This is a genomic window from Micromonospora sp. NPDC005367 (assembly GCF_040606825.1).
GTDB lineage: Bacteria > Actinomycetota > Actinomycetes > Mycobacteriales > Micromonosporaceae > Micromonospora.
The window spans coordinates 1-42,407 of sequence record NZ_JBEXFP010000055.1 but is presented as its reverse complement, the minus strand read 5'-3'; the positions used below and the strand labels follow the sequence as shown (position 1 = coordinate 42,407).

Below are 42,407 nucleotides of genomic sequence, written 5' to 3'. Positions count from 1 at the left end.
GCGGCCCGCGTCGACGCGCCCGCCGCACCGGCCGGGCCGGTGGCCGCCGGCGGGCCGGCTCTCGGCGCGTCCCGCCGGCTGCTCGGCGGGCTGCTGCCCCGGGTGCCGGCCGCCAAGGCGTTCTGGGGGCTGACCACGCCCGCCTTCGCGGTGTCGGTGCCGGTGGTCTTCCAGATGGTGGATCCGGGCACGCTGACCCGTGCGTTCGGCGGTATCGACCCGTACCTGGCGCTCGGCGTGCTCGGCACGTTCACGGCAGTGCTGATCTTCGCGGCCGGCCGGGGGCGGTTCGCCGACGACACCCTGGAGACGGCGCACCCGCAGTCGTTCCGAGCGACGCTGCGGCACAGTGCGCAGGAGGCGTCCTTCATCACCGTCTGGGTGGCCGTGGCGTACGTCGGGTGGCAGGTCCTCACCACGACCACCGGTTTCGACGGGTCCCAACTCGCGTTGACCGGGTTGCTGGGCGTGCTGGTCGGCGCCGGGATCGGGTTGATTCCCGGCTGTGCGGTGCAGATCGTCTTCACCGGTCTCTACGTCAGCGGCGGGCTCCCGCTGCCCACCCTGGTGGCGAACGCGCTCAGTCAGGACGGCGACGCGCTGATCCCGCTCGCCGCGCTGCGCCGGCATTCCGCCCTGCTGGCCACCGTGATCACCACCATTCCGGCCGCGGCCGTCGGTGCCGCGCTGCTGGTCCTGCTCTGACGACCTGGAAAGAGGTGCCGAAGATGTCGCCGCATCCGCTGGTCCCCATCGCCCGTACGCGAGTGAAGCTGGCCGTCTCCGGCGCGCTGACCGTCGGCGCCGTGACCGCCGGGCTGCCCGCCTGGACGGTGGCCGCACTGGCTCTGACCAGCATCGCGATCCCGGTCGCGGTGGTGCTCGTCGGGGGCGGCCCGCTGCTGCGGGAACTCCTGCTGCCGGTGACCGGCGTCCGCACCGACAGTGGCCTGGCTCACACCCCGGAAGAAAGCGAGCGCCTCATGACTTGAGCCAGACACGCTCAACTCAATGCGATGGCAGGTGTTCGATGGCAACTCTTCCGGTACTTCCTCTGACCGATGCCGTGCTGCTGCCCGGCATGGTCATCCCGGTGACCCTCGACCCGACCACTCAGGCCGCGGTCGACGCGGCCCGCGCCTCCGGCGACCGAACGCTGCTGGCCGTGCCCCGTATCGACGGAGAGTACGGTCCGGTCGGCGTGGTGGCCACCATCGAGAAGGTCGGCCGGCTGCCCAGCGGGGAGCCCGCCGCCGTGATCCGTGGTCTGTCGCGCGCCCGCATCGGCTCCGGCGTACCCGGGCCGGGGGCCGCGCTCTGGGTCGAGGCCACCGAGATCTCCGAAGCCACCCCCGCCGGCCGGGCCCGCGAGCTCGCCCGCGAGTACCGCGCCCTGGTGTCGTCGCTGCTCCAGCAGCGTGGGGCCTGGCAGGTCATCGACGCGATCGAGCGGATGACCGATCTCTCCGAGCTCGCCGACTCCGCCGGCTACGCGCCCTGGCTGAGCCTGGAGCAGAAGAACGAACTGCTCGCCGCCCCGGACGTCACCGCCCGGCTGGAGCTGCTCGTCGGCTGGGTGAAGGAGCACCTGGCCGAGCAGGAGGTCACCGAGCAGATCAACAACGACGTGCGGGAGGGGCTGGAGAAGTCGCAGCGGGAGTTCCTGCTGCGCCAGCAGCTCGCCGCGATCCGCAAGGAGCTCGGTGAGGACGAGCCGGACGGCTCGGCCGACTACCGGACCCGTGTCGAGGCCGCCGACCTGCCCGAGAAGGTGCGCGAGGCGGCACTGGGCGAGGTCGGCAAGCTCGAGCGGGCCAGCGACGCCTCCCCGGAGGCGGGCTGGATCCGTACCTGGCTGGACACCGTCCTCGAGATGCCGTGGAACACGCGTACCACCGACAACACGGACCTGGCCGCGGCGCGTGCGGTGCTCGACGCCGACCACTCCGGCCTGCCGGACGTGAAGGACCGCATCCTGGAGTACCTGGCGGTGCGCAACCGGCGTGCCGAGCGCAACCTCGGCGTGGTCGGCGGACGCGGCTCCGGCGCGGTGCTCGCCCTGGCCGGGCCTCCCGGTGTCGGCAAGACCAGCCTCGGCGAGTCGGTCGCCCGGGCGCTCGGGCGCAACTTCGTCCGGGTGTCCCTCGGCGGCGTCCGAGACGAGGCGGAGATCCGCGGCCACCGGCGCACCTACGTCGGCGCGCTGCCCGGCCGGATCGTCCGGGCCCTGCGCGAGGCGGGCTCGATGAACCCGGTCGTGCTCCTCGACGAGGTGGACAAGCTGGCCGCCGGATACGCCGGTGACCCGGCCGCCGCGCTGCTGGAAGTGCTGGACCCGGCGCAGAACCACACCTTCCGGGACCACTACCTGGAGGTCGACCTCGACCTGTCCGACGTGCTCTTCCTGGCCACCGCGAACGTGGTGGAGACCATCCCCGGCCCGCTGCTGGACCGGATGGAGCTGGTCACCCTGGACGGCTACACGGAGGACGAGAAGGTGGCCATCGCCCGGGACCACCTGCTGCCCCGGCAGCGGGAGCGGGCCGGGTTGACCGCCGACGAGGTGACCGTCGCCGACGAGGCGCTCGCCCAGATCGCGGGGGAGTACACCCGGGAGGCCGGTGTCCGGCAGCTCGAGCGTGCGCTCGCCAAGATCCTGCGCAAGGTGGCGGTGGCCCTGGCCACCGACCCGACGCCGGTCCACGTGGACACCGGCAACCTGGCCCGCTACCTGGGCCGGCCGAAGTTCACCCCGGAGTCGGCGGAGCGCACCGCGGTGCCCGGCGTGGCCACCGGCCTCGCCGTCACCGGCGCCGGCGGGGACGTGCTCTTCATCGAGGCGACCAGCATGGAGGGCGAGCCGGGGCTGACCCTGACCGGTCAGCTCGGCGACGTGATGAAGGAGTCGGCCCACATCGCGTTGTCCTACCTGCGGTCCAACGGTCGACGCCTCGGCATCGACCCGAACGCCCTGGCCGGGCGCCGGATCCACGTGCACTTCCCGGCGGGCGCGGTGCCCAAGGACGGCCCCAGCGCCGGCATCACGATGGTCACCGCGCTGGCCTCGCTGGTGACCGGCCGGCCGGTCCGGCCCGAGTTCGGGATGACCGGTGAGGTGACCCTCTCCGGGCGGGTGCTGCCCATCGGCGGGGTGAAGCAGAAGCTGCTCGCCGCGCACCGGGCGGGCCTGACCGAAGTGATCATCCCGAAGCGCAACGAGCCGGACCTGGACGACCTGCCCACCGAGGTCCGTGAGGCGCTGACCATCCACACCCTCTCCGATGTCGCCGACGTGCTCGCCCTGGCGTTGCGCCCGGCCGAGATCGACACGGAGTCGCTGGACGGTCCGGCGCTCGCCGCGGCCTGACGCCGAACCGAAGGGCCCCCTGCCGTCTCCCGAACGGGACGGCAGGGGGCCCTTCCTGGCATCTGAGAACCGCGGTGGTGGTCAGGTACGGTCGCGGCGGTCGCCGTCGCGGTCCTGCCGCTCGCGGCGGTCACCCCCGTACGGCCGCTCCCGGCGGTCACCGCCGTACGGCCGCTCCCGGCGATCGCCGGCGTGCGCCCGCTCCCGGCGGTCCCGGTCGTCGCCGTCACGGTCACGGTCACGGCGTACGGTCGCCTTGCGACCCTTGATCGTGCTGGCGCGCAGCCCCGCGATCACCTCGTCGGCGACGGCCTGCGGCACCTCCACCAGCGAGAACCGGTCCGCGATCTCGATCGAGCCGATGTCCCGGCCGCTGATCCCGGTCTCACCGGTGATCGCGCCGACCAGGTCCTGGGGCCGTACCCCGGCCCGCCGGCCGAGCCCGACGAAGACCTGCGTGGTGCCGCCCGCGCGGGGCCGGGCGCCGGCCCCGCGCCGCTCGCCCCGCGCCCCCTCGCGTGGGCCGCGCAGCGACACCTGCGGAATCTCCTCCTCGTCGTCCGCGCCCGGCGACGTCGCCTCGTGCGCCAGCCGCACTGCGGCGAGGGCGACCTCCATCAGGTCGAACTCGTCGGTGAGCGACTCCACGATCACCCGGAACGGCTCCAGGTCGTCATCGAGCAGACTCTCCCGCAGCGCCGCCTGGGTCAGCTCCAGCCGCCGGGTACGCAGATCCGCCACGGTCGGGATGGTGTCGATGGAGATCCGTTGGCCGGTGACCCGCTCGATGGTCTTGAGCATCCGGTGCTCCCGGGGCTCGGCCAGGGTGATCGCCACCCCTTCCCGACCGGCCCGGCCCACCCGCCCGATCCGGTGCACGTACGACTCGGGAGCCGACGGCACGTCGTAGTTGACCACGTGGGTGAGCTGCTCGACGTCCAGGCCGCGCGCGGCCACGTCGGTGGCCACCAACAGATCGGCCGTGCCGGAGCGCAGCCGCCCCATCACCCGGTCGCGCTGCTCCTGGCTCATCCCACCGTGCAACGCCTCAGCCCGGTAGCCTCGGCCGTTCATCGTCTCGGTGAGCCGGTCCACCTCCTCCCGGCTGCGACAGAACACGATCGCGGCGGTCGGCGACTCCACGTCCAGCACCCGACCCAGGGCCGCCGGCTTGTGCGCCCGGGCGACCAGGTACGCGCTCTGCCGCACCCGCGGCGCCTCTCCGGCGACCGGCTGCTCCCGCTGGATCAGGATCCGGACCGGGTCGGTGAGGTGCTGCCGAGCCATCCCGTCGATGCGCGACGGCATCGTGGCCGAGAAGAGCACCGTCTGCCGCTGCTCCGGCGCGTGCTCCAGGATCGCCTCGATGTCCTCGGCGAAGCCCATGTCGAGCATCTCGTCGGCCTCGTCCAGCACCACGGTGGCGATCCCGCCCAGCCGCAGCGTCTCCCGGGCGATGTGGTCCAGCGCGCGACCCGGGGTGGCCACCACCACGTCGACGCCCGCGTCCAGGGCGCGCAACTGCCGGCCGATCGGCTGCCCGCCGTAGATCGGCAGCACGCGGGCGCCGAGTTCCCGGCCGTAGCGGTGGAACGCCTCGGAGACCTGCACCGCCAGTTCCCGGGTCGGTACCAGCACCAGCGCCACCGGGTCGCCGCTGTCCCGGTGCGCCGGCATCCGCTGCAACAGGGGCAGCGCGAAGGCCGCGGTCTTGCCGGTGCCGGTGGCCGCCTGGCCGAGCAGGTCCCGGCCGGTCAGCAACGGAGGAATCGCCTCCCGCTGGATCGGGGTGGGCTCCTCGTAGCCCAGGGCGGTGAGCGCGCCCAGCAACTCGGGGCGGAGCCCCAGGTCCGCGAAGCCGTTCGCCTCGGTGTCGACCTGGTCGGTGGGGTGGATCTGTGCCGAACTCATGTGCCAAGCCTTTCATCACCGCCTCGGGCCCGCCTCGCCGACCGGCACCTATCCGCCGCAGATGCCTCCGGAACGTCAAGATGATCAAGTAATGCGGGTCCGGAGCGGGTGCCGCTGTCCTCCTGATCGGGTGGCGGCCGAGGGTGGCGACATCGGGATCAGGTGGTCAGCAGCGCCAGGACGATCGTGACGCCGACGACCGTGTCGAGCACCCCGCACCATTCGGCGTAGCCACGGGGCACGACCCCGTGGCGTCGGTGGTGCACGACGTCCCAGACCGCGTGGCCGAGCCAGCCCAGGGCGACCAGCCACGCGGCGCTCCGTCCGCCGGCCGCCGCCGCGAACAGCGCCAGCGCCGACCAGACGGCCAGTCCGGCGAGTTGCCGGGCCAGCACACCCGGCCCGCGCAGCCGGCGGCGGTACGCGCCGATGATCAGATACCCGGCGGGCAGCACGAGCAGCGTCCACGGGCCGAGCACCGTCGGTGAGATCCAGAGGTCGACCGTCATCAGCAGGGCGAGTCCGGTCGGCCAACGCCGGACCAGCGCGGCGACCAGTCGCGCCCGCCGAGGCGCGGCCGCGGGCGGTTGGTGCCGGTGTCGCAGCGCCACGAGCACCATGGCCGGCAGCATCAGCAGGTGGCCGCCGAGCAGCATCGCGTCGCCGCCGAGCAGGCCCGCCCAGTAGGGCGCCAGCAGCACCAGGAACGGGACGTACATGGCGGCCGCCATCTCGGCGCAGGCCACCGCGGAGTGCCGCCGGTGCCGCATCCACACGGTCATGCCGATGGTCATGTTCGTGGCCATCACCAGTGCGGCGACGTCCGGGCGGTCGAGCGCGATGGTGAGCCCCAGCGGATCGGCGACGAGCGACCACACCGGGTCGAGCAGCAGCATCCCGGCGATCATCGCGAGGACCATCTCGCCGAGGTGCCGCAGCAGGTGGGCGAAGCCGCCCGCCCGGCGCGGGCCGGTCGCGGTGGTCGGCTGGTCGATCAGGGTGTCGGTCATACCGTCGACCCTGCCCGCGTAGGCGACCAGCCGGGCAGCCCCGGATGTCACGGGTTTTCCGTGCGATGTGCACGGTCCATTCGTGACATCTCGCAGGGGCGGATGGTGCGGTGACGGCCCTACGATCGGGTCCGTGACACAGGAGGCGGCGGGATCCCGGGCGGACCGGCGGCTGCGTCGCGCACGCACGGCCACGCTCGTCTCGCTGGCGACCGGGGTCTGGGTCAGCCTGCTGCTGCCGCTGGTCGGTGTGGCCCGGGAGCCCGACGTCGTACGCGCCGCGCTCGGCGCGGTGGGTGTGGTCGGCTTCGCAGCCGGCCAGGCCGCGGTGCTGTACGCGGCGGTGACCCCCTGGCTGTCGCAGCGGTGGCGCCGTCGGTCCCAGTCAGGTCTGGCTGCGGTGGCACTGCTGACCGTCCCGCTGGTCGGTCCGGTCGCCGCGGGCGCGTGGCCGACCTGGGCGTGGCTGGGCGCCTCGCTGGTCGGCATGGCACCTCTGCTCGTACGACCACCGGTCGTGGCCGCCGTGGCCGCGGCGACCCTCGCCGTGTCGGCCGGGGTGGGGCTCTGGAGCGGCGGACAGGTCTCGCGGTTTCTTTTGGTGACCGGCGGAGTCGGTGCGGGCACGGCCGCGGTCAACTGGCTCCAGGTCTGGTTCTGGGATCTGCTCGTCGAGGCGCGGGAGGGGCAGCTGGCGCGGGGCCGGCTGGCCGCCGCCGAGGAGCGGCTCCGTCTCGCCCGTGACGTGCACGACGTGCTGGGGCACAACCTCACGGTGATCGCGTTGAAGGCGGAGCTGGCCGCCCGCCTCGCCGAGGTGGATGCCGAGCGGGCCGGCCGGGAGGCCAGCGAGGTACAGCGGCTGGCGACTTCGGCGCTGGCCGAGGTCCGCGCGACCGTGCACGGCTACCGGGCCGTCGACCTGGCCGACGAGCTCGCCGCGGTGGCGGGTGTGCTGCGCTCCTGCGGCGTACGGTGCACGACCGTGCCCCCACCCGCCGACCTGCCACCGGCGGCGGCGAGCGACCTGGCGGCGGTGCTGCGGGAGGCGGGCACGAACGTGCTGCGGCACAGCCGGGCCGGCTGGTGCCGGATCGACATCGTCCGTGACGGCGACGTCGCGCGCTTGACGGTCGCCAACGACGGTGCCGCGAGTCGCGGGCCGGACGAGCACAGCAACGGCCTGCGCGGGCTCACCGACCGGCTCGCCGAGGCCGGCGGGCGGCTGCGCGTCCGGCGGGAGGAGAACGTGTTCACCCTCGAAGCCACCCTTCCGGTCGAATCATGATCCGCGTCCTGCTCGCTGACGACGAGGACCTGATCCGGGCGGCGCTGGCCGCCCTGCTCGCGCTGGAGCCCGACGTCGAGGTGGTGGCGGAGGCGGCCGACGGGCCGTCGGCGGTGACGGCGGCGCTGGCGCACCGGCCGGACGTGGCGGTGGTCGACCTGGAGATGCCGGGGCTGACCGGCATCCAGGTCGCCGCCGAGCTGTCCCGGGCGCTGCCCGGGTGCGCGGTGGTCCTGCTCACCGGGCACGGCCGCCCCGCGCATCTGCGCCAGGCGCTGACCGTCGGCGCTCGCGGCTTCCTGGCCAAGGGCGCACCCGGCGGCGCGCTCGCCGACGTGATCCGCCGGGTGCGCGCCGGCGGACGGTACGTCGACCCGGTGTTGGCCGCGGACGCGCTGACCCTGCCCGACTGTCCACTGACTCCTCGGGAGCTGGAGACGCTACGGCTGGCCGAGATGGGCGCCCCGGTCGCGGTGGTCGCCCGGCGGGCGCACCTGTCCGCCGGCACGGTGCGGAACTACCTCGCGGCCGCGGTGCAGAAGCTCGGCGCGGCCGACCGGGCGGAGGCGATCCGGACGGCGCGGGAGAACGGCTGGCTCTGAGCGGGTCTCCCGACCGCCTTCGTGGACGACTAGCGTGGGCGGGTGCGTACGGTCGAACTGCTCTGCTCGGCGGAGTTGGACGCCACGGTGCGGGCCGCGTGGCAGCGGCTGGCCGAGACCGGTCTGCCCAGCCTGGCCCGCAATATCCACCCGACGAACCGCCCCCACCTGACCCTCGCCGCGGTGGACGAGTTCCCGCCCGGAGCCGAGGAACGCCTCACCGATCTGTTCGACGCGGCGCTGCCCGTCCGCGCGCGGGTCGACCGGGTGGCGGTGCTCGACGGCAGCGCCCCGCTGGTGTGGCTGATCCGGCCGACGCCGGAGCTGCTGGCCCTGCACGGGGCGGTCTGGGACGTGCTCGCCGGCGCGCCCGGAGCACACCCCTGGCATCTGCCCGGACGGTGGATTCCGCACCTGAGCCTGGCTTTGCGCTTCCGCGACGCCGACCGCCGACGGGCCCGGGCGGTGATCGGCGGTGACCGCCCGACCGGGGAGTTCGTTGCGGCGCGCAGCTACGACGGGGCGACCCGTACGGCCGGGCCGCTCGCTGCCGGACGCTGACCGTGGCCCGTCGCCAGGGGCCCCGGTCAGCGCACGGTCAGCGGTCGAAGCGCGAGTGGGCGAACTCGGCGCTGACCGCCGGCGTGGTGCCGCCGGACACCGGCCGGCCGCGCCGTGCGACGTTGTGAAGACCGGTCGGCGAAGACCGAAGCGTCCCCGTGCCAGCATGGGCGGATGCACCCGATGACCGCCTGGGCCCCGGGGCTCGCACAGTTCGCCACGCTGCTCGCCGACACCACCCGGGCCCGGATCTGCCTGGCGTTGCTCGACGGTCGGGCCTGGACGGCGGGGGAGCTGGCGCGGGCCGCCGGCGTCGCCCCGTCCACCGCGAGCGAGCAGCTCAGCCGCCTCGTCGACGGCGGGCTGCTGGCGCAGGAGCGGCAGGGGCGGCACCGCTACCTGCGGCTCGCCGACGCGAGCGTGGCCCAGCTCGTCGAGGACCTGGCCGGAAGGGTTTCCGCGCCGCCGGTCCCGGACCGGTCGCTGCGGGCCGCCCGGGCCGGTGCCGCGCTCGCGTACGCCCGCACCTGCTACGACCATCTCGCCGGGCGTCTCGGCGTGCTGGTGCACGACGCGCTGCTGCACCGGGGACTGCTGGACCGGTCGGCCGGGCTGGCCCTCACCCCGGCCGGGGAGCGCTGGTGCGCCGAGCTGGGACTGCTCCTCGCGCCGCTGCGCGCCGCACGCCGGCCCATGCTGCGCGACTGCCTGGACTGGACCGAGCGGCGCACGCACCTGTCCGGGGCCCTCGGCGCGGCGCTCTGCGCCCACCTGATCGACCTGGGTTGGCTGACCCGGGGCGTGGGCCGGGCCGTGCGCCTCACCCCGTCCGGCGCCCCGGCGCTCGCCGCCGCCCTCGGCCTGGAAGCGGCCGACCTCACCCCGCCGGCGGACGCCGTCACCGGCGGCGGACGCGCCTGACCTGGCGCGCCCACCCCTGGTCGACGGCGAAGCCGGCCGGCCGGGCGCACGCCGCCCGGCCGGCGGCTGATCCACCGGATCTCGGGATGTCCCGGGCGTAGTGACACCGCGCCTGCACCGAACGAGCCGATCATCACCTGGTTCGTGGCCTGCCCCGGGGGCGCGTCGACACTTCGGCGCCGGCCGCACCGTCCCGGCCCTAGCGTTCGTCGGGTGACGCTCACCCGCCCCCGCATAGCTCCGATCCCCGGCACTCCAGCCTGCGCTGCGCCCACCGTGGACCCGCGGACCGGTTGCACCCTGACCCGGTACGCGGACGTGCGTGCCGCCCTCGCCGCCCCGGCCTGCCACGTACCGGCCGTCGGCCCCGGCGCGGCCTACACGCTCGACTGGCTCCGTGGCCTGGTGAGCCGCTTCAGCACCCCGGAGGACCATCCCGCCCGGCGGGCAGCCGGCCTCGCGGCCCTGACCCCGCTCGACCCGGAAGAGCTGCGCGCCGAGGCGGCCCGGCGAACCGCGGACGCCCTGGACCGGGCCGATGGCCGGCTGGACGTGCCCTCCGCGCTCGCCCGGCGGGTACCGGTGGGGGTGCTCGCCGGGCGACTCGGGCTGGCCGAGGCGGCGACCGCCGTCGAGGCGGTGACCACGATCGCCGCCGCCTACCAACCCGGCGCGGACGCGGCCGCGGCCTGGCGGGCCGACGGGGCGGTCACGGTGCTGGTGGCGCTGGCCCCGCCCGCCCCGCCCGAGGTGCTCGCCAACCGGCTCGGCCTGCTGGTCCAGGCCTGCGACGCCACGGCCGGGCTGATCGGCGCCGGTGCCCGGAACCTCCTGCCCCCGCCCACCGATCCGCCGCCGGCCGCGGATCTGGCTCCGGCCGAGGATCTGGGTCCGCCCGCCGGCGAGGTCGCGGGCACCGGGCGTCCGGCCGGCGACACCGCGGAGCTGCTCCACGAGGTGCTGCGGCTGGACCCGCCGGTACGCGGCACCCGCCGGATCACCACCGGAGACGTTCAGATCGGCGGCGTCGACCTGCCGGCGGGCACCCCGCTGCTGCTGCGCTTCGACTCGGCGAACCGGGATCCGGAGTTCTTCCCCGAGCCCGACTCCTTCACCCCCGGCCGCCCCACGCCCGCCCTGACGTTCGGCGCCGGCCGCCGCGGCTGCCCCGGGCAGCGGCACGCGCTGGCGCTCGCCAGCGGAGTGCTGGACGTGCTGCGCGAGCGGTGCCGGCTCGCGCCCGGCGTGCCGGCGTACGAACCACACCCGCTGCTGCGCGTGCCGACCCGACTCGAGGTGACCCCGCGATGACGAAACCGTCCACCGCCGCCGACCGGTACGCCGACCGCTGCGCCGCCTTCCGTGCGCTGCACCGGCCCGGCCGCCCGCTGCTGCTGCCGAACGCTTGGGACCATGCCTCGGCGGCGATGTTCGCGACCCGGTCCTACCCGGCCGTCGGCACCACCAGCCTCGGCCTCGCCGCCGCGGCCGGACTGCCGGACGGCGTCGCGGCGACCCGGACCGAGACGCTGCGGCTGGCCCGGCTGCTGCGCCGGCTTCCGGTACTGCTCACCGTCGACGTGGAGGCGGGCTTCAGCGACGACCCGGCGGACGTCGCCGCCCTCGCCGTCGAGCTGGCCGGGCTCGGCGTGGTCGGTGTCAACCTGGAGGACGGCCGCCCGGACGGTTCGCTCGCCCCACCGGCGGTGACCGCGAACAAGGTGGCGGCGGTCAAGGCCGCGGTGCCGGGGCTGTTCGTCAACGCCCGCACGGACGCGTGGTGGCTGGGCGTGCCCGATCCGCTGCGCGACGCGGTGCGGCGGGTGCGGGCGTACCGGGCGGCGGGGGCCGACGGGATCTTCGCGCCGGGCGTGCCGGACGCGGACACGATCCGCGTCCTCGTCGCCGCGGCCGACGCCCCGCTGAACGTGCTGTACCGCCCGGCTCTCCTGGAGGTCGACGAGCTGGCGAGGCTCGGGGTGGCCCGGGTGAGCACCGGCTCGCTGCCGTTCCGGGCCGCGCTCGGTGCCGCGTTGGCCAGCGTCGAAGCCCTCACGCCGGCACGCGTCGGCGTCGACGCCGGTCGCGCCTCGGCCGCCGCGGTCGCGTCGCCCGAACCGCCGTCGTACGCCGACGTGCAGGCACTGACGGACGGGTGGATGCCGCCAAACTGATGCTCGTTCCACCGCCGCGGCGGTGGCAGTCCCGCGGCTGTTGACCGGTTCGTGCCTGACCCGGCCACCCTGCCGGCTGCTGGCGGGGTGTGTCGGGCTTTCCCGAGCCGTCACCGTTAGCGGGTGATAGGAGGAATGTTCGGCCTTCTCCCGATCCGGCTGGTTACCGTGTCTGTGCAGGGCGAGCGACCCAGGTGTCGTGACCGCAGAGAGGACCGATCATGCGAGTGCCCAGCCGAAGCCCCGGGGGCCGGTCCGGTCCGACCGCCGCCTCCACCGCCCCGGCCCGCCGCCTTCCCAGCCCGCCCGGACCGGCGCCGGTCACCGAACCGGATCTCGCCGCCTACCGGGAGGCCGTCGCGGACCTGTTGGTGGAGGTCGGCGCGCTCGCCGACGCGCCGAGCGTCGCCGCCCGACAGGTGCTCATCGACGACCGGCTGCGCGAGCCGGCCCTCGCCGCGGTCCTCGACGCGACTCCGCAGGGTTTCCTCGGCGCCCGCGAGACGCTGCTGCTGGAGATGGCCCGCTACCAACACAACACGCGCAGCTCCGCACCGGACCTGACCGCGCTGGTGCGGATCTACCTGCTCTCCCGCATCGACGTCATGTGGTGGCGGGACACCCGCACCTTCCTCACCGACGACCAGGTCCAGGGCAGTACCGACCTGGTCGACCTGGAGTGGCTGCGCCGCCGTGACCTGCTCGGTTTCCGCTACCGGGAACAACCGGGCAGCGTGGCGGGCCGGGGATGGCAGGCGGTGCGGCGGCGGCTGCGCCCCGACGCCAGCCCGCGTACCGCCGGTCTGCTCGCCCGGCGCGCCCGCCGCGAGGTCGTGGCGCTGCTCAACGACCTCGCCCGGCAGTTCGCGGCGGCCACCCCGCCCGGCACCCCACCACTCTGGGTCACTTCGCTCACTCGTAGCGTCGAACACCAGCACCGTCTGCGCCGCCTCGGCTACGCCGCCATGCTGCCCAGCGGGCACTGCGTCGGCTACGCCATCGACGTGGAGATGACCTGGTTCGCGCGCTACGGCGTACGCGACACCCTGGCCGCCCTGCTGCTCGAGCGCCAGCAGGCCGGCGAGGTCAACGTGATCGACGAGGGGCAGGCCTGGCACGTGTGCCTCGCGCCGGCCGCGGGGCGGCGGCTGCGCCGGGCGTACGAAGTCGAGATGGGTCTCTGAGCCGATGTGCGGCATCGCCCTGAGCATCGGCCCGGACGCCGACCCGACGTTCTTCCGCCGGATGCTCGCCGTGCTCGCCCCGCGCGGTGAGGTGACCGAGGCCCGCTACGAGTCCGGGCTGCTCGCCGGCACTCGCCGGCTGCGCGTGGTGGACCGCGATCGGGCGGTGCAGCCGTGGACGTCCACGGACGAGCGCTGGCTGCTCTGCTACAACGGCGAGGTCTTCAACCACCGCGAGTTGCGTACGGAGCTGAGCCGGCTCGGTCACGACTTCCGGGGCGACAGTGACACCGAGGTGGTGCTGGCCGCCTTCGAGCACTGGGGTGCCGAGGCCGTCCACCGGCTGCGCGGCGAGTACGCCTTCGCCGTGGTGGAACGGGCCACCGGACGCGTGTACCTGGCCCGCGATCCGCTCGGTGTGAAGCCGCTGTACTGGGCCCGCGAGCCCGGCTGCCTGCACGTGGCCTCCGAGGTCAAGGCGCTGGTCGGGTACGGCGTGCCGGTCAGCGAGGTGCCGCCCGGGCAGCACGGCTGGGCGGACGCCGACGGTCATGTCCGGCTGCGTCCGTACGTGGACCTGCTCGCCCTCGGCGCGGGACTTCCCGTGATCGACGACCCGGACGAGGCCGCCCTGCTCGTCCGTGCCGCGTTGCGGGACAGCATCCGGGTCCGGGTGGACACCGACCTGACCGTGGGGGTGGTGCTCTCCGGCGGGCTGGACAGCTCGCTGGTGCTGCACGAGGTGCGGGAGCTGGACCAGGACTGCCTGGCGATCACGATCGGTGCGCCGGGCAGCCCCGACGTGGCGTACGCGCGGCGGCTCGCGGCCGACCTCGGTGTGCCGCACGAGGTGGTGGAGCTGCGCCCGCGCGACATCCGGCTGGCCGACATCCGGGAGGCGATCCGGATCTCCGAGCTGACCGAGTACGGCGACATCATCAACGCGGTGGTCTCCGTACCGCTGTTCCGGCGGCTGCGGCAGCTCGGTGTGAAGGTGGCGCTCACCGGCGACGGCTCGGACGAGTTGTTCGGCGGGTATCCGATGTACCACGAGGTCGGGTCGGAGGCGTCCCGCCGGCTCTTCCTCCATCGAATCCGCAACCTCGGGCGTACCGAGCTGCAACGGGTCGACCGGACCAGCATGGGTCACGGGGTGGAGACCCGGGTGCCGTTCCTCGACCCGAGCGTCGTCGAGCTGGCCATGCGACTGCCGCTGGAGCTCAAGCTGCGCGACGGGCGCGAGAAGTGGATCGTCCGGCGGGCGTTCGCCGGCGTGCTGCCCGAGTACGTGCTCCGGCGGCCGAAGAACCCGATGTCGTACTCGTCGGGGCTGCACGAGCGGGCGCGGCTCTACAAGCCCCTCTTCGCCCGGCTGTACCGTTCGTTCGGCTACCAGCTGCTGGAGCCGGTACGACGGGACTTCGACAGCGTGTTGAGCCGGTGCGGCAATGACCTGGACCAGGCGATCGCGGACGGTCTGGCGCGGCCGGACTACACGGTCCTGGAGCACGCCCGGGACCTGGTCGGCGCGGCGAAGTGGAACGCGGCGCCGATGGTGCGCCGGCTGGTGGGCCCGCGGCGAACCCGAGGCGGTGACGAGGCCCCGCTCACCGGTTGAGCACGCGCACGCAGTGGTGACCGCAGCGTGGTCGACCGGCTGGAGGCGCGGCCGGCCGCGGCCCCCGGCGCGCGGTGCACCGGGGCTGACCCGGCATCGCCGGGCTCGCGCTGCCTGCGGTCGCACGGCGGCAACGCGAGGTCCGATCGCCGCCAGCGTTCGCGTCGCGGCCGGTTCAGGCTGGGCGCATGATCAAACCGAACGGGTTCGTCGTCCGCCCACTGCCGTCCGAACTGCTCCACGTCGTCCGCCGAACGCGGCGCGACGCCGCCGACCGGCCGGTCGAGGCCACCCGGGCCGATGGCGGGGAACCGCTGCGCTGCTGCCTGCGGGACGCCGCGCCGGGGGAGGAGCTGCTGCTCTTCGGGTACGTTCCGCCGGTCGCCGACGGCCCCTACCGGGAGATCGGACCTGTCTTCGCCCATGCCGCGGCCTGTCCCGGGCCGGAGCCGACCGACGCCTACCCCGCGGCCTGGCGCGGACGGGAACAGATCCTGCGAACGTACGACCGGCAGGGCCGCATCCACGGCGGCCGGCGGCACGACGGCGGTGATCCGGAGCCGGTCATCGCCGAGCTGCTCGCCGACCCGGCCGTACGCCAGCTGCACAGCCGCAACGTCGTGTACGGCTGCTTCATGTTCGCCGTCGAGCGCGCCGAGGAGTGATCGGCGTCGGGATTCGCGGATAGGCCGCGCCCGGCCGGTGCCGCGCCCGGTAGGGCCGACCTGTCCTGCCTCGGGCGAGGCGGCGGGTGGCGAACACCGCGACGAGCTTGATACCTGAGAGGCATAAATATGCCTCTCAGGTATCAAGCTCGTGCTGACAACCGTTCCGCGCCCTGCCCGACGCTCGGGCTTGCGTGACGTCCCGGGCCCGCCCGCTGTGGGCCCGGGGTCAGGTCAGCAGCAGCGCGCTGACGGCCGCGGCGGTGCCGCCCGGCGGCGAGGGCATCCTGCCGATGAGCCGGACGCGACCTGACCGGTGGGCCGGGCTGCCCGGCCGGTCCGGCCAATGGACAGGCGGGTGCCCGACGCATAGCGTCCTGTGGATATGCGGAGGACTCTACCGGCCGCCACTCTGGCCCTGTTGCTCGTGCTCACCGCCTGCTCGGCCCCGTCGGAGACCCCGACGTCCGCGCCCACCCCCACCGGCACGCCCACCGCGTCGCGGCAGAACGCGACCCAGGTGGAGCAGACCCTGGCCAGCCTGCGCCGGGTTGACGAGCTGCCGCTGTACGAGATGACCTACGTCGGGTCCTACGACGCCACGGTGGGCACGGACGCCGCGCCGGCGAGCCCGTTCGGCTGCTCGCTCTTCGTGGCGGCCGGCGACCGGAGCCGGCCGCTGTTCGCCCGCAACTTCGACTGGGACCCCAACCCGGCCATGGTGCTGCGCACCGAACCACCCCAGGGGTACGCGTCGATCTCGCTGGTGGACCTGTCCTACCTCGGGGTCGGCGCCAACCTGAGCGGTGACCGGCGGCTGCTGAACGCGCCGCTGCTGCCCTTCGACGGGATGAACGAGCGTGGCCTGGCCGTGGGGCTGGCGGCCGACGACGCCGCGCGGGCCGACCCCGTGCCGGGTAAGCCGACCGTCGGCTCGGTGCGCATCCTGCGCCTGGTGCTCGACCGGGCGGCCAGCGTCGACGAGGCGGTCGCCGTCTTCACCGCGCACAATCTCGACTTCTCCGACGGGCCGGCGCTGCACTACCTGCTGGCCGACGCCACCGGCGCGTCCGCGGTGATCGAGTTCGTGGACGGCCGGATGCGGGTCGAGCGCGGCCAGGGCAGCTGGCAGGCGCTGACCAACGTGCCGGTGGTCGGGGTCCCGGAGCAGACGCGCCGTGCGGACCGCCGGTACGACCTGATCGCCCAGGCGATGACCGAGGCCGGTGGTGTGGCGGACGCCAGAGCGGCGTTGCGGGTGCTGACCGATGTCCGGCAGGCACACACCCGCTGGTCGGTGACGTACGGCCTGCGCAGTGGCGAGGTGCGGCTGGTCACTGCCGGCGGTGCCGAGCGACGTTACGCGCTGACGATGCGCTGAGCGGCTCGACGCGGTCGCGGGCATGCGGGTGGCCCGAGCGGGTGCGGCCCGCCCCTGCTCCCGCACGGACGTCGCCGACCGTCTTCAACGCGATCCGGACACCGGCGCTCGCGCACGTGTCCCGGACGCGGCCGGGCCCGGCCCCTTCTCCGGGGACCGGGCCCTTCTCGCGTGTGCTTCGGCGGGTGCCGCCGTGCGGCGCCTACCGCCCGCCCTGGAAGCTGGGCTGGCTCTGCACGTTGAGCTCCTTGTACCGGACCCGCTCGGCCGGCCGGGTGCGCTCGTCGGTGAGCTTCAGGACGTCGAAGCCCTTGAACAGGTCGTTGGAGTAGATGTAGCCGTTGTAGTAGTACGCGGACCAGCTACCACCGCCGATCATCTGCTCGTTCGAGATCGGACCGCGCTCCCAGAAGGCGATCTCCGTGGGCTGGGCCGAGTCGGTGAAGTCCCAGACCGAGATGCCACCCTGGTACCACGCCTGGACCATGATGTCCTTGCCTGGCACCGGGACCAGCGAGCCGTTGTGCGCCACACAGTTCTCGGTGTCGGCGTTGACCCGCGGGATCTTGAAGTAGCTGCGGAAGTTCATTTTGCGCTGGTCACCGCGACCGGTGATGTCGAAGATGGCGTCCGCGCCCCGGTTCGGGCCGACCTCCTCGTTGCAGGTGGCCGCGCCACCGCCACCCAGCTCGTCGGTGAAGACGACCTTGGTGCCCGAGTTGTTGAACGTGGCCGAGTGCCAGAAGGCGAAGTTGGTGGTGTCGCGCACCCGGTTGATCACCCGCGGGGCCTCCCGATTGCGGATGTCCATCAGGATGCCGTCACCCATGCACGCCCCGGCGGCGAGGTCCCGCGACGGGTAGGCGGTGATCTCGTGGCAACCGGTGGTCGCGGAGCCGGTCTCGCTGCCCTCGAAGCCGCCGTCCGGGAAGAGGTTCGGCGTGGCGTGTGATGGCTGTCACATCGATGTCCATCCTTGACTGGATAGCATCGCGGTGACCTCGATCTCAGGGAGTGGCTCATGACTGGTCGGCGTGCCCGTGTCCTGGCGGCCGTCACATTGGCGATCGCCCTGCCGGTGGCAGCCGTGGTCTTCGTCGTCGCCCGCGATGGCTCGGGAGCCGCGCCCGCGCGACCGGCCGCCGCGCCCGCCAGCGCCACGCCGGGCAGCCCCGAACCGACCGACGTGACGGTCATCGTGCCCGGGCGGCCAGGAGAGCCCGCCGCCACCCGGCGCGCCGGAGAGGTCCGCGGCGCGGGCTCGACGCCGCACAACGAGATGGACCTCTGGTTCGTCCGGATGATGATTCCGCACCACATGCAGGCGTTGGAGATGTCCCGGCTCGCGCCCGACCGGGCCGCCGACCCGGCGGTGCGGGCCATCGCCGACCGGATCCGGGCCACCCAGGACCCGGAGATCGGACTGATGCGTGCCTGGCTGCAGAACCGCGGCCTCTCGGCCGACATCGCCGGTCACGACCACGGCAGCATGCGCGGCATGCAGACGCCGGAGGCGATGCGGCAGCTGGCCGCCGCCCGCGGCGCCGAGTTCGACACGCTCTTCGTCAAGATGATGACCGAGCACCACGAGGGGGCCATCGAGATGGCCACCAACCTGCTCACCGTGGGAGCCGACCAGCAGCTGAACGAGTTCGCCAACTCCGTGGCCACCGAGCAGACCGTGGAGATCGGCCGCATGCGGGAGGTCCTCGCGCGCTGACCGGCGGTCGCCCGAGCGACCTGGGCCGGCGCGCGGGACCGTGCACAGAGCCGGTCCGGCGAGCCTCGAACAGGAGCGAACGCGACCACGGTGACGGTCGACGTCCCTCCCGACGCGTACGCTGGGTGACCGTGTCCCGCACGATCTTCGGCTGCCCGGTGCGCAGTATCGCCTTCGACGTCCTCGTCTCCGGGCTGGTGCTGTTCTTCGGTCTCGTCGCGGTGGTGGCCCAGCCGGGTGGCTGGAAGACCGCCCTGATCGGCGTCGGGATGGCGGTCGCGCTGCTGTTCCGCCGCTCGCGCCCGTTCGCCGTGGCCGCGTTCGTCGGGGCGCTCGGGGTGGTCCAGCTGATCGCCGGTTGGGGACCGCTCCCGATCGACCTCGCGGTGCTCGTGGCGCTCTACAGCGTGGTGAAGTACGCCGACCGGCTCCGCGACGCGGTACTCGCCGGGATCGGCGCCCTGGCCGGGGCGGTGCCCGCCGCACTCCAGATCGAGAACGGCGGGCGGTGGTGGGGGAGCGCGATCGTTCTCGGGCTGGTCACCGGGGCGGTCTGGCTGGTCGGGCTGAACGTGCGTACCCGCCGGCTCTACGTGCTCAGCCTCGAGGAGCGGGCCGCGACGCTCGAACGGGAACGGGAGGCCGAGGCGCGTGCGGCGGTCGCCGGCGAGCGCACCCGGATCGCCCGGGAACTGCACGACGTGGTGGCGCACAGCATGGCCGTCATGATCGTTCAGGCCGACGGCGCCCGGTTCATGCTCGACCGGGACCCGGAGGCCGCCCGTCAGGCGGTGAGAGTGGTCGCCGACACCGGCCGGCAGGCATTGGAGGAGATGCGGCGCTTGGTGGGCGTACTGCGGGAACCGAGTCCACCGGAGGCGACGGCCGGGACCGAACCCGACGACGCGCGGGTCGGTGGCGACCCGGAGCGCCGACGTCTCGCGCTCGCCGAACTGCCCGCCCTGCTCGACCGGTTCCGCGCCGCGGGCCTGCGGGTCCGGCACACCGTCACCGGCGAGCCGACCGCGCTCCCGGCCGGGCTCGAGCTCACCGTCTACCGCGTCGCGCAGGAGGCGTTGACCAACGTGCTCAAGCACGCCGGCGTCGGGGCCGAGGTGGAGCTGACCCTCGAGTACGGCGCGGACGACGTGATCGTCCGGGTGGTCGACGACGGGCAGGGCCGGCCGGCTGTCAACCCGACGCCCGCCGGCGGGCACGGCCTGATCGGCATGCGGGAGCGGGTCGGGGTGTACGACGGCACCCTCGCCGCCGGGGCCCGGCCGGCCGGAGGCTGGCAGCTCGACGTACGACTGCCGCTACCGTCGAACGCCGGGATGACGGAGGTGATCGTGGCATGACGACCCGGGTGGTGATCGTCGACGACCAGGCGCTGGTGCGCGCCGGCTTCCGGATGGTGCTCGACTCGCAGCCCGACCTGGAGGTGGTCGGTGAGGCCATCGACGGGGCGGACGCGCTGCGGGTGCTCGACCGGGTCGAGGCCGACGTGGTGGTGATGGACATCCGGATGCCGACCATGGACGGCGTCGAGGCGACCCGGCGGCTCTGCGCGGGGCGACCCCCGGGCCCGCCCCGGGTTCTCGTGCTGACCACCTTCGACACCGAGGCGGACGCCTTCGCCGCCCTCCAGGCCGGGGCGAGTGGCTTCCTGCTCAAGAACGTGCCACCGGAGGAGTTGCTCGCGGCGATCCGGGTGGTCGCCCAGGGTGACTCGGTGGTCGCGCCTTCGATCACCCGGCGGCTGCTCGACCGGTTCGCCGACCGGCTCGGCCCCGGGCCCACCGAGGACCCACGGGTGGCCCAGCTCACCGAGCGGGAACGGGAGATCCTGCTGCTGGTGGCGCAGGGGCTGTCCAATTCGGAGATCGCCGCCCGGGTGCACGTCGCGGAGGCGACAGTGAAGACCCACGTCGGGCGGATCCTCGCCAAACTCCAGCTCCGGGACCGGGTGCAGGCCGTCGTGTACGCGTACGAGAGCGGGCTGGTCGTACCCGGCGTCTGACCGCGTACGACCTGAGTCGTACGGGTGCCCCTGATCAGGGGCGACCCGGGGCGTATCGAGGTCGAGCGCGCGGGTGGAGCCGGTCCGGCCAGCCGGTCCATAGCGTCGGAGAGGTCTTGATCGTCCCTCTCCATCGGGAGCAACACGTTGCGCGTCTCATCTCCCGCAACCGCCGTCGCCGACCAGCAGTCCGGCTTCGGTGGTGTAGCCGTCAGCGCCTGCGGCCTGAGCAAGCGGTACGGCGACGGCCCGGCCGCCGTCGTCGCCCTCGACGGCGTCGACCTGGACTTCGCCGCCGGTCGGTTCACCGCCATCATGGGCCCGTCGGGCTCGGGAAAGTCCACGCTGCTGCACTGCCTGGCCGGGCTGGACCGGCCCAGCGCCGGCTCGGTGCGCATCGGCGACGTCGACCTCGACCGCCTCGACGACCGGCGGCTCACCCTGCTGCGCCGGGACCGGGTCGGGTTCGTCTTCCAGAAGTTCAACCTGCTGCCCGCGCTGACCGCCGAGGAGAACATCGTCCTGCCGCTGGCCATCGCCGGACGGCGCCCCGACCGGGACTGGCTGCGCCAGGTGGTGGCGGCCGTGGGGCTCACCGACCGCCTGCGGCACCGGCCCGCGGAGCTCTCCGGCGGCCAGCAGCAGCGGGTCGCGATCGCCCGTGCGCTGATCACCCGGCCCTGGGTGGTCTTCGCGGACGAGCCGACCGGCAACCTCGACTCCCGCGCCGGCGCGGACGTGCTCCGCCTGCTCCGGGAGGCCGTCCACACCCTCGGCCAGAGCGTGATCATGGTGACGCACGACCCGGTGGCCGCCGCACGCGCCGACCGGGTGGTCCTCCTCGCCGACGGCAGGCTGGTCCACGACCTCACGGCACCCAGCGCCGACCAGGTGCTCGACACGCTCGCCGGGCTCGATCCGGCCGGCGCCGTCCGGGCCCGCTCGGTCGGGCGGTGACCGGGATGTTGGGGTTGACCCTGCGTTCACTGCGCGCCGAGGCGCTGCGGAGGCTGCTCTCCACGCTGGCCGTCGTGCTGGGCGTCGCGTTCATCGCCGGCACGCTTATCCTCGATGACGCCCTGAGCACCGGCGCGTACGAGCGGGCCGGCACCTTCGACCGGCACACCGACGCCGGCCTGTACGCGGAGAAGGAGCCCCTCTCGCCCGCCACGGTCGACCGGGTCCGCGCGGTCGACGGGGTGGCCGCCGCGGCGGGCGAGCTGGTCGGCACCGGCGGGATCGTCGGCTCGGACGGCCGCCCCGTGCTCGGCTACGCCGTCCTCGCCGCCATACCCACCGACCCGGCGCTGCGCTCGTACGACGTGGTCGCCGGCCGGCTGCCGGACCGCCCCGCCGAGGTGGTGCTGGACGCGAAGACGGTGGCGCGGGAGGACTTCACCATCGGCGCGCCGGTACGCATCGGCGGCGCTGAGGGCGTGGCCCGCCCGTACACCCTGGTCGGCACGGTCGACGTGGCCGGAACCAACCGCGACGTCGGCGGGCCGTTCATCGGGATGGTCGGCCCGGACGCGCTGGCTGTGACCGGGATGAAGGGGTACGAGCGGATCATGGTCGCCACCCGTCCCGGCACCGACGAGGCGGCCCTGACCGGCCGCCTCGCCGCGGTCGCCGGCGCGGACGCGACGGTGAAGACCCGCCAGCAGATCCTCGACGACGCGGTCGAGGACGCGGTCCGCAACGCCCGGCAGTTCACCATGGCGCTGCTCACCTTCGTCGCGGTCGCCGTCGTGGTGGCCGGTTTCGTCATCGCGAACACCTTCGCGATCGTGCTGGCCCAGCGCACCCGTCAGACGGCGCTGCTGCGGGTGGTCGGCGCTACCCGCAGGCAGGTCTTCCTGGCGGCCGTGCTGGAGTCGGCGGTGGTCGGCCTGGTCGCCTCCGCGCTCGGTGTGCTGCTCGGCGCGGGCCTGGCCGCCGGGCTGGCCGCGCTGCTGTCCCGGACGACCGCCCCGATCGGCGCCTCGATCACCCTAGCCCCGGGAACCGTGCTGGTCAGCATGCTGCTCGGCGTGCTGTTGACCGTCGGCGCTTCGCTGCTGCCGGCCTGGCACGGCACCCACGTCGCCCCGATCGCCGCGCTCACCGATGCCGACCTGCAGTCGACCCGTCCGGCCGGGCGGTTCCGGCTCGCCGCCGGCGCGCTGGTGCTGATCGCGGGGATCGCCGCACTGTTCGGCGCGGTCGTCGCCGGCCAGGTGGTGCTGGTGGCGCTGGGTGGCGTGCTCGCCTTCTTCGGCATCGTCCTCTTCGGTCCGGTGCTCGTTCCGGCACTGGCGCGGATCGTCGGCTGGCCATTGCGCCGGTTGATCGGGGCGAGCGGCGGGCTGGCCGTGGCCAACGCCGTACGCAACCCCCGGCGGATCGCGGCGACCAGCACCGCCCTGGTGATCGGCATCGGCCTGGTGTCGGCCTTCGTGGTCGGCGCGCACAGCACGAAGGACGGCATCGAGCGCAGCGTGGACGCTCAGATCGGGGTGGACTACGTGGTCACCGGGATCGGGGGGGACCTGCCCGCCGGGCTCGCCGCGGCGCTGACGGCTCGGCCGGAGCTCGGGGTGGTGCACGAGCAGCGGGCCGCGGTGACCGGCGGGGTCGAGGTGCGCGCCGCCCACCCCGCGCTCGTAGGCCGGACGCTCGCCGCGGCGGCGGGGGACCTGAGCCGGTTCGGTCCCGGTACGGTGCTGGTGCACCGGGAGCTGGCTGCGGCACGAGGCTGGGACGTGGGCGACTCGGTCACCGTCAAGAGCCGGACGTTCCGGGTGGCCGCGGTGGTGGACGACGACAGCCGGCCCGCAGCGGGCAGCGGGGTGTCAGCGGGACACGTCATCGATATGACCGACGCCGATTTCACCGCAGTCTTCCCCGCCGAGCGCGGCTACCTGGCGGAGGTCGATCCGGCCGACGGCGTGGACGCCGGGCAGGCGCGGGCCGCGATCGAGTCGGTGCTCGCCCGCTACCCGACCGTCAACCTGATGGACCAGGGTGCGTACAAGAAGATGCTCACCGGCACCGTGGACATGGTGCTCGCGCTCGTCACCGCGCTGCTCGGGTTGGCCGTGGTGATCGCCCTGGTCGGCGTGGCGAACACGTTGAGCCTTTCGGTTCTGGAGCGCACCCGGGAGAACGCCGTGCTGCGCGCGATCGGGCTGACCCGGGGGCGGATGCGGGTCATGCTCGCCGTAGAGGCGATGCTCATGGCGGCGGTCGGGGCGCTGCTCGGGCTGGGGCTCGGTACCGGGGTGAGCGCCGCCGCGATGGCGATGCTGGATCGCCTGGGCGGGGACTTCCACGTGGTCCTGCCGGTCGGCCAGCTCGCCCTGATCCTCGGGGTTGCGGTGGTGACGGCGCTGCTCGCCTCGGTGTTGCCGGCGCGCCGGGCACTGTCTCGCCCGGTGGTGGAGGCGCTCGCCGACCTGTGACGCCGCCGACCTGTGACAACGCCGGTGCGGTCCCGTCGACGCTGACGGGACCGCACCGGCGGTGCCGGTCTAGAGCCGCTCGACCACGTCGCCGGAGCAGCGGTTGCGGGTGTCGAAGACGTAGCGGGCGTGCCGGGTCACCAGGTCGTAGTCGAACACGTCGTGGTCGGTCACCACGACCACCGCGTCCGCCTCCCGGACCTCCCGTTCGGTGAGGGTCACGACGACCACACCGCCGGGGATGTGGTGCGGTTCGGCGTACGGCTCCACGGCGCGTACGTCCGCGCCCAGCGCCTGCAACCGCTGGGCCACATCGACGGCGGGGGAGTCGCGCATGTCGCCGGTGTTCCGCTTGTACGCGAGCCCCAACAGCAGCAGCCGGGAACCGCTGATCGCGCGGCCCCGCCGGTTCAGTCCGGTCATCACCCGCTGCGTCACGTGCTCGGGCATCTCGTGGTTGACGTCGTTGGCCAGCTCGATGAAGCGGAACTGCCGGCCCAACCGCCGCTTCACCTGCCAGGACAGGTAACACGGGTCGATCGGGAGGCAGTGCCCGCCCACCCCGGGACCGGGCCGGAACGGCATGAACCCGAAGGGCTTGGTCTCTGCCGCCTCGATCGCCTGCCAGACGTCGATGTCCAGATGGTGCGAGAGCATGGTCAGCTCGTTGATCAGAGCGATGTTGACCTGGCGGAAGGTGTTCTCTATCAGCTTGGTCAGCTCCGCCACGCGGGTCGAGTCGACGGGCACCGTGCGCTCGACGATCCGCCGGTAGAAGCCGTCGACCCGGGCGAGCGACTCGGCGTCCACACCGGAGACCACCTTCGCGGTGTTCTCCAGCCGCCAGACGGGGTTGCCGGGGTCGATCCGCTCCGGGCTGTAGCCCAGGTGGAAGTCGCCGGGGCTGCTCAGCCCGCTCGCCGACTCGAGCAGCGGCCGCAGCAGCTCCTCGGTGGTGCCGGGGTAGGTGGTGGACTCCAGGACGACGGTGCAGCCCGGCCGGAGGTACGGGCCGATGCCGATGCCGGCCTGCTCGACGAAGCTCAGGTCCGGCGTGCCGTCGCGCAGCGGGGTGGGCACAGTGATCACGCAGATGTCGAAGCCTTCGGCATCGGTGTACTCGGTGCTCGGCAGGTACCGACCGGAGCTCAACGCCCGGCCGAGCCGGTCGGCGGTGATGTCCTCCACGAACGACTCACCCGAGGCAAGTCGCTTGATCCGGTCGCCGTCGACGTCGAGCCCGACCACGTTCAGGCCGGCCTCGACGGCCCGCATGGCGAGTGGCAGTCCGACGTAACCCTGGCCGATCACGACCAACTTCTCAGCGCTCACCCAAGCTCCCGGTGCAGACGGGGAAAAGACCTGCTTGGAGCGTAGGGTGCTGTCTGCTGCCGTACGTCCGTTTTGGGGATATCGGGACGGGTGAGGTCTGTCGGGCATCCGGCTGCCCGCCCCCGTCACCCGCGCGCTGGCCTCCTTCGGCCGGTCAGTCCTTTCCGCCCTGCCCGCCGTCACCGCCGGTCGGGGTGCTCGGCGTGGTGCTCGGTTCGGTCGTCGACGGCGTCTGCGTGGGGGGTTCCGGGGCCGACTCGGTTGGCGTCGGCTCGCTAGTGGTCGGAGTCGGCGACTCCGGACTGGCGGACTGGCTCGGCTGCACGCTCGGACTCGGGCTGGTCGACGTCGGCGCGCTCGTGCGGGGAGTGGTGGGCCGGTTGGGTCGCTTCCGGTCGGTGGGCGTCACGTCGTTAGCGATAGGAAGTTCGACGTCCGCACTGGCTGTGACCGCCGGCGTGGTCGGGGTGAGCTCGACCGCCGGGGCGTCCCCGGCGTACTTGGCCGCACCGAGCGCCGCGGCCAGCCCGACCACCGCGATCAGCACGGCCGCGCCGGCACCCAGCAGGGCCGGCCGCCCACGCCGGCCGCGTGCGGCGGCAACCACGGCGCCCGGGTCGAGTTCGGCCTGCGTGTCCGGACCGGCGCCACGCAGCGGAGCCACCGAGACCATGGCGGTCGGTCCGGCGTCGCCGGTCACCGCGGTACGCGCCGCCTCGGCCATCGCCGCACCGCTGCTGAACCGGTCGGCCGGGTCCTTGGCCAGGGCACGCGAGACCAGGGCCCGGACGGCCTCCGGGATGTCGTGCGGCAGTTCGGGTGGTTCGTCGTCCAGGTGCCGTACGGCCACCTGCAGCGGGTTGTCCCCGGTGAACGGCGGTGTGCCGGTGAGACAGCAGTAGGTGACCGCGCCGAGCGCGTAGATGTCGGTGGCGCCGCTGACCGGTCGCCCGGCGGCCTGCTCGGGTGCCATGTAGAGCGCCGTGCCGGGCACCGCGTTCGTGCTCGTGATGCTCGTGACGTTGGTCGACCGGGCCACCCCGAAGTCGACCAGGACGACGGATCCGTCCTCCTGCACGATCAGGTTGCTCGGCTTGACGTCGCGGTGCACGATGCCGCCGCGGTGCGCGGCGTTCAGTGCCTGCGCCGCCTGCGCGACGATCGACATCGTCTCGGCGACGCCGAGTTTCCCGGCCGCCTCGATCCGCTTGGACAGCGGCTCGCCGTCGACGAACTCCATGACCAGGTAGTCGGCCCGGCTGCCGTCGGGCAGGTCGTCCTCGCCGCAGTCGAAGACCTGCACGATGCCCGGATGCCGCAGGGCGGCCATGATGCGTGCCTCGGCCCGGAACCGGGCGATGAAGTCGGGGTCGGACACCAGCGCCGGCAGCAGCACCTTGACCGCGACCTGCCGGCCGAGGATCTGGTCCGTGCCCCGCCAGACGTCGCCCATGCCGCCGGTGGCGACGCGTTCGTCCAGGCGGTACCGACCGCTGAGTACGACCTCCGATGACAGCACGGGATTACCGTACCCAGACCCGTTGCTGGGCACGCACGGCGCAGTCCCGCGCTCGGCGCCGGCTCCGCGGCGCCGAACCCGCCCCTCACCACCGCTTCGTGACGCGTCGACGACCAGCTGATCACGCTGCGCGCGCATCCCGCCCCGAGGCCCCGCCCGGTCCCCCCGCGGGCGACGACCGCGCCGGCCCGGCGTACGAGGGCCGGAAATCGTTACGCCGACACGCGGGAGAAGGCGGTTGATAATTGTCACTCTTCTGTGACGTGCCGTCGCCTTGTCGGCGCGGTGGCCCGATCCTAACGTTGGCCCGAACTCGGGCCGCATGATGACGCCGTTGTGACGTTGCGTCGACGTCCCTCGTCGCGGTGCCCGGACGTACCGACCGGGCCGCCGCGGCCGCGGGCACGGAAGGGTCAGCGGAGGGCTGGAAGAGGTGCGGGAACAGGCCCGGTCCGCGAACCGGAGAGTGCGGCGCTCCGCCCGTCCCGGAGGCCCGATGCCGTCCGGCGACTTCCGATCGGCGACGGCATGACCGCTGAACTGAGCGACGCGGTCGCGAAGGCGCGCTCCGGTGACGAGGACGCCTTCCGTTTCCTCTACCGGAGCCTCCAGCCGGGTCTGTTGCGTTACCTGACCGCGCTGGTCGGTGCCGATGCGGAGGACGTCGCGTCGGAGACCTGGTTGCAGATCTCCCGGGATCTGCCCAGCTTCACCGGCGGCGAGTTCCGCGCCTGGGCCGTCACGATCGCCCGTAACCGAGCCATGGACCACCTGCGCCGGCAACGTCGCCGCCCGTCCCTGCCGGTGCCCGTGCAGGCGCTCACCGACCTGGCCGGGGACGCCGACACCGAGGAGCGGGCCGGGGAGAGCATCGGCACCGAGGCCGCGCTCGCGCTGATCGCCACCCTGCCGCCCCGGGAGGCGGAGGCGGTCCTGCTGCGCGCGGTGATCGGCCTCGACGCGGAGACCGCCGGTCGGGTGCTCGGTCGCCGGGCGGGCGCGGTGCGTACCGCCGCCCACCGTGGGCTGCGGAGACTCGCCGAGCTGCTGGAGCAACGAGGTCGCGAGGCGGACCAGAGCCCGGCCGTGGCGGACGATGCGGTGCCGCCCCATCCGCGTCGCGAGTTGCGCCGGCGTACGCCGCGTGCCGAACCGGCGGATGGTTGACGTGGGGGAGTTCAGAATGAGCGACGGTCGCCGGCCGGATCGGCTCGCCGACCGCGCCGAGGCCGACCGGCTCCTCGACGCGGTCCGGGCGGGCACGCCCACCGAGGCGGGCGGGCCGCCGGATCCGCTCGCGGATCTGCTCGCCGCCGCGGCGGCTCCGGCACGTCCGGACGAACTGGCGGGGGAGCAGGCCGCGATGACTGCCTTCCGGGCGGCCCGCACGGCCCCGGCGACTTCGGCTGCCCGTCGGCGGCCCGGATTCACGGCGGGCGCACTGGCCTGGGGCGCCGGCGTGCTCGTCACCGCGACGGCGGGGGTGGCCTTCGCGGCGGCCACCCTGGAGAAGCCGCCTGTACCGCCCACCCCGCCCACCTCGGTCAGCCCGACGCCCAGCACCGCCGGCCCCGCCGACAGCGAGCCCGCCGGCGGTACGTCCACGGGTGGGCCGGACGGGTCCGCGACCGCCGAGCCGAGCACGAGCCCCAGCCGGCCGGCCGACGCCACCGAGCAGCGCGGCGCGCTGGTCGGGTTGTGCCGGGCGTACCTGGCGAAGAAGCCGGCCGAGCGGGAGAAGGCGCTCACCGCGGCCGGGTTCCAGCCGCTGGTCGAGGCGGCCGGCGGGGCGGGCCGGGTCGAGGCGTACTGCCGGGGTGTGGTGCCGGCCCCGTCCGCCGACGCCACCGGGGCCGTAAACGGCACGGGCAAGGGTGACGGGAGCAGGATGGGCAAGGGGCAGGGGAACGGGAAGGGGCAGGGCGACGGGAACGGTCAGGGCCCGGCCGGGAGCCGGGAGACCGGCATGGGCGAGGAGAACGGCACGGGCGAGGAGAACGGCATGGGCGAGGAGAACGGCATGGGCGAGGAGAACGGCAACGGCGAGAGGACGGCGCAGCTCGCCGGTCGAACGCGGCCGTGAGATCGGCCCGAACGCGGCCCTGAGATCTACTCGAACGCGACCGTGAGATCGGCCCGAACGCGCGCGTGAGATCCGGTCGGCGCGCGGTAGACGACCCGCCGGCAAGCTGGCACGCCGGGCCGGCCGACGCCGCGTGCGGCCGTCTCCGGCGAGAACCGGCAGTCGGTTCCCGTGCCGGCGGTGGCCCCCGCCGCGCTACCCGCGCGGCTGTTTACGCCGGCCGCCCGCCAACGGTCTGCTAGACAAAGGTTGACGGGCCCGCACGTCGGCCCGAAGTGTCGCAGGGTGCCGTTACGGTGACACCCGGTCCGGATGCCGGTGCGGGAGGGGGCCGCAATTGGTGACGTCACCCGAGCTCGATCGCGGTGCGATCCTGCGCGAGGCCGATGCCGCGGCCCGCCACCTCGCGCGCATCTGCTTCAAGACCGGTCCGCCGACGCGCACCGGCATGGAGCTGGAATGGACCGTGCACGACGCCGCCGACCCCACCCGCCGGATCGACCGGGCGCGGCTTCGGGCTGCGTTGGGGCGACACAGCCCCGTACTGCTCGACGAGGCGACCCCGGCGCACCCGCTGCGACAGGGCAGCGTGATGAGCCTCGAGCCGGGCGGGCAACTGGAGCTCTCCACCCCGCCGCACACCTCGATCGGCGCCCTCGTCCGCGCCACCGAGACCGACATCGCACAGGTGAGCGGCCTGCTACGACGCGCGGGGCTGACCCTCGGCGGCAGCGGCATCGATCCGCACCGGGAGCCGCATCCCGCACTCGACACTCCCCGCTATCGGGCCATGCGCCGTGTCTTCGACCGGCGCGGCCGAGCCGGCCGCACGATGATGTACTGCACCGCCGGCCTGCAGATCTGCCTGGACGCCGGTGAGTCCGAGCAGGTGCCGCTGCGCTGGGCCGTGGCGCACGCCGTCGGGCCGCCACTGCTCGCGTTGTTCGCCACCTCCGACCATCACGCCGGACGCCCCACCGGCTGGGCCTCGTCCCGCATGGGTGCCTGGTTGGCGATCGACCCGTCCCGCACCGGCCCGGTCTGGTCGCCGGCGCGACCGGACGACGACCCGGTGGCCGCGTGGACCAGCTACGTCCTCGCCGCGCCGTTGCTCTGCCTGCGTACCGCCGGCTCCGACTGGACGCCGCCGCGCGACGTCACCTTCGCCGACTGGCTCGCGGGGGCGCTCCCGCGACCGCCGACCACCGACGATCTCGACTACCACGTGAGCACGCTCTTCCCACCCGTACGGCCGCGCGGCTATCTCGAGCTGCGCTACCTGGACGCCCAGCCGGGCCGGGACTGGGCGATCCCGCTGGCGGTGCTGGCCGCGCTCTTCGCCGACGCGGAGACGCTGCACGCCGCGTACCTGCTCAGCGCACCCGTCGGGCATCGGTGGCGGGACGCGGCCCGCGCCGGGCTGGCCGACCGGGCGCTCGCCACCGTCGCGGCACGCCTGCTCGACCTGGCGCTGGCGGCGCTGCCCCGACTCGACCTGCCACCCGACCTGAACGAGGAGATCCACCGAGACGTACGACGGCGACGGGCCGCCGCGGAGAGGGGAGACCGGTGACCGACACGAGCATCGACCGGATCGGTACCGAGCAGCTGCGCGATCGGATCGCGGCCGAGCTGGGGCGCACGAGGGCGCGTACCGCGCTGCTGACCGACGTGGTCGACGACGCCGACCTGATGCGGCAGCACTCACCGCTGATGTCCCCGCTGGTCTGGGACCTCGCCCACGTCGGCAACCAGGAGGAACTGTGGCTCGTGCGCGACGTGGGTGGCCGTCCGCCGGTCCGGCAGGACATCGACGATCTCTACGACGCGTTCAAGCAGCCGCGCAGGGACCGGCCGTCCCTGCCGCTGCTGCCCCCCGGTGAGGCCCGGGCCTACCTCACGACCGTCCGGGACAAGGTGTACGACCTGCTCGGCCGGGTCCGGTTCACGGACGGCCGGCTGGTGGCCGACGGCTTCGCGTTCGGAATGATCGTGCAGCACGAGCAGCAGCACGACGAGACGATGCTCGCCACCCACCAGCTGCGCTCCGGGCCGCCCGTGCTGCACGCCCCGCCGCCGCCCGAGCCGCGGGCACCGGTCGGCGGGGAGGTGCTGATCCCCGCCGGCGCGTTCACCATGGGCACCGACACGGACCCGTGGGCGCTGGACAACGAGCGCCCCGCGCACCGCGTCGACCTGCCCGCGTACGCCATCGACGCGACCCCGGTGACGAACGGCCAGTACCGGCGGTTCATCGTCGACGGCGGCTACGACGACCCGCGCTGGTGGAGCGCCGCCGGCTGGGCGCACCGGGTGACGGCCGAACTGTCCGCGCCGATGCACTGGTGCCGCGACGGCGACGGCTGGCGCTGCCGGCGGTTCGGCCGGTGGGCGCCGGTTCGCGACGACGAACCGGTGGTGCACGTCTGCTGGTACGAGGCGCAGGCGTACGCGTCCTGGGCCGGCGGGCGCCTGCCCACCGAGGCGGAGTGGGAGAAGGCCGCCCGCTGGGACCCGGCCACCGGTCGCTCCCGGCGATACCCGTGGGGCGAGGACGATCCCACCCCTGCGCACGCCAACCTCGGCCAGCACCACCTGTGGCCGGCTCCGGTGGGCGCGTACCCGGACGGGGCGTCACCGCTCGGCGTGCACCAGCTGATCGGGGATGTCTGGGAATGGACGTCCAGCACCTTCCGGGGGCACCCGGGGTTCACCGCGTTCCCCTACCGGGAGTACTCCGAGGTGTTCTTCGGCGACGAGTACCGGGTGCTGCGCGGTGGGTCGTTCGGCACCGACCGGGCCGCGTGCCGGGGCACGTTCCGCAACTGGGACTTCCCGATCCGCCGGCAGATCTTCAGCGGTTTCCGCTGCGCCCGGGATGCCCGGCCGGAGGAGTCGCGGCCGTGACGGTGTCCGCCTGATGTGTCGACACCTCGTCTACCTGGGGCCGCCGGTCAGCCTCGCGCGGCTGCTGTTCGACCCGCCCTTCTCTCTGGTACGGCAGTCGTGGGCGCCGCGCGACATGCGCGGCGGGGGCACCATCAACGCCGACGGCTTCGGGATCGGCTGGTACCCGGGCGACGGCGAACCGGTGCGGTACCGGCGTGCCCAGCCGATCTGGAGCGACCCGACGATCGCGCAGCTGGCCGAGGTGACGTCGGCGGGCGCGGTGCTGGCCGCCGTCCGCTCCGCCACCGTCGGTATGGCGGTGCTCGACGGCGCGGCCGCACCGTTCGCCGAGGGGCGCTGGTTGTTCAGCCACAACGGGGTGATCCGGGGCTGGCCCGACACGATCGTGCCGCTCGCCGCCGAGCTGCCCGTACGCGACCTGCTCACCCTGGACGCGAGCACCGACTCGGCGCTGCTCTGGGCGCTGGTGCGGCACCGGCTGCGAGCCGGCGCGGAGGCGGCCGACGCCGTGGCCGCGACGGTCCGGGCGGTCGCCGAGGCGGCACCCGGGTCCCGACTCAACGTGCTGCTCACCGACGGGCGCGTCGCGGTGGCCAGCGTGCTCGGGCACGCGCTGTCGGTGCGCGCGAGCTCGGAGGCGGTGCTGCTCGCCTCCGAGCCGCACGACGACGAGCCCGGCTGGCGCGAGGTGCCCGACGGGCAGCTGGTGACGGCAACCGCCGGGCGGGTGCGGCTGCGCCCGCTCACGTGAGCACGACCCACGGTTCCGGTGCAAGGTCCATCGATCCATGTGAAGGGAGTGCCGCCAGATGAGCGCCGAGCCACTGGAGATCCATCTCGAAGAGCAGGACCTGGCCCGGGGGCTGCGCGAGGATGTCCGCGTCGGGCTCACCGCGCAGCCGAAGTGGCTGCCGCCGAAGTGGTTCTACGACGCGCGGGGCAGCGAACTCTTCGAGGAGATCACCCGGCTGCCCGAGTACTACCAGACCCGGGCCGAACGGGTGGTGCTGGCCGCACGGGCGCCGGCCATCGCGGAGCTGACCGCTGCGAAGACCCTCATCGAGCTGGGATCCGGCTCGTCCGAGAAGACCAGGCTCCTGCTGGACGCCCTCACCGACCGGGGTGGGCTGGGCACCTTCGTTCCGCTGGACGTCTCGGCCAGCGCGCTGCGCGGCTCCACCGCGCGGATCGCCGCGGACTACCCCGGCCTGCGGGTACGCGGCATCGTCGGGGACTTCACCCGGCACCTGGACCGGCTGCCCGCGGGCGGGCGGCGGCTGGTGCTGTTCCTGGGCGGCACGATCGGCAACCTGCTCCCCGCCGAGCGGGCGGCGTTCCTCGCCGGGATGCGGGCCGCGCTGGAGTCCGGCGACTGGCTTCTCATCGGCACCGACCTGGTCAAGGACCCGTCGATCATCGTTCCCGCGTACGACGACGCCGCCGGGGTGACCGCCGAGTTCAACCGCAACGTGCTGCGGGTGATCAACCGGGAGCTCGGAGCGGACTTCGACCCTTCGGCCTTCACCCACGTGGTGCGGTGGGACGCGACGCACGAGTGGATCGAGATGCGGTTGCGCGCGGACCGGCCGATGCGGGTCCGGATCGCCGACCTGGATCTCGAGGTGGCGTTCGCCGCGGGCGAGGAGCTGCGTACCGAGGTCTCCGCGAAGTTCCGCCCGGAGGGGTTGGCGGCGGAGCTCACGGCCGCGGGATTCGCCGGCCGGACGTTCTGGACCGACCCGGACGAGCTCTTCGGCGCCACGTTGGCCAGGGCCGTCTGATCCGCTCGACCGCGCGGTCCGCCGCCCAGGCGCGAGGTCGGCCACTCTTCGCCGCGCGTTCGGGCGGGCTCCGGTCACCCGTGCCGCAGGTTCGCCGGCCGATCGGTTAAGCTCGGTCCCGCGAAGGGGAGTAGCCCCCAATGTCGTGGTCGACATACTGGTGCGTCGCGCATCCGGCCACGCGGCCCCGCTTCGGGCGGGGCGGGCGAGACCTTCGACTCGGGCTGTTGCAGCCGGGTCGAGGGCGCCCCTGTACCTCCTCCCGGCATGATCGGGAAGGGTGTCATGGAAGGATTCCTCGCCGCGCTGGTGCTCAGCTTCGGCGTCATCTTCGTGGCCGAGTTGGGCGACAAGAGCCAGCTGATGGCGCTGGCCTTCGCCACGCGGTTCAAACCGGTGACGGTGCTGATCGGCATCACGGTCGCCACCACGGTGGTGCACCTCGCGTCGGTGGCCATCGGCGCCGGTCTCGGCTCGGTGCTACCGACGGACTGGATCTCGCTGATCGCCGGCGTCGCGTTCCTCGGCTTCGCCGCCTGGACCCTGCGCGGCGACACGCTCACCGAGGCGGAGCGGCGCAAGGCGGAGAAGGCCACCCGGTCGGCGATCATCACCGTCGGGGTGGCGTTCTTCCTCGCCGAGCTGGGTGACAAGACGATGCTCGCCACCATCACCCTGGCGACCCAGCACGGTTGGGTCGGTACCTGGATCGGCTCGACGGTGGGCATGGTCGCCGCGGACGCGCTGGCGATCCTGGTGGGCCGGCTGCTCGGTCGCCGGCTGCCCGAGAAGGTCATCCAGTACGGCGCGGCCGCGCTCTTCGCGATCTCCGGCCTGTGGCTCATCCTCGAGGCCGTCGTCAAGCTGACCTGACCGTCGACTACCCCTGTCACCGCCGGGTAACGGCCCGGGATGGAGGTGGAGGGGTTCCTGCGCCACGCAGACCAAGTGCTGGTCGCCGTGGTGGAGGTGGCCGGCGCTCTGATCATTTTCGTCGGGGCGGTTCTCGCGGCGGTGCGGTTCGTGGTCGAGGGGCTGCGGCGCCGCACCGCCGCCGTGTTCACCCCGATCAGGCTCAGCCTCGGTCGATTTCTCACGCTCGGGCTGGAGTTCCAGCTCGCGGCGGACATCCTGCGTACGGCGGTGTCGCCGACGTTCGACCAGATCGGGCAGCTGGCGGCGATCGCCACCATTCGTACCGTGCTCAACTACTTCCTCGGCCGGGAGATCCGCACCGAGCAGCGGCAGGTGGGCGACGAGGAGCGGAAGACATGACGTCGCTGCTGGTCGCCGTGGTCACCGGGCTTGCGCTGCTCTCCGGGGCGGCCGTGCTGGTCGGCGGCGGCCGGCCGCTGCCGGCCGTGCGGGTGCTGCTCGACCTGCTGACCGCCGCCGGGGTGCTGCGGCTCGCCACCGGCCGCAGCTGGCACGCCTTGGCCGCCGCCGCGGCCATCATCCTGCTGCGCCAGCTGGTCTGGGCCTCGCTCAGCAACGCCAGCCCGTGGCCACGCCGACAATCCCCGCCCCGCTGCGGGACAGAGGATCACCACCTACCGTTGGCGGTGGAGGCGAAGCGGGAGAATCCGGGAGGGTGACCAGATGAGTAGGCACGACGAGCCCAACGAGTACGGCTTCGCCGGCGGCGCCACCGCCCCCGAGCCGCCGCCGGGTGGGCGGGCCGACGAGCAGGACCGCGCCGAGCAGGTGGCGGTGCCGGGCGACGATCTCACCGAGCCGGCCGCCGAGGCGCTCTACGAGGAGACCGACGACGAACACGGGGCCGAGGAGCGGCGCTGACCCCTACGCCCGGGACGCCGATCGGCACGGGCCGGTCCTCGCCGGGCCCTGATCCGGAACTCATCGAGGTCGGGGTGTCCCGGTCACCTGAACACCCCGACCTCGCGGAAGGCGAGTCGATCTCGACGGGCGGCCGGGTCGAGGGGCGATTTCGGCGGCCTTTCTCGATCGTCGTCGCCGGCCGCCGGCGGCCCGGTGACCCTGTCCGGGCGGCGGGAGAGCGTCCCGCCTGAACGGCGGTCGACCCTCGGTGCGCCACCATTCTGACGATCCGTCGCCGCGGCGCTGAGCTGCGGCGACGTGAGGCCGTTTCGGCGTCCGTCCTTTGCGCGTCCTCTTTCGCCGCCGACATGCTGCGCGTGTCGGCGGCGTCCGTGCGCGCTGGATTCGCGCGCCAGGTAACCGTGTCGGGCGGCCCGTCCACTTTTTCCACCGGCCCGCCCGATGCCGAACGGGTCTTTCCCTGGTTGGTAATTCGGGCACACGGCGTTGCCAAAAACGCGCAACTCCGGACATAAGCCGTATGAGCCGCTTTAATGGTTTCACGAGTTGAAGACGACCTTGGGGGTTTTCGTGAAGTTCTTTGGCGTTACCGGTCCGGTACGGAGGCGCACCTGATGGACCTGCTCCGCCAACTGCGCCACGTGCGTCGGCACTGGTGGGTCGCGCTGGTCACCGTGATGGTGGCCCTGGGTGTCAGTGCGTTCCTCACCGTCCGGGCCCAGCCCCGGTACGAAGCCTCCGTCACCTTCTTCGTCACCACCCCGAACCAGGGGGTCACGGACGCCTACCAGGGTGGCCTCTTCCTTCAGCAGCGCGTCAAGTCGTACGCCGACCTGCTGACCAGTGACCGGCTCGCGCAGAGCGTGGTCGCCGAGAACCCCGTCGGCCTCACCGCCGACGAGGTGCAGCGGCGGGTCACCACCTCCACCGAGGCGGGCACGGTCCTGCTGCGGGCATCGGTGACGGACACCGACCAGACCCGCGCGCTGCGGGTGACCGAGACGCTCTCGACGAAGTTCGTCGAACTCGTGCAGAAGGTCGAGACCCCACCGGAGGGCACGGCCCCCCTCAAGATCGAGGTGGTGAGCGGCCCCCGGGTGAGCTCCAGCCCGGTGTCACCCCAGCCGGTGCGCAACATGACGCTCGGCGGGATCATCGGCCTGCTGCTCGGCATCGGCCTGGCCATCCTGCGCGGCGTGGCGGACGTGCGACTGCGCGACGCGGCCGGCCTCCAGCGGGCGACCGGCAGTCCACTGCTCGGCGAGATCCCGTTCGAGGCCGGTGCCAAGTCCGCGCCGCTGATCGTCGGCGAGGCGGCGAACTCGTCCCGCGCCGAGGCGATCCGCAAGCTGCGTACGAACCTGCGCTTCGTCGACGTGCACGAGCCGGCCCGGGTCATCGCGGTCACGAGCGCCCTGCAAGGGGAGGGGAAGACCACTCTCTCCTGCAACCTGGCCATCGCGCTGGCCGAGGCGGGCTGGCGTGTCCTGCTCGTCGACGCCGACCTGCGCCGGCCGAAGGTGGACGAGTACCTGGGCATCGACGCCGGCGTCGGGCTCACCGACGTGCTGGTCGGAGACGTTCAGGTCGGCGACGTGGTCCAGCGCTGGGGCGACAAGTCGCTGCTGGTGCTGCCCAGCGGCTCCGCGCCGCCGAACCCGAGCGAACTGCTCGGCTCGAAGGCGATGGCGGACCTGCTGCTCGCCCTACGGGAATCCGCGGACATCGTCATCATCGACACCGCGCCGCTGCTCGCCGTGACCGACGGCGTCGTCGTGGCGGTCCAGGCCGACGGAGCCCTAGTAGTCAGCCAGCAGGGCCGCACGTCGCGGACCCAGGTGGCCGCCGCGTCCCGAGCGCTGCACGCGGTGTCGGTGCGGTTGCTCGGTTGCGTGCTCAACATGGCCAAGATGCCCAAGGCCGAGGCGTACCAGTACGAGGCCTACCGGGTGGTCGCCGCGACGGAGACTCCCGAGGTGCCCGCAGAGCCGGTCGGCACCGCCCGGCACAGCGAGGAGGGCGGGACGATCGGTGTCAGCGACCGCACACAGGAACTCACCCGGCTGCCACGATGAGCGCGGCGAGGGGTCGTATCGACTGTTCGATCTCCTCGGCGCAGCGGCGGAAGTCCGCGGCGGTGCCGCCGATCGGGTCCCGGAGGTCGTCAGTGCCGGGGGCGGCGGGTTGCAGCCGCCCCCGGGCCAGGGCGGCGGCTTCGACGGCGGCGCGCAGGGCGTCGCCGGCCGGGTCCTCGGGCGGCTCCGCGGCGGCGGCCAGCCGGCCGAACTGGCGCAGCGTGAACGTCCGGTGCAGCACCGATGGCGCCAGCCCCGTGCAGACCGAGCGCTGGCGGCGGGTAGCCGTGAGTACGAGCGTGGCGCCGACCAGGTGCTCGGCACGGAGCCGATGGCTGCGGAAGTCCGTCGGGTCGGCGCCGGTCTCCGCAACGATGTCCGCGGCGTACGGGTGCATCGACAGGCCCTCCACCGCGTCGGTACCGGCGCTCTGCACCGTCACCGGCCGCCCGGCCAGCACCTTGCGTGCCAGGTACTCGGCCATCGGGGACCGGCACAGGTTGGCGTGGCAGACGAACAGCACCCGGTCGGTCATCAGAACCCCTCTCGTCGGTGCCGTCGCGGGCGGTGCCGCCGCGACGGAGGAGCGCCGGCGGTCGCGGCCGGACGCTGAGGGGTTGCCCGAATCGTACGCGCGTCCCTCGGCCGCCGGCCGCGCTGCCGCGCCGACGGCGGCGAACCGGACGGCGGTGGGGACCCGATGAAGGTCGGGATCTTGTCGTACCATTTTCCGCCGGAGCCGGCCTTCATCCCCGGCAGCCTGGCGGAGGAGCTGGCGGCGCGGGGGCACGAGGTCCGTGTCCTGACCGGCTTCCCGGACTACCCGGGTGGGCAGGCGTACCCGGGTTGGCGGCAGCGGTGGCGGCACGAGACCCGCAACGAACGGCTGTCGGTGCGCCGCGTCCCTCGGTACGTCGCCGACGGCGAGGCCTCCACCCGCGCCCGGCTGACCAGCTACCTCTCCTTCGCCGGCAGTGCCGCGCTGGTGGCCCGACGATTCCTCGCCGGCATCGACGTGCTCTACGTGTTCCAACTCCCCGCCACCAGCTTCGCGGCGGCGAGCGTGCCGCGACTGATCGGGCGGGTGCCCACCGTGCTGCACGTGCAGGACGTCCTGCCCGAGGACGCGCCACCCGGCGACGAAAGGTGGACGGCCAGGATCGGCTCGGCGATGGCTCGGGCCTTCCGCGCCGCGGACCGGATCGCCGTTACCGCGCCGTCGATGCGCGATCTCGTGGTCGCGGCGGGCGCCGACCCGGAGCGGGTCTCGGTGCTGCTCAACTGGACCGACGAGCGGATCTTCCACCCGGCGCGGCCGAGCGCGGAGGCCAGGCAACTGGTGCGCCGAGACGGGCGGTGCGTCGTGATGCACGCCGGGACCATCGGCGCCCGGCAGGGTCTGGAGACGGCGGTACGAGCGGCGGCGGCGTTGGACAGCACCACCGACCTGGTTCTGGTCGGCTCCGGCGCGGACGAGCGGCGGGTGCGGGGGCTCGCCGCCGAGCTGCGCGCCGAGAACGTCCGGTTCGTCGAGCGGCGTTCGCCGCTGGACATGTCGGATCTCTACGCCGCCGCGGACTACCAGCTGGTGATGCTGCGCGATCTGCCCGAGCTGCGGGGCAGCGTGCCCGGCAAACTGCAGGCCGCGCTCTCCTGCGCGGCGCCCGTACTCGTCTCCGCAGGCGGCGACACCGCCGACCTGGTGGAACGGGCGCGAGCCGGGCTCTCCTGCCCGCCCGAGGACTGGGCCAGCCTCGCCGACCGCTTCTGGCTGGCCGCGACCATTCCGCCGTCCGCGCGCTCCGACATGGGCCGGCGGGGGCGAGAGGCGTACCTGCGGGAGATGTCGTTGCCGGCGGGCGTGGACCGGATGGAACGGCTGCTGCGTGAGGTGGCCCGAACCCGCACACCGGCCTGAATTCACCCGAACGAACCTCGCATAGCGGCGAAGATCCGCCATAACGTCACGTTCTCCTCGTGACGGGTGTTAAGAACAGTGGAGTAATGGGCCTTCTGTCCGGTTCCAGGGAGGAGTGTGGCGTGACGGAGAGCGAAAAGCCGCGGCGACGGCGCAGCCGGTCCCGGCGGCGCAGACGGGCTCGCCTGCGCCGGGCACTGCTCGCCGGACTGGTGGTCGTCTCGCTGCTGCTGCTGGCCGGCGGCTGGGTCGGCCTCCGGGGCTGGCAGGCGCGCGCCCACCTGCTCAACGCCGCCGGGCTGGCCCGCGAACTCAGCGCCCAGGTCGTGGCCGGTGACACCGACCGCGCCCGTCGCACGCTGGCCGCTCTCCAGGAACAGTCCGGAGCCGCCCGGTCCGCCACCGACGACCCCGGATGGGCGCTCGGCCGGCATACGCCACTCGCCGGGGACAACCTCGGCGCGGTACGGCAGATCGCGGTGACCGTCGACGATCTGGCCCGGCGCGCCTTCCCGGCCCTGCTCCGCGTCGACCTGTCCAACCTGGTACCGGACGAAGGACGGCTCGACGTCGGTCAGCTGCGTACCGTCTCCGCCGACCTTGCCGAGGTCAACCGGACCATCCAGCAGACCCGGCAGGAGTTGGCTGCGGTCGCGGACGACGGCCTGGTCAGTCAGGTCCGCCAGGCCCTCACCGACCTGCGCGGGGAGATCGATCGCCTGGCGGCGATGACCGCGGCGGCCGATCAGGGCGCTCGCCTGCTGCCGACGCTGCTCGGAGCCGACGGCCCGCGACGTTACCTGTTGGTCTCGCAGAACCCCGCCGAGCTGCGCGCCACCGGTGGCATGTTCGGCGCGTACGCCCTGATCGAGGCGAAGGACGGCCGGGTCCAGATGGGACGGCAGGGCAGCAGCGCCTCGCTGGGGCAGTTCAACCCGCCGCTGCGCGTACCGAAGGAGGTTCGCGCGCTCTGGGCCGATCTGCCGGGCATGTATCCGGCCGACGTGAACCTCACACCACACTTCCCGACCGCCGCCGCGCTCTACCGCGACATGTTCGACCGCAGGACCGGCACGAAGGTCGACGGTGTGCTGGCGGTGGACCCGGTGGTGCTGTCTTATCTGCTCAAGGCGACCGGGCCGGTGATGGTGCCGGGTGGTGTGCCGCTGGCGTCCGACACGGCGGTACGGACGCTGCTCAACGAGACGTACCAGCGACTCGAACCCGAGAAGCAGGACGCCTTCTTCTCCGCTGCGGCGGCCGCGGTCTTCGACGCCTTTTTTACGAAGAATGTAGACCCGAAGGTGTTGTTGTCCGCATTCGACCGTGCTGTCACCGAACGCCGGATATTGTTCTGGAGTGCCCGACCGGAAGAGCAACGACAGTTCGGCGACAGCCGGCTGGCCGGGACCCTTCCGGAACAGGACACCGTGCCGACGGTCGGCGTGTTCCTCAACGACGGCAGCGGCGCGAAGCTCGGCTACTACCTGCGGCCGGCGGCAACTTTGACGGTCGGCGACTGCCGGTCCGACGGGCGCCGCGAGCTCCGGCTACGGGTGACGCTCCAGTCGATGGCGCCGAAGACCGGTCTCAGCGACTCGGTTCTCGGCCTCGGCATGGCGGGTGACCCGTACACCGTCCGCACCTTGGTGTCGGTCTTCACGCCGACGGGCGGAGCGGTGCTCGACAGCCGGCTCGACGGTACCGAGTCGGCGGTCGGAGTCGGCGCCGAACGCGGCCGCCAGGTCGCGACGGCGAGCGTGGACGTCCGGCCCGGCGCCAGCCGGACCTTGGAGCTCACCGTCCTGACCGGAAAGAAGATCGGCACCGGCGAGGCCGAGCTGTGGTTAACGCCCACAGCCACCCCATGGACCACCCAAGTAGATACCGCACCAAGCTGTGACCAGTAGGAGGGAACCAACCATGCGGCTATCCCGCATCATCATGGCGCTCACGGTCGGTCTGGCCGTGGTGGCCGTGCCGACCGCAGCGGGGGCGGCACAGCCGCAGCCGCCAGCGCCAGGCGTCACCACCGACCCACCGCAGCCACCGCCGTACACGCCCCAGCAGCCCGCGCTGACCGTCGACGATCCGGAGATCTTCCTCGGCGAGACGGTTGTGCTCACCGGCCGCGGTTTCGGCGGTGCGCGCGAGGGCGAATCGCGCGAGTGGGTGGACTTCACCGTCACCGGGACTCCGATCGCGGCACCCGCCGCGAACCAGGCGCCGGCCCGGCGCAGCGACGGCAGCACAGTCGCCATGGCGCCGGTGGCCTTCGCGCCGAACACGCCGGCTGACGTCTACACCAACAGCAGGGGCGAGTTCACTCGGAAGTTCAAGCCGTCGGTGACGGGTCTGCTGACCATCACCGCTACCGGCCGGGAGACCGGCCGCAGTGCTTCCACCCAGCTGCGGGTGGTGGACCACCGCCAGCCGCCGCCGCTGCCCGTCACGGGCGACAGCCTGGGCACCCCGATGAAGGTCGGTGGTGGCCTGGTCGGCGCGGGCGCTGTACTGCTGCTCATGACCTTCGCGTGGCGCCGCCGTCAGCGCTTCATGGGGTCGCACTGAGAAATGACCGTCCGGGCAAAGCCCGGACATGAATGAGGCTGGCGCCCGTCGGATTCCCTCCGGCGGGCGCCGGCGCGTGCGTGGCGAACGGCGACGGCCCTGATCGGCTGATCGACTCGGGTCGGACCGTGTGGGTGGTTCCGAGCCGGTTGTTCGGCTCGGGTCGAGCCGTTTGGCGCCGACCCGATTGATCGACTCGGGTTCTTTGATGTCGGTGTGTCCCGGGCATGGGGATGCCCCGATTTCGTGGATGTCGAGTTGACCGTGCGTCGGGTGTGGGGTGGCTGGCCGCTGGGGTGGGTTGTGCGGCTTGGGTGGGTCTTGGCCGTGACCTCGGCGCGGTTGATCGATTCGGGTTGGGGTCGTGTGGGTGGTCCCTGGGCGTTGATCGACTCGGGTTCCGTGATGTCGGGGTGTCCCGGGCGCGGGGATGCCCCGACATCAAGGAGGTCGAGTTGACTGTGCGTCGGGTGTGGGGTGGCTGGCCGCTGGGGTGGGTTGTGCGGCTTGGGTGGGTCTTGGCCGTGACCTCGGCGCGGTTGATCGATTCGGGTTG

General features: G+C 73.3%; 36 protein-coding genes and 2 pseudogenes. 32 read left to right on the top strand and 6 right to left on the bottom strand.

The genetic code is table 11. The features are described 5' to 3' along the window. The 3 genes from ABZS42_RS27580 to lon form a co-directional block, all read left to right on the top strand. Positions 1-705: putative manganese transporter (locus ABZS42_RS27580; protein ID WP_355150084.1), on the top strand; the 705-nt coding region annotated here is incomplete at its 5' end. A gap of 23 nt (positions 706-728) precedes the next feature. Further along, positions 729-992 carry a hypothetical protein gene (locus tag ABZS42_RS27575; protein WP_355150082.1) on the top strand — a complete coding sequence of 88 codons (264 nt, stop codon included), beginning with the start codon at positions 729-731 and terminating at the stop codon, positions 990-992. A 38-nt stretch (positions 993-1,030) separates the two neighbouring features. Next, positions 1,031-3,367, top strand: a complete 2,337-nt coding sequence (gene lon / locus ABZS42_RS27570) for an endopeptidase La (RefSeq protein ID WP_355150080.1) — start codon at positions 1,031-1,033, stop codon at positions 3,365-3,367. Positions 3,368-3,565: 198 nt separating this feature from the next. Here the strand turns inward: lon and ABZS42_RS27565 are convergent. Further along, a pseudogene (locus ABZS42_RS27565) lies at positions 3,566-5,278 on the bottom strand (DEAD/DEAH box helicase); the annotation flags it as partial. Between the two features lie 158 nt (positions 5,279-5,436). After that, positions 5,437-6,288: a hypothetical protein gene (locus tag ABZS42_RS27560; RefSeq protein ID WP_355150078.1), complete on the bottom strand. Its 852-nt coding sequence runs from the start codon at positions 6,286-6,288 to the stop codon at positions 5,437-5,439. 133 nt (positions 6,289-6,421) lie between these two features. Here ABZS42_RS27560 and ABZS42_RS27555 point away from each other — a divergent pair, with 133 nt between their 5' ends. From ABZS42_RS27555 to ABZS42_RS27510, 10 genes are all read left to right on the top strand, one after another. Then, positions 6,422-7,576 carry a histidine kinase gene (locus ABZS42_RS27555; protein WP_355150076.1) on the top strand — a complete coding sequence of 385 codons (1,155 nt, stop codon included), beginning with the start codon at positions 6,422-6,424 and terminating at the stop codon, positions 7,574-7,576. Next, complete coding sequence (locus ABZS42_RS27550) at positions 7,573-8,178, top strand: response regulator transcription factor (protein WP_355150074.1); 606 nt, start codon at positions 7,573-7,575, stop codon at positions 8,176-8,178. The genes ABZS42_RS27555 and ABZS42_RS27550 overlap by 4 nt, the downstream gene beginning before the upstream one ends. 42 nt (positions 8,179-8,220) lie before the next feature. Then, positions 8,221-8,739, top strand: a complete 519-nt coding sequence (locus ABZS42_RS27545) for a 2'-5' RNA ligase family protein (protein ID WP_355150073.1) — start codon at positions 8,221-8,223, stop codon at positions 8,737-8,739. Positions 8,740-8,922: 183 nt separating this feature from the next. After that, positions 8,923-9,660, top strand: a complete 738-nt coding sequence (locus ABZS42_RS27540) for a winged helix-turn-helix domain-containing protein (RefSeq protein WP_355150090.1) — start codon at positions 8,923-8,925, stop codon at positions 9,658-9,660. Positions 9,661-9,873: 213 nt separating this feature from the next. Further along, a complete protein-coding gene (locus tag ABZS42_RS27535; RefSeq protein WP_355150071.1) occupies positions 9,874-10,971 on the top strand; it encodes a cytochrome P450 in 1,098 nt (365 codons plus the stop codon). Next, a complete protein-coding gene (locus ABZS42_RS27530) occupies positions 10,968-11,834 on the top strand; it encodes an isocitrate lyase/phosphoenolpyruvate mutase family protein (protein ID WP_355150069.1) in 867 nt (288 codons plus the stop codon). Before ABZS42_RS27535 ends, ABZS42_RS27530 begins: the two co-directional genes overlap by 4 nt. 221 nt (positions 11,835-12,055) lie before the next feature. Next, complete coding sequence (locus tag ABZS42_RS27525) at positions 12,056-13,018, top strand: DUF5715 family protein (protein WP_355150067.1); 963 nt, start codon at positions 12,056-12,058, stop codon at positions 13,016-13,018. A gap of 4 nt (positions 13,019-13,022) precedes the next feature. After that, positions 13,023-14,636: an asparagine synthase-related protein gene (locus tag ABZS42_RS27520; RefSeq protein WP_355150065.1), complete on the top strand. Its 1,614-nt coding sequence runs from the start codon at positions 13,023-13,025 to the stop codon at positions 14,634-14,636. 188 nt (positions 14,637-14,824) lie between these two features. Continuing rightward, positions 14,825-15,301, top strand: a complete 477-nt coding sequence (locus ABZS42_RS27515; RefSeq protein WP_355150063.1) for a DUF1203 domain-containing protein — start codon at positions 14,825-14,827, stop codon at positions 15,299-15,301. 385 nt (positions 15,302-15,686) lie between these two features. Further along, on the top strand, positions 15,687-16,682 hold the full coding sequence (locus ABZS42_RS27510) for a carcinine hydrolase/isopenicillin-N N-acyltransferase family protein (protein WP_355150060.1): 996 nt from the start codon (positions 15,687-15,689) through the stop codon (positions 16,680-16,682). A 202-nt stretch (positions 16,683-16,884) separates the two neighbouring features. Here ABZS42_RS27510 and ABZS42_RS27505 read toward each other — a convergent pair. Next, a pseudogene (locus tag ABZS42_RS27505) lies at positions 16,885-17,628 on the bottom strand (hypothetical protein); the annotation flags it as partial. A gap of 75 nt (positions 17,629-17,703) precedes the next feature. On the opposite strand from ABZS42_RS27505, the gene ABZS42_RS27500 reads away from it, so the two are divergent. From ABZS42_RS27500 to ABZS42_RS27480, 5 genes are all read left to right on the top strand, one after another. After that, positions 17,704-18,402 carry a DUF305 domain-containing protein gene (locus ABZS42_RS27500; RefSeq protein WP_355150058.1) on the top strand — a complete coding sequence of 233 codons (699 nt, stop codon included), beginning with the start codon at positions 17,704-17,706 and terminating at the stop codon, positions 18,400-18,402. 125 nt (positions 18,403-18,527) lie between these two features. After that, on the top strand, positions 18,528-19,760 hold the full coding sequence (locus ABZS42_RS27495) for a histidine kinase (protein WP_355150056.1): 1,233 nt from the start codon (positions 18,528-18,530) through the stop codon (positions 19,758-19,760). After that, the gene (locus tag ABZS42_RS27490; RefSeq protein WP_355150054.1) at positions 19,757-20,422 is read left to right on the top strand and encodes a response regulator transcription factor; all 666 of its coding nucleotides are present in this window, start codon (positions 19,757-19,759) and stop codon (positions 20,420-20,422) included. Before ABZS42_RS27495 ends, ABZS42_RS27490 begins: the two co-directional genes overlap by 4 nt. A gap of 225 nt (positions 20,423-20,647) precedes the next feature. After that, entirely contained in the window at positions 20,648-21,379 is a 732-nt protein-coding gene (locus ABZS42_RS27485) for an ABC transporter ATP-binding protein (protein WP_355150088.1), read from the top strand. A 5-nt stretch (positions 21,380-21,384) separates the two neighbouring features. Beyond that, positions 21,385-23,862, top strand: a complete 2,478-nt coding sequence (locus tag ABZS42_RS27480; RefSeq protein ID WP_355150052.1) for an FtsX-like permease family protein — start codon at positions 21,385-21,387, stop codon at positions 23,860-23,862. Between the two features lie 69 nt (positions 23,863-23,931). Here ABZS42_RS27480 and ABZS42_RS27475 read toward each other — a convergent pair whose 3' ends face one another. Together ABZS42_RS27475 and ABZS42_RS27470 are read right to left on the bottom strand one after the other, a co-directional pair. Then, positions 23,932-25,194, bottom strand: a complete 1,263-nt coding sequence (locus tag ABZS42_RS27475) for a nucleotide sugar dehydrogenase (protein ID WP_355150050.1) — start codon at positions 25,192-25,194, stop codon at positions 23,932-23,934. A gap of 154 nt (positions 25,195-25,348) precedes the next feature. Beyond that, entirely contained in the window at positions 25,349-26,713 is a 1,365-nt protein-coding gene (locus ABZS42_RS27470) for a protein kinase (protein ID WP_355150048.1), read from the bottom strand. A gap of 528 nt (positions 26,714-27,241) precedes the next feature. On the opposite strand from ABZS42_RS27470, the gene ABZS42_RS27465 reads away from it, so the two are divergent. From ABZS42_RS27465 to ABZS42_RS27415, 11 genes are all read left to right on the top strand, one after another. Next, positions 27,242-27,880: an RNA polymerase sigma factor gene (locus ABZS42_RS27465; RefSeq protein WP_355150046.1), complete on the top strand. Its 639-nt coding sequence runs from the start codon at positions 27,242-27,244 to the stop codon at positions 27,878-27,880. A 16-nt stretch (positions 27,881-27,896) separates the two neighbouring features. After that, positions 27,897-28,796: a hypothetical protein gene (locus ABZS42_RS27460; RefSeq protein WP_355150044.1), complete on the top strand. Its 900-nt coding sequence runs from the start codon at positions 27,897-27,899 to the stop codon at positions 28,794-28,796. A 337-nt stretch (positions 28,797-29,133) separates the two neighbouring features. After that, the gene (gene egtA, locus ABZS42_RS27455) at positions 29,134-30,369 is read left to right on the top strand and encodes an ergothioneine biosynthesis glutamate--cysteine ligase EgtA (protein ID WP_355150042.1); all 1,236 of its coding nucleotides are present in this window, start codon (positions 29,134-29,136) and stop codon (positions 30,367-30,369) included. Beyond that, entirely contained in the window at positions 30,366-31,703 is a 1,338-nt protein-coding gene (gene egtB / locus ABZS42_RS27450; RefSeq protein WP_355150040.1) for an ergothioneine biosynthesis protein EgtB, read from the top strand. Before egtA ends, egtB begins: the two co-directional genes overlap by 4 nt. Positions 31,704-31,716: 13 nt before the next feature. Continuing rightward, positions 31,717-32,457, top strand: a complete 741-nt coding sequence (gene egtC / locus ABZS42_RS27445; RefSeq protein WP_355150038.1) for an ergothioneine biosynthesis protein EgtC — start codon at positions 31,717-31,719, stop codon at positions 32,455-32,457. A gap of 58 nt (positions 32,458-32,515) precedes the next feature. Further along, positions 32,516-33,487, top strand: coding sequence for an L-histidine N(alpha)-methyltransferase (egtD, locus tag ABZS42_RS27440; protein ID WP_355150036.1), 972 nt, complete (start codon positions 32,516-32,518; stop codon positions 33,485-33,487). Between the two features lie 285 nt (positions 33,488-33,772). Beyond that, positions 33,773-34,360, top strand: coding sequence for a TMEM165/GDT1 family protein (locus ABZS42_RS27435; RefSeq protein ID WP_355150086.1), 588 nt, complete (start codon positions 33,773-33,775; stop codon positions 34,358-34,360). A 39-nt stretch (positions 34,361-34,399) separates the two neighbouring features. After that, entirely contained in the window at positions 34,400-34,762 is a 363-nt protein-coding gene (locus ABZS42_RS27430; protein WP_355150034.1) for a DUF1622 domain-containing protein, read from the top strand. Continuing rightward, positions 34,759-35,082 carry a hypothetical protein gene (locus tag ABZS42_RS27425; protein ID WP_355150033.1) on the top strand — a complete coding sequence of 108 codons (324 nt, stop codon included), beginning with the start codon at positions 34,759-34,761 and terminating at the stop codon, positions 35,080-35,082. The genes ABZS42_RS27430 and ABZS42_RS27425 overlap by 4 nt, the downstream gene beginning before the upstream one ends. 4 nt (positions 35,083-35,086) lie before the next feature. Beyond that, the gene (locus ABZS42_RS27420; RefSeq protein WP_355150031.1) at positions 35,087-35,284 is read left to right on the top strand and encodes a hypothetical protein; all 198 of its coding nucleotides are present in this window, start codon (positions 35,087-35,089) and stop codon (positions 35,282-35,284) included. Positions 35,285-35,901: 617 nt separating this feature from the next. Continuing rightward, complete coding sequence (locus ABZS42_RS27415) at positions 35,902-37,362, top strand: polysaccharide biosynthesis tyrosine autokinase (RefSeq protein WP_355150029.1); 1,461 nt, start codon at positions 35,902-35,904, stop codon at positions 37,360-37,362. On the opposite strand, the gene ABZS42_RS27410 is transcribed toward ABZS42_RS27415, so the two are convergent. Continuing rightward, the gene (locus tag ABZS42_RS27410) at positions 37,343-37,897 is read right to left on the bottom strand and encodes a low molecular weight phosphatase family protein (RefSeq protein ID WP_355150027.1); all 555 of its coding nucleotides are present in this window, start codon (positions 37,895-37,897) and stop codon (positions 37,343-37,345) included. The genes ABZS42_RS27415 and ABZS42_RS27410 overlap by 20 nt on opposite strands. 165 nt (positions 37,898-38,062) lie before the next feature. On the opposite strand from ABZS42_RS27410, the gene ABZS42_RS27405 reads away from it, so the two are divergent. The 3 genes from ABZS42_RS27405 (at position 38,063) to ABZS42_RS27395 (ending at position 41,851) form a co-directional block, all read left to right on the top strand. Beyond that, positions 38,063-39,280 carry a glycosyltransferase family 4 protein gene (locus ABZS42_RS27405; RefSeq protein ID WP_355150025.1) on the top strand — a complete coding sequence of 406 codons (1,218 nt, stop codon included), beginning with the start codon at positions 38,063-38,065 and terminating at the stop codon, positions 39,278-39,280. A 122-nt stretch (positions 39,281-39,402) separates the two neighbouring features. Next, entirely contained in the window at positions 39,403-41,190 is a 1,788-nt protein-coding gene (locus ABZS42_RS27400; protein ID WP_355150023.1) for a DUF4012 domain-containing protein, read from the top strand. A 13-nt stretch (positions 41,191-41,203) separates the two neighbouring features. Beyond that, entirely contained in the window at positions 41,204-41,851 is a 648-nt protein-coding gene (locus ABZS42_RS27395) for a hypothetical protein (protein ID WP_355150021.1), read from the top strand. Positions 41,852-42,407 lie beyond the last annotated feature (556 nt).

Bases quoted from the DNA above. Each gene is read 5' to 3' on its own strand.
- ABZS42_RS27575 (WP_355150082.1), top strand. From the start codon at position 729: ATGTCGCCGCATCCGCTGGTCCCCATCGCCCGTACGCGAGTGAAGCTG.
- lon (WP_355150080.1), top strand. From the start codon at position 1,031: ATGGCAACTCTTCCGGTACTTCCTCTGACCGATGCCGTGCTGCTGCCC.
- ABZS42_RS27560 (WP_355150078.1), bottom strand. From the start codon at position 6,288: ATGACCGACACCCTGATCGACCAGCCGACCACCGCGACCGGCCCGCGC.
- ABZS42_RS27550 (WP_355150074.1), top strand. From the start codon at position 7,573: ATGATCCGCGTCCTGCTCGCTGACGACGAGGACCTGATCCGGGCGGCG.
- ABZS42_RS27540 (WP_355150090.1), top strand. From the start codon at position 8,923: ATGACCGCCTGGGCCCCGGGGCTCGCACAGTTCGCCACGCTGCTCGCC.
- ABZS42_RS27530 (WP_355150069.1), top strand. From the start codon at position 10,968: ATGACGAAACCGTCCACCGCCGCCGACCGGTACGCCGACCGCTGCGCC.
- ABZS42_RS27525 (WP_355150067.1), top strand. From the start codon at position 12,056: ATGCGAGTGCCCAGCCGAAGCCCCGGGGGCCGGTCCGGTCCGACCGCC.
- ABZS42_RS27520 (WP_355150065.1), top strand. From the start codon at position 13,023: ATGTGCGGCATCGCCCTGAGCATCGGCCCGGACGCCGACCCGACGTTC.
- ABZS42_RS27515 (WP_355150063.1), top strand. From the start codon at position 14,825: ATGATCAAACCGAACGGGTTCGTCGTCCGCCCACTGCCGTCCGAACTG.
- ABZS42_RS27510 (WP_355150060.1), top strand. From the start codon at position 15,687: ATGCGGAGGACTCTACCGGCCGCCACTCTGGCCCTGTTGCTCGTGCTC.
- ABZS42_RS27500 (WP_355150058.1), top strand. From the start codon at position 17,704: ATGACTGGTCGGCGTGCCCGTGTCCTGGCGGCCGTCACATTGGCGATC.
- ABZS42_RS27490 (WP_355150054.1), top strand. From the start codon at position 19,757: ATGACGACCCGGGTGGTGATCGTCGACGACCAGGCGCTGGTGCGCGCC.
- ABZS42_RS27480 (WP_355150052.1), top strand. From the start codon at position 21,385: ATGTTGGGGTTGACCCTGCGTTCACTGCGCGCCGAGGCGCTGCGGAGG.
- ABZS42_RS27465 (WP_355150046.1), top strand. From the start codon at position 27,242: ATGACCGCTGAACTGAGCGACGCGGTCGCGAAGGCGCGCTCCGGTGAC.
- ABZS42_RS27460 (WP_355150044.1), top strand. From the start codon at position 27,897: ATGAGCGACGGTCGCCGGCCGGATCGGCTCGCCGACCGCGCCGAGGCC.
- egtC (WP_355150038.1), top strand. From the start codon at position 31,717: ATGTGTCGACACCTCGTCTACCTGGGGCCGCCGGTCAGCCTCGCGCGG.
- egtD (WP_355150036.1), top strand. From the start codon at position 32,516: ATGAGCGCCGAGCCACTGGAGATCCATCTCGAAGAGCAGGACCTGGCC.
- ABZS42_RS27435 (WP_355150086.1), top strand. From the start codon at position 33,773: ATGGAAGGATTCCTCGCCGCGCTGGTGCTCAGCTTCGGCGTCATCTTC.
- ABZS42_RS27430 (WP_355150034.1), top strand. From the start codon at position 34,400: ATGGAGGTGGAGGGGTTCCTGCGCCACGCAGACCAAGTGCTGGTCGCC.
- ABZS42_RS27425 (WP_355150033.1), top strand. From the start codon at position 34,759: ATGACGTCGCTGCTGGTCGCCGTGGTCACCGGGCTTGCGCTGCTCTCC.
- ABZS42_RS27420 (WP_355150031.1), top strand. From the start codon at position 35,087: ATGAGTAGGCACGACGAGCCCAACGAGTACGGCTTCGCCGGCGGCGCC.
- ABZS42_RS27415 (WP_355150029.1), top strand. From the start codon at position 35,902: ATGGACCTGCTCCGCCAACTGCGCCACGTGCGTCGGCACTGGTGGGTC.
- ABZS42_RS27410 (WP_355150027.1), bottom strand. From the start codon at position 37,897: ATGACCGACCGGGTGCTGTTCGTCTGCCACGCCAACCTGTGCCGGTCC.
- ABZS42_RS27405 (WP_355150025.1), top strand. From the start codon at position 38,063: ATGAAGGTCGGGATCTTGTCGTACCATTTTCCGCCGGAGCCGGCCTTC.
- ABZS42_RS27395 (WP_355150021.1), top strand. From the start codon at position 41,204: ATGCGGCTATCCCGCATCATCATGGCGCTCACGGTCGGTCTGGCCGTG.